This window comes from Paralteromonas sediminis, from assembly GCF_003820355.1.
Classification (GTDB): domain Bacteria; phylum Pseudomonadota; class Gammaproteobacteria; order Enterobacterales; family Alteromonadaceae; genus Alteromonas_F; species Alteromonas_F sediminis.
The window spans coordinates 749728-807398 of record NZ_RPOK01000001.1; the positions used below are offsets into that span (position 1 = coordinate 749728).

Below are 57671 nucleotides of genomic sequence, written 5' to 3' on the forward strand. Positions count from 1 at the left end.
AATGGATCAGTGGACCAAACCCAGCGTGCTGGTTGTCAACGAAGGTAACTATTCTGATGGTCACGCTATTGCTTATACCTATGAAGAGCTGGGCTTAGGTGACATTGTAGGTATGCCTGTTCCCGGTACAATGACAGCCGTTTGGTGGTCTACGTCAATTTCCGGTGACATTCGCATTGGTGTGCCGCAAGTGGGTGTGAAGAACCCTCGTGGCGAGTACTTGGAAAACAATCAGGTTGAACCCACCCACCTTGTGAATAATGATCCTAATCACCTTGCTAATGGTGAGGACAAACAATTGGATAAAGCAGTAGAAGTATTGTTGAATCAATTGGATAATTAAACGCAAGCCGTTTATTTAGAAAAAACAACATAGTAAAAAGGTCAACGGTAAACTGTTGGCCTTTTTTTATTGCTGAGTAGCTATCTATATGAGTTTGATTACACTGGTGTTTTTAGCGTTTGCTATGTCTACCGATGCCTTTGCTGCCGCCATTAGTAAAGGTGTAAAACTTAAAACACCTGAGCTTTCCTATGCCTTAAAAACAGGCCTGATTTTTGGTTCCGTTGAAGCGATTACGCCGGTTGTTGGCTGGTTACTCGGGCGTGCCGCCGCTACTTATATCGAGGCGTGGGATCACTGGGTTGCACTGATTATTCTGGTAGGTCTTGGGACACACATGATATACGACAGCATGAAAGATGATGATGAAGAGGCAAAAACCAGCAACAGCAAGCCGTCATTGCTCATACTTATGCTGACTGCGTTGGGTACAAGCATTGATGCCATGGCCGTAGGAGTGAGCTTAGCGTTTATTGACGTTAATATTGTTCTCGCAGCTAGCCTCATCGGGCTCGCCACCTTTAGTATGGTGACAATTGGGGTAATGCTGGGCAGTGTGCTGGGCTCCTTCATCGGCAAAAGAGCAGAAACCTTGGGGGGACTGGTACTGGTCGCGCTGGGTTTATGGATTGGACTGGGTGATAGCCTAGGTGTCTCTTAATTCAGTCAAAATTGGGCAAGGTTCGTTGTCACTCTTTTTACAGGCAAGCACCAGTTCAGACAAAAAAGTTTGTGCCATGACCAGTTCAGCAATCTTAGTTTCTAGTAACTGCATCTTGTCTTCTGATATTCGACGAATTTCATCCTTATCGCGTGATGCATCCAACCGCTCTAGTTGCTTAATTTCATCAAGCGTAAATCCTGCCAGTTTAGCTTTTTGAATGAACGCAATTTTATTGATGTGTACATTAGTGTATTGCCGATAGCTGCCCGAATTTTCAGGAACTGCAAGCAATCCTTCACGATGATAATAGCGTACCGTTTCTACCGACACGCCAGCCTGTTTTGCAAATTGGCTGATTTTCATTGGAACCCCCTCACTCAAAAAAAGGTTGACTACGTACCTAGGTACGTAGTTTACCATTGTGCTAAATCGATAAAAAGAAGGGGGCTGACGTGGCTAAAACGGCAATTTTATACCGAATGGAAACCGACAAACACACGTGTCCTTTTGGGCTAAGGGCAAAGGACCTGTTGCGTAGAAATGGATATGAGGTTGAAGATAAGCGCCTGACAAGGCGAGAAGAAGTCGATGCATTCAAAGAGAAAATGAATGTGAATACGACGCCTCAAATCATTATCGAAGACGAACGGGTAGGCGGGTTTGAAGCACTACAAAGCTATTTGGGTATGAGCATTAGGGAAAAAGGAAAAGCGAGTTATTTTCCTGTTATTGCCGTTTTTACCGTTGCTGCTCTACTCACCCTGATCATGCATTTACCCTTTGCATCCTTTTCCGTTCAGACCATTGTAATGCAGTTTATTGGTATGGCAATGGTGTTACTTGGCCTGCTTAAGCTGCAAAACATTCAAGGGTTTGTAAATGGCTTTTTGGGTTATGACCTGCTCGCAAGGCGCTATGTCCCTTATGCCTTTGTGTATCCGTTTGCCGAAGTGTTGGGCGGTTTATTGATGGTAGGTAGCCTGTTACCACAGATTTCCATACCGCTGATGTTATTTATTGGGGGGATAGGTGGGGTTTCCGTGTTCAAAGCTGTCTATATTGACAAAAAAGCATTGAAATGTGCCTGTGTTGGTGGAGACTCAAATGTGCCTTTAGGGTTTGTGTCATTTTTAGAAAATGCGGTGATGTTTGGCGCAGCTTTTTGGATGCTGACCGTAAACCTGTTTATTTAGGGTGGCAGATTGAATATACTGCGGCCATGAAAATGATATCTACACTACAGACAGTGCTGCTTCTGCTCATCGTGCTAACCGTTCAGGTGAGTGGTGCTTATGCGTCTATGCCTATGGATAGTGCAATGAATGTAGATACCCATTGTGCCATGAACGGTCATGCTATGGAGCAATCGGCATCATCAATGTCTGAGTCACCTCAAATGAGCGCAAACATGCCTTGTTGTGACGGTGAGTGCGAGTGTGCTACCTTCTGTGGTACTGGGCTTTATTTGCCAAGTGATGCTTGGGCGACCTTGTCTCGTCCCGCGGAAGGCGCGCCCTGTGTCTCTTCCCATGCTGTCATTGCTCCCTTTTCGGCCCTGCTTATTCGGCCACCTATATACCTCTCTGCCTAATACCCGCTTAATACACCAGCGAGCTGCCAGTCTTAATTAAAAGACAGCGAATGTTGTGGCGTGCATATTCTTGCACTCACGACAGAATGGTCACTCGCAGTTCAACACATAACTTGTGATTGAGAACAACGATGAGAAAGACAAATTTGAAGCGAGCAAGCCTGTGCTCTATAAAAAAGGCCGCGATGGAAACGGGTGCGACAGCCATGGTTGTCGCAATTAGCCTGTTTGGGTTTAGCATCGCCAAAGCCAGTGAAACGCCACAATCACTCAGCCTTGCGCAGGCTGTTCATCTTGCGCAAAGTAGTGACGACTGGCTGGTGAAAAGTCAGCAAGAAGAGCAGCGCCTCATCGCGCTGAGCTCAGGTGCTACTGCGCTCCCTGATCCTACTTTTAGCCTAGGACTGATGAATGTTCCAACAGATAGCTTTGCTTTTGACCAAGAGCCCATGACCCAGTTAAAGGTGGGAGCATCACAAATGTTTCCTCGTGGCGATACCCTTTCGTTGCAAGGGGCACAGTATGAACAAGCTGCCGCTATTCAGCCTTTTATGCGTGACGATAGACGGCATAAAGTGAAGTGGCAAGCCTCATTGCTGTGGCTGGATGCATACCAAAGCCAAGCTAGCCATGCATTGGTAAATCAAGCCAAACCCCTGTTTGATAAGTTAGGCGAAATTGTAAGTGCTAGCTACGCTTCTTCGGTAGGGAGTACCAAACAACAAGACATTATTCGCGCAGAGCTAGAACTGGTTCGCCTTCAGGACCGGCTTGTAAGCTTATCTACCGCCCAGCAGGCGGCGTTGCATAAGCTTACGCAATACTTGTATGGTTCAGACCGTCATCAGGCGACCATATTTTCTTCTGTTGGGGCGTTACCCAGTGAACAGGCCCATGTAAATGAGTCTATGAATGCCACGCTTTCGGCACTTATGGACGCAGATGACAATAGCCTGTTAATGCTGCTTAATACACATCCCCTTGTGGTTGCAACCAATCAGAAAATTCGTGCCGAGAGCATGGGAATTGAGATAGCAGAGCAAGCATATAAACCTCAATTTGGTGTGAATGCCAGCTATGCATTGCGCGATGATTCTCGTGCAGATTTTTTCTCAGTAGGCATGAGTGTTTCTGTTCCTTTATTTTCAACCAGCCGACAAGATGCACAAGTAAGTAGCACCATTGCGCAAATGGAAGCCAGTAAAACCCAAAAGCGGTTGTTGTTGCGTGAACTGATCGCTGGGCTTAAAAGTAATCTCACGCAATATCGCGGCGCATCAGAGCGTTTGGTGATCTACAAGCAACAGATATTGCCGCAAATGTCTCAACAGGCTGAGGCTGCGCTAAATGCCTACACCAACGACACGGGTGATTTTGCCGAAGTCGTGCGAGCGCGTATTGCTGAGCTGGATGCCAGCGTTACTGCCGTAAACATTGAGGTGAGCAAACGCAAAGCGCTTGCGGCTATTGAGTATTATCTGTCGTCTCACCCTTCATTTTCCTCAACATCAGGAGTGTCGCATCATGGCTGATTCAACAAAATCACAATTCCGTCATCTTATTATCGGCCTGGTGGCGGGTAGTGTCATTGGCGCCTTGGCCTATGCCTTTTTCATGTCACCACAAGGTCACGACATGGAAAATGCAGCCAGTGGGGACAAAGGCGGCGAAGAAGCGCCTTTATATTGGGTAGCGCCCATGGATCCCAACTTTAAACGGGATAAACCCGGTAAGTCACCGATGGGAATGGATTTAGTGCCGGTATACGCAGATGATGTGGCGGGAGACTCTCCGGGTACTGTCTCTATCGATCCTGTAACGGTGCAAAACCTAGGAGTGAAAACCGCGCAAGTAGAACGCGTCAAGCCTACACAAACAGTGCGCGCCGTGGGGCAGGTTCAGTTTGCTGAAGATGCTATTGAGCACGTGCATCCAAGAATAGAAGGCTGGGTTGAAGTACTTAACGTAAGAGCAATAGGGGACTATGTCGAAAAAGGCGCCCCATTGTATTCACTTTACTCACCTGAACTGGTTAATGCGCAGGAAGAATTTGTTATAGCGCTAAAGCAAAATAATCCGTCACTGATAAATGCAGCCCGAATGCGTTTGAACGCCTTGTCTGTGCCTGACACCCTCATTACGCAACTAGAGCGCGCCCGAAAAGTGGCACATAAGGTAACTTTCGTGGCACCGCAAAGTGGGGTCATTAAAGAACTCAACGTGCAACAAGGCTTTTACGTAAAACCCAGTATGACCATGTTATCCATAGCGTCTTTGGAGCGTGTATGGGTACTTGCTGACATTTTCCCACGGGATGCTATCGGTCTTAAATCTGGGAAACCAGCTAGGATAAGCAGCAATGATTTACCCGGACATACTTTTGACGCGAGCCTGGATTATCTCTATCCCGCGCTAAGTGCGACAACGCGCACATTACAAGCGCGTTTTGTCGTTGATCAAAGTAGTAATACGCATGAGAACATTCTCAGACCGGGTATGTACACCCAGGTACATATGACCGTGCAACCCGAGCAACCTATTGTGGTGGTGCCCAGTCAGGCAGTGATACGCACAGGGACGTCCGAACGGGTGGTGCTGGCGCTTGAAGAAGGCAAATACAAATCAATCAATGTCGAGCTTGGACGCACTTTTGGCGATAGCATTGAAGTGTTAGACGGCTTATCACAGGGCGACAAAATAGTCATATCTGCACAGTTCCTTATTGATTCTGAAAGCAGTATTAGTTCCGACTTTATGCGTATGGCCCCTGAGCAGGAAGACGTCGGCAGTGATGTCAGTGCATGGACCCAGGCCACAGTAAACGACGTCGATGTACAGGCACGCAAAGTCACATTAACACATGGTTATTTAGATGCTTTTGACATGATGGGCATGACCATGGATTTCACCGTGGCCGAGGACATTAACATCAACGACTTCGTGATAGATGCGCAGGTCCATGTAGAAATCATCCGTGAACCCAGTGGTATGTTTCAGGTGAAAACCCTGCATGTGATGGGTGATATGCAAGGAGACCACGAATGATCAATGCGATAATTCACTGGTCAATTCACAACCGCTTTTTTGTTCTGCTGGCCACGCTTATGCTGATTGGTGTAGGCGCCTATTCGGTGAAGAACACGCCTGTAGATGCCATTCCGGATTTAAGCGATGTACAAGTCATTGTAAAAACATCCTATCCCGGTCAGGCGCCACAGGTGGTGGAAGATCAGGTTACCTATCCACTGACAACGGCACTCTTGTCGGTGCCAGGTGCTAAAACCGTAAGGGGGTTCTCCTTTTTCGGCGATTCTTATATATACATAATCTTTGACGACAATACAGATATTTACTGGGCCCGCAGTCGAGTGCTGGAATACCTGTCTCAGGTTGCACCTACGCTGCCAGCATCGGCGAAGCCTCAACTGGGGCCCGATGCGACTGGTGTGGGTTGGGTTTATATGTATGCACTGACCGATACCAGCGGGCAGCATGACTTGAGTGAATTACGCAGTTTGCAGGATTGGTTTCTAAAGTATGAGCTGCAAACGGTGCCCGGGGTATCTGAAGTGGCCACCGTGGGCGGTATGGTAAAACAATATCAAATCATGGTGGATCCGCTTAAACTGCAGGCGCTAAATATCCCGCTTGCCCACGTTCAACTGGCGGTACAGCGCGGCAATCAGGAAACGGGCGCTTCTGTGGTAGAGATGGCTGAAGCAGAGTACATGATACGCTCTACCGGCTATATCAGCGATATTGACGATATTAAGTCTATCCCTGTTGGCTTGCGTGCTGGTGACAGCAATGATGCCGTCCCCATTCTGATTGGTGATATCGCCGAGGTCAAAGTTGGCCCGCAAATGCGACGCGGCGTGGCAGACTTAAATGGTGAGGGTGAATCTGTCGGTGGCATCGTTGTTATGCGGTATGGTGAAAACGCCCAGGCCACCATTGACGGAGTGAAAGCCAAACTTGAGGATCTCAAGGCCAGTTTGCCGGCTGGGGTTGAGATAGTGCCCGTCTATGACCGTTCCGCGCTTATCGAACGTTCAGTGGACAATTTAACCCAAAAGCTGCTGGCTGAATTTACTGTTGTGGCAGTGATTTGCGCACTCTTCCTATTTCATTTGCGCTCGTCATTAGTGGCTATTGTCAGTTTACCTATTGGCATTTTGGGCGCATTCGTAGTGATGCATATTCAGGGGATCAATGCCAATATCATGTCGCTGGGCGGTATTGCCATCGCCATTGGAGCTATGATTGACGGTGCCATTGTGTTGGTTGAAAACATGCATAAGCATATGGAAAACACACAAATTACACGAGAGAACCGATGGGAGATCGTGGCAAAATCTGCCAGTGAGGTGGGCCCGGCACTGTTTTTCAGTTTGCTTATTATTACTGTCAGCTTTCTGCCGGTGTTTACCCTGGAAGCACAGGAAGGCAGAATGTTCAGCCCCCTGGCATACACAAAAACCTATGCCATGGCCGCGGCAGCTATTCTTGCGATAACGTTAGTACCCGTTTTGATGGGGTATTTTGTTAGAGGGAAAATCGTACCCGAACACAAAAATCCCATTAATCGTATGCTCATTGCCCTGTATCGCCCGGTGTTGAAGTGCGTGTTGCGTTTTCCCAAGCTCACCATGTTAGTCGCAGCAGGCATCATGGTCATTGGCTTGTGGCCAGTGAACAAAATAGGCAGCGAATTTATTCCACCTTTGGATGAAGGGGATTTAATGTACATGCCAACCACCTATGCCGCGGTGTCTATTGGTGAAGCGAGAGATATTCTTCAGCAAACCAATAAACTCATTAAAACCGTGCCAGAAGTGGAGTCTGTGTTTGGAAAGGTAGGTCGGGCTGACACAGCCACCGATCCGGCGCCACTCACCATGCTCGAAACCTTCATTCAGTTAAAGCCAAAATCACAATGGCGGGAAGGCGTGAGTACGCAAGACCTGATCAATGAATTTGATGCGTTAGTGCAGTTTCCTGGCCTGACAAATGCCTGGGTTATGCCCATTAAAACGCGTATAGATATGCTGGCAACAGGCATTAAAACGCCAGTGGGCATCAAGATTGGCGGGCCAGACTTGGCGGTTATTCAGCGTATCGGACAAGAACTAGAACGCGTACTTGGTGAGGTAGAGGGAACAGCCTCTGTGTATGCTGAGCGAGTGGCAGGTGGAAGATACATTACTATCGACATAAATAGGCAAAGTGCCGCGAGGTACGGCCTGAATATTGCCGATGTGCAGGCGTTTATTGCCAGCGCAGTGGGAGGAATGAACTTAACAACCAGTGTCGAGGGGTTAGAGCGTTACCCTGTACAAGTAAGATTCCCGCAAGCTTACCGTAATTCGCCTGAACAGTTGGAACGTCTGCCCTTTGTTACTCCTTCTGGGGCGCATATTATGCTGGGCGATATCACAGAGATAAGCATTCAGGACAGTCCTCCGGGTATCAAGAGTGAAAATGCCCGCCCTAATGGATGGGTTTATGTGGATATTGAAAATATCGATGTAGGTCAGTATGTCATTAAAGCGCGGGACATTGTCGCGGCGCAGATTGAGCTACCGCCTGGCTATTCGCTGAACTGGAGTGGTCAGTTTGAATACATGGAGCGAGCAAAGGCTAAATTGACGTATGTCGTGCCACTGACACTGGCCATCATTATCATATTACTCTATGCCAGCTTTAGAAGCTTTCCTCAGGTCGCCATGATTATAGGTACCTTGCCATTCGCCCTTATTGGAGGTATTTGGCTAATGTACTTGGAGAACTTCAATTTTTCTGTGGCTGTGGGGGTAGGTTTTATTGCGCTGGCTGGCGTGGCCGTGGAAATCGGCATCATAATGCTAGCCTATCTGGACGTTAAGTTTAATGCGCTTAAAAAAGGCTTTAGTGTAGATGAGCTTAAACAAGCTGTGATGCAAGGTTCAGAAATGCGTATTCGGCCCGTAATGATGACATCAACCACCATTATTTTTGGCCTGATGCCCGTGATGTATGGTACAGGAACCGGGTCAGAAGTGATGAGCCGCATAGCCGCCCCTATGGTGGGCGGTATGGTGAGTGCGCTGATACTAACACTCATCATTTTACCCGCTGTCTATTTTTTGTGGCGCAAGCCAAAGCAAACACAATAAGTGAGAAAACCGTCATGAAACACCTTCTAGTTATGATAGTCGCAAGTATTATCTTGTTTAGTTCAACGGCATTCGCCCATGTCAGCATCGTCGAGAGCACGCCTAAAAAAGACGCCATGTTAATGACACCGCCTGAACACTTGTCCCTGACATTGAGTGGAGCATCGCGGATGGCTAAAGTAACAATCACGACATCTTCAGGCGATAAGGTCGACATAGGTTTCAAACCGACAAAAGAGGCCAGCACGGTATTTAGCTGGGCGTTACCAGCCCTTAAGCCTGATACTTACCAGGTTCAGGTGATTTATTTTGGTGAAGACGGTCATAAGATGAAAAGCGAGTTTGGCTTTATGGTGCATTAAGAAAGCAGATGGAAGCCGTGGAAGTCTTCAGCTGGAACGCACTAATTGTGATGTGCAAGGTCTTGACCTATTCGGGCATGGCGACTTTGGTCGGCTATGCCTGCTTCCAGAAGTGGGTAAAAAACATGAAGTACGCAAGGCGTGTGGTACTGCTGACGCTATTGGTCACACCTATTGGCTTTTTTGCGCAGGTAGGTGCTATGGCAGAAATGGGGATTGCCGGGGCCGTTGATGCTGACTATGTAAGCATGATGTGGGCGTCAGCAAGTGGTGATGTCACCCTATTGCGCAGTGTGTCTTGGCTGTTTGCGCTACTGGCACTTTACCTAACACAGTCACAACGTACGTTACTTCTCCTTCGTCAACCTATAGTTATAGCCTGCATACTGGTGCTCTTGTATTCATTTACCCTAACCGGCCACAGTGCCAGTCTGGGATGGTCAGAAAAAGTGTTACTGGGCCTGCATGCTCTTGTAATGGCTTGGTGGATGGGTGCTTTATTCCCGCTAAAAGCAGCATGTAATACTCAATCTGTTCAACAATTGCAGCTCACCATGCAGCGTTTTGGTCGACAAGCCAGTGTTATGTTATGTCTGCTGTTCGGTGCAGGGGGGATGTTGGCCTATCGGCTGATCGGTAATATTGAAGCGTTACTGTTTTCCCCTTATGGGCAGGTACTCTTGTGTAAACTTCTGCTGGTTGGTGGCATGTTAAGTCTGGCTGCACGGCATAAGCTGAGTTTAGTACCTGCGCTATCACATACGGATAGCCGTGCTGTATTATCGCGTTCTATTGGATTAGAAATTGGCCTGGCTGGCTTAGTGTTTTTAGTAACCGGGGTGCTATCCAGTGTGGTAGGCCCCAAGGTTTAAGAACGTTTCACAATACTTTCACACGTCACATCCTATTCTGCGCTCATGTTAATCAACACGAGCCATGAAAATGGATGCAAAATACATCAGCCACATAGAATTACATGAGGTTGCCCATTCATTCGTAATGAATGAAGAAGAAGTTCTGCTGTTTAATGACTTAAACCTGCTTCTTTCCCGCGGCAGTGCCTATGCCATTACTGGGCCATCAGGTGCTGGCAAATCAAGTTTACTCATGTTGATGTCTGGGTTGGAGCAGCCAAGCCAGGGTAGGGTATCGGCTAGCTTTGAGGGGCAACATACTGGGATGCAGGATGTTAGGGAGCACATTGGCTTTATTTTTCAGCAGTTCCACTTATTACCAGAGCTCAGTGCGCTGGCTAATGTTGCCTTACCGCTGAAACTACGAGGTGTTAAGGATGCTGAAGCAAAAGCAAAAAGCTGGCTTGCAAAAGTTGGCTTAGGTCACAGACTCACACACAAACCCAAACAGCTGAGTGGTGGGGAGCAACAACGGGTAGCCATTGCCCGCGCCTTAGTGTTTGAACCAGGCTTTATTTTTGCGGACGAACCTACCGGTAATCTGGATGCAAAGAGTGCGGCCGACGTAGCAGATATTTTATTTTCCTGCTGCAAAGAAAATGGCGCAGGCCTGGTACTGGTAACACATAGTGATGCACTTGCCGCTCGCGCCGAACATGTCTTTCGGTTAGCCAATGGAGCCTGCCATGTTGAGAAATAATCTGGCCTTAGCCTGGCACTTTTTCACGCAAGAGCGCACCCAAGCACACTATCGCTATCTCAGGTGGACGCAGGCGTTGTTAATGGTATTCATCGTAACCCTTAGTCAGACCAGCCATACGATTCAAGCTTATCTTGCGGATAATTTGGCCAACCTGCTAGGTGCAGATATTGTGCTGAGTCAGCAAAGTGCATTGAATGATAGCCAGACATCAGCTCTGGATGCACTGACCCAAAAACGTGCCATTACAAAAAGTGTGATTACCACACTCACGCACAATGGTCAGTGGCAGCGAGCCCAGCTAAAAGCAGTGGGTCATCACTATCCGATGCAAGGCGAGTTACTGACAGCTAATGCGTTGAATGATACAGGACGGGTAACGCTTTCAGGCCCAGAAAATGGTGAAATATGGTTGGAAGCCAGACTGCTGGCAGGGCTTGGGTTAAACGTCGGTGACACGCTCATCCTAGCGGGTACGCCCCTTATTGTGACCAAAGTACTCCTGCATGAACCCGATCGACTGATGGAAGGACATAATGTCGATATGCGCGCTATGGTCAGTCTGTCACAGCTTGAAATGCTTAATTTTTCCAGCGAGTTACTGACACACAGGTACTTGTTTGAAGCCAGCAATTCACAAATAAAACAGGTGCTGGCGTGGCAAAAAACGCACTTGCCGGCGGCACAGGTATTTCACAAAACAGGCGCCCATCCATTGGCCCTGTTTTGGAAAAGAACAGAGAATTTTCTCGGATTGACCTCAATAATTTTGTTTTTTATGGCAGCCATTGCCATTGAAAAGCTTACCCATATTCACATTCAAAAAGAGCAATACTTCACTGCCGTTTGCATGAGCCTGGGCGCATCAAAATATGCCGGTCTTCAGGTGTCGTTGTGTAAATGGGCGTTGAACATGTTATTCCTTATGCCGCCAGTACTTGCATTTTCCGCAGGTTGTCACTGGTTGTTAGTCGACTGGTTAAGTAGCACTTTTACGGCTATCTCCTGGCACTGGAATATGGGGCTAGGCATTTCATCATTGTTATCGATTACGCTTATTTTTTTACTCTTTCAGGCACCTGTGTGGATAGGATTGAAACACAGTTCAGTGACGCAGCTGGTTAACAATACCCAGGGTAAAGTCAGCTACGGCGTTACCTTGATATGTGCCATTGCGGTAATGGCAGTGGTGGCTATGTCTTATTCCGATAACGGGTTATTAACGACTATGGTACTTGCCGCACTACTGATCAGTATTGTTATGATTATTGCCATTAGCTGGGGGGCACTGACGGTAGCAGAAAAGGCCACTAAAAGACTGTCGGGCCTGTTCCCTTTCGTGATGTTTATGATGAAGCAGCGCCTGGTTAATAAAAGTACACAAATACTGGGAGTGGGTTTGTGTGCATTTTTACTGCTTTTTACTCTGATGCTGATGAAGGATCTTGGCGATACCTTGTCTGCTTATCAGCGAGAGCAAAATGGTAATCTGCTGGTCACGCAAGCCACGGCCGAACAAATGCAAGATGTTAAGCAGTGGGCGGAAAATCATGGCGCTGAGGTGCGTCAGCAAAAGCCTTTCACCTATGCCAAACTTATCAGGGTAAATGGTCAACACTTGTCAGACTATGCCACACAACCTAGTGAAAGCATGAGCACCATGGCGCGTGAAATACGCCTGCATTGGACAGATGATGTCCCTGCAAACAACCGCGTGGTGAGTGGTGCCTGGTGGCAACAGCCGGACGCTGACTGGCAACAGATTTCAGTAGAACAAGAAGTCATGTTGGATTTGGGTTTAGATGTTGGCGACACACTAACGTTTTATATTGGTCAACACGCCGTCGACTTCACCATTTCAGCCAGTCATGTGTACCGTGCTGGCGGCGGTTCGATTACCTTTTGGGTGCAAATGCCAGTGGCCGTATTAGATCACATCTCCGCGCCGCACTACAGCATGGCGAGCATAGAGCTGGCCGATACGCAATTCGGTTTACTCAATGAACTGTGGCAGCGTCACCCCACATTGCGCATGGTGTCGCTGCAGGAAATGACCGCGAGGTTTGACGACACGCTGGCCATGGTTACGCAGGTGATTAGCGGGTTTTCAATACTGATTATTCTGCTCTCTGTTATTGTCATACTGGCAACCATCCACGCCGTTGAAGGTACTGAAAAAAAGAAAAACAGTATCATTATGAGCTTTGGTTTTTCCAAAACCACCTGCCTTCAACTCAACCTGATTGAGTGGTTGGTCACCGGGGCGGTAGCAGCGACAGGCGCCATTGCCGGCACCTATATTGCGGGGCTACTCATTTATCAAAGTCAGTTTTCACTGCCATACCAACCTGATTTTTTATGGTTGGCAGGTACCTTGCTGCTTATCATGGCATCGGTTACAGCGGTTGGCACAATGGCGAGCAGAAAAAGCCTGAACAGTTCTATTCGTGAATTAATGACAGAACAATAGTTCACATTCATTTCACACCTGAGTTGCCACAATATCGGGCAACAAAAGGAGAAAAAAATGAAAGTATTAATCTTTGTTATCACAGCGGTATTTATGTCTGTTTCCAATGCGGTAGCAGAACCCTCTAAACATGTCCTTATGGTGTTAAGCAGTCATGGGCAGCAACAGGGCGAGGAGCGCCCAGGATACGAATTTGACGAGTTCGCCAAAGCTTATCTGGTTTTTAAACAACACGGCATTACTGTAGACATTGCAAGCCCTAAAGGTGGCGTCTTGGTGGCGGACGAATACGACCCGAAGAAGCCTTTTAACGCCCAAGTTATTGCCGATGATCACGCAATGGCCAAGTTGAACAGCTCCTTGCCATTACACACGTTGTCAGCTGCTCACTATGACGGTGTATTTGTCGTGGGGGGCAAAGGTGCCATGTTTGATTTTCCCAATAATAAAGCACTGCAAACGCTGATTACTGATATCTATCAGCAGCAAGGCAGTGTAGCTGCCGTGTGCCATGGCCCGGCGGCACTGGTCAATGTCAGGTTAAACGATGGTAGTTACCTGATCGCCAATAAAGCAATTAATGGTTTTACCAACGAAGAAGAACGTATGTTTGGCAAGAAATGGATGAAGGAATTCGATTTTTTGCTTGAAGATAAACTCATTGAGCGCGGTGGTAAGTTCCAGTCCAGTGGTTTCATGTTAGCGCATGTGGCTGTGGATGGTCGGTTAATTACAGGTCAAAACCCGTCTTCTACCGTTGGTGTTGCGCTTGAGCTGGTAAAATCATTGGGCGTTGAGGTTCAGCCGGTGGAACAGTACACTGACGATAAAACAATGGGGCTGGTGGCTAAGTTACTAAATGGTGAATACAAGGCCATACAACCGCTGATTACCCATGCAGAAGCGTACAATATTAAACTTGTCGGCATGTACGGTTACTATTACATGATGAAGTCTGATACGGCGCAAGACTATAGGAACGCACTCATGCTGATGAATGTGGCAAAAGAGGCCATCAACAGCCCTAATTTAGAGATGCAAATTGCAAAAGCGCATCAGGCACTGGGTGATTCCCAATCGGCCGCGCTAGTACTACATGAAATTCTGGCTGACCAGCCAGCATTTAAAGCTGCGTCAGACATGTTAGTCACTCTGACGCAATAGGGCGCATTACTATGACCCAATCTCTGCACGTTTTGCTGGTGGAAGACCAGCAAAACATTGCACGCAATATCGCTGAATACATGGAGCAACGGGGCCATGTGTTTGACTTTGCGGAAAAGGGTGATCATGGCCTCCAACTGGCATTGTCGCAATATTACGATCTGGTGATCCTCGACCTAAATCTGCCTGCAATGGATGGACTGGAAGTATGTCGGCAGCTAAGAGAAAGAGCCGAACGGCACATTCCTATTATCATGCTTACCGCAAGAGACAGTATCGAAGACAAAGTCTCGGGCTTTCACGTCGGGGCCGATGATTACCTGACCAAACCGTTTTCACTGCAAGAACTCGAAGTACGCTGTCTGGCTTTATCCAGACGGCATTTATTGCAAAGCAAAAACGTATTGTCACTTGGCCCGCTTGAGATAGACCGCCGTTTAAAAACGGTTAATAGAGACGGCACCCATGTAGAGCTTAGCGCCATGGGATTTAAGATACTGACCATTCTGGCTGAAGCGTATCCTCAGGTTGTCAGTCGGTCCGAATTGTCACACAAGCTGTGGGGCGACGAACCCACAGAATCAGATGCCCTGCGATCGCATATCTATCAGCTGCGTACAGCCCTAGACAAACCCTTCCCCCGTCCCGTTTTAAAAACGGTATTTGGCATTGGCTTTACACTGGATATTGAGAGTGCAGACCATGACAGTAGCGCCCCATGAGTAAACGTACAAAACGCTATCACAGCTTAAGTCGGCGAATTGTCTTGCAATTTTGCCTCTTTACCCTCGTGCTTTCACTGGTATACAGCGCGATTTCTATTGTGATGATGTATGCGCTTGAAGATAGCTTTATAGAGCGAGGTATTGAGCAGGAAGCCCAACAGCTAGCCTCAGAATACGCACGCACTGGCCAGTGGCCTCAGCCAAGTCGTGGCAACTATCAACTTCACTTTTCCAGAAACACGTTTCCCGAGGAAATTCGTCAGCTCGCGCTTGATCATCCCAAGGGCGTAGAGTTTTCTGGCAAGAACAATCGGCACTATCACATACTTGAGATTGAAGGGCACAAAAATACGTACCTATTGGCAGAGGTGAGTAACGAGTTGTATGTCAGACCTATTCGCGAGGGCATTATTACCTTTTTAGCCATTTATGCAGCTCTCGTCACACTGATTGCCTGCGTGATTGCTTGGTATATCGGCAGAAAAACAGCGCGGCCGTTAACACAACTGGCAGCCTTGGTGGATGGCGTCGAACCTGAACAAATTCCTATGCAATTTGCCGACAAGTTTCCCAACAACGAAGTGGGTATTTTGGCCGATACGCTCGAAGCGTCGTTAAAACGAATGGTCAGTGCCCTAGAGCGCGAGAAGTGTTTTACTCGTGATGTCAGTCATGAACTGAGAACGCCTTTGGCAGTAATAAAAAATGCTGTTGAGCTGCTCAGTTCAAGTCCGTCGGTAGCAAATAGCGATGGCCTCAAACGCATTGAGGAATCTGCTGAGCAAATGGAAAAAACAGTACACACGTTATTGATGCTGGCCAGAGAAGCGCATTCCGCTGAGAAAAAAGAAGACACCCAATTAATGGCACTGGTGGAACGCTCAGTACTCAACCACAGTACCTTGCTCGCGGGCAAGCACGTAGACGTGGTCATTGATGACAGCTGCAATACCCGTTTACCTATTCAGGCCGGCATGCTGAGTGTGTTATTAGACAATCTCATCAGCAATGCTTTTCAATATACGCACAGTGGCGAAGTCGTGGTGTCGTTTGCGCAGGGAACGCTTATCGTGAAAGACACGGGGCAGGGCATCGAAGAAGCCATATCAACGCGTATCACTGAGCCTGCGGTAAAAGGCAGTGAGAGTACGGGGTTTGGATTTGGCATGTCGATAGTCAAACGTCTATGTGAGCACCAAGGCTGGACCATGCAGGTTACCAGCCATAGCGGCACTACTGTGCGTGTTACCTTAACTTAAGGCGTGGCAGTTTCACCCACATACACATAGTGTGAAAATGTGTCAGTGGACACCTCATTGATTTCTGTAAAAAAAGCAAAGGTACCTGTCATTGACATATTTTGCTGTGAGGCTAGCACGGCATCTCCAACCTTTTTAAAGTGAAGACTTAATTTAAAATCGGCAATCTTTGCCGTCATAACAGGGGAGAAAGGGGCCACATTGGTGATTTCGATAGTGGAAATAAATGCCGCTTGTTTATCGTAAATCAATTGTCCTGTTAATTGTTGACTGGCGTCTTCACCCAGTTTTTCCAGCATTACGTCAAAATTTGCGGTATAGGTGTGTGCTGTTTCTGACTGAAGCTGAAGCGATTCTAGGACGATCAGTTCCCGTAGTTTAAGCGCCACACCGTGGTTATCTGCATTGTTTTTATCTTTTTTGTAGCGCAAGTGCTGCTTTTCACTGGGTGTCATACCGTTTATGGTCAGCAGCGACCAGCGCATATCGGCGTCCTTCGCCGGCTGATACAACTCCGTAAATTGTGTGATGTCGCCTTCTTCATTTTCATAGCGCTCAACCCGATAAGACCAGTTTTGGATAGGGGTTTGCTCAAATTGCAAAACGGCGTGTTCAATTTGTGATTGCAGTGTGCTGTCTGCGTGTGCTGCTCCAAGAATACTCAAATATCCTGCAATGCACAGCACAGGTGATAAACGTGTAGCCAAGCGTGCCATAAGTAACCTCATTGTTGATGAATATTCTGCGAGCTTATCGTCAGATAAGTGAACAAAATGTGAAATTGGAGGCTGAAGGAAGCAGCGTTAGCACAAATACAAGCCCCAACGCGGTCAAATGCGAGGGGCTTTTTTTATGCCTCTCAATTTATCTTTCTTGGCACAATACTTGTGTTCTGGTGGTCTTAAATAACCAAAGGGATGAATAAGACGGCTTTTGGGGCATGTTTTTGCATAGACAGCGCCCATTTTTTGCCGCTCTCAATTGATGCCGATCGAAATAGGAAAGGGGATATGATCAATACGGTCAGTTTTAGCACGGAATCGAGAGGTCTACTTCAGGCAAGACAGCTCTCTGATGAGGAGATCACTGACTTTGCGACGCTTATTCAGCAAATGAAGCAAAGCGAAAATAATGCCAAGCAACATCTGAACAGCCTTTCACCACAAGAGCTTGAGTTACTTCGAAAAGCGAATAGTTTGGCAGACCCGATAATGGCTTCACAGGTGTCCGAAGAAGGCGCGATGAATTTATTTCGTCAGCCGGATAATTCAGACTCTGTTGACCTTAACAATGACGGTATTGTTGAAGTAGGTGTTGCTCGCAATGTGCAGTTTCCGCCGGCTAACGCCCCCCAGTGGGTGAGTGATGCCTGGGAAGAAGCGACAAAAGGAATGACCTGGGCAGACAGGGCGACAGCAGAACTGCATCTGCACTCTGCCATCTATGGCATCAATATTGACGGGGTTTCCAGTAAAACGCCTCTGTCACCCGGTGAGCAATGGAGTGAAGCCGGCATTAAGCGCTTGTTCAAGGATTTGCATGGCAGTTTGGAATTTGCTGTGAGTCTTGATGGCTGGACACCCCAACACAAAGCGCGTTTGGCGCTTTATGAACGTTTCGAGTCTGCCCTTTCTGCATCAGCGCCATCGGCTTTCAATCTTTCACAATCAGCGCAGAGTAGTTTTGGTAATCACAGTGTTGCTGAGGCACAAGAACCGGCCAAAGAAGCCGAACACACGACATCGAAAGAGAATGAGAAAATCCGTGAGCTCAATACCTTGTTGCTGTATGCAAGATTAGGCATAGACAAGCAAAAGCTGGATAAAATCGCAGAGAAAATGGCTGAAGTAGAGAATGACCCAACCTTGTCAAAAGCGCAAAAATACAAAAAGTTGCAAGCACTAGAACAACAGCGACTGGAAATTATTGAAGAGGCGCAACGACGCACCATGGAACAGGAAAAGCGCAAAGCGTTACTCGGTGATTTGGCCGTCACCGATGAACGTCTAAAAGAGCAATCGTTAAAAAGCCTGTTAGGACGCTAACAGGCTCTTTAATGTCGTTATTGCGGTTAAAATTTATAACGCATCCCAGCGTTAAAAATTAATCCGTCATTGCGTGACCAGATATCTGTTGTCCAGCGTCCGCTTGGTGCCTGCTGCAAAAGCAACAATGAGTCTTCACGGGTTTGCCGCACGTTTAACAGGTTTTCGGCATTCACAAACAAACTCACGTTACCCAGGGTAATTTGGCCCAACAGTCCCAAATGCCAATAGGGTTTGCTGGTGTCTCGGTATGGGTTGTCTGCCAATGACTGGGTGCCTGTGTAGTAGGCCTCAAAGCCAACAATATGACTGCCGTGCTCTTCCCACATGAGCACAAAACCGGCTGAGTGCCTAGGGGTTAAATCAAGGGTAGGCGCGTCTGTATATAAATAGCTCCCGGTAAGTTTAAAATCGCGCCAGCGATATCGTAACAGCAATTCCATGCCGTCGATTTCTGTGGGCGATTCTGCATTAATAATTTCGACGGCGTAAGGGCTTGAAGCATCAAGGGTCTCTACCAGCTCGGTGACATTGTCTACATCAGACGAAAACAGGGTCATACTGGCCTCATAGCTGTCAGCTATGTAGCTGATATCGAGCGAGGTAGTGGCGGCCTTTTCTGCTTCAATACCTTGTAGGGGGGCAAGTCTAGATAAACCCACATCATCAATATCTTCGATAAAGGGGCTAGGGGCAAAAAATCCCTCACCGTAGGCGCCCCGGATGATCCAATTGTCAGGGCTGTACAACACGGAAATACGCGGGCTAAATTGCGTACCGTACACGTTGTGCCAGTCTGCTCTGGCACTAAACGACAGGGCGATGTCATCTGTGGCATCATAATCAAGCTGAGAAAAGAGACCCGGGGTCTCAAACCGGTAATTAAAGGCATCAAAAACATCAGAGCGATAGTCTTCAGCCTGATAGGCAACGCCGACTAGCCAAGCGGTTTTTTCTGTATAGCCAGACAGGCTGGACTCAAGTAAGTAGCTGCGGTGATTGTCTTCGTCAAAAACATCGCCAAACAGGTGCTCATGTGTCTGGCGCATGGCAGCGCCGCGAATATTCAGGTTAAGCACGTCTGAAATAGGCTTATCAAAAATAAACCCGGCATCGGTTCGCAATGAATCCTGATTTTGCAAAAATATATTGCCATCAGGCACTGTGGCACCGGGCAGGGTGCCACTTTCTCTGTCTTCGTTCATCAGCCCCAAGGTCACATAGAGATTGGCGCCCTCTTCACCTTGCCAGTACAAACGGGGGCGCAAAGTGGCGCGCTGATAACCGGCCATGTCTGTCCAGCCATCGTCGTCCAGATCCTGCTGTTGCTGATGATGCAGTCCGCCCGTTACCGATGCACTGACGCTATCGGTTAGTGGGCTGGCCAGATACGTGGTGACATCTTGTCCGTTTCTGGATGTGATATTTGCCAATACTTCACCTTCGAAGTCATCGGTGGGCGTTCTGGAAATCAGGTTTATCACCCCTCCCAATGCGGAACCGCCATAAAGGGATGACGCCGAGCCTTTAATAATTTCGACGTTTGCCAAATCAGTGGGGGGGATTTGCAATAATCCAATAGAGGCAGTCTGACCGCCATAAAGAGGCAGTCCATCACTTAACAGTTGTGTGTAGCGCCCAAACAGACCCTGTAGTCTGATGTTTGCGCTGCCAAGTGCCGGGGAGGTGTTTTGTACCCGTACACCGCCGGTTTCTGCAACCAACATGGAAATATTGCCAGGTCGCATGATGGCTTTTTCCTGAATTTCTTCGCCATTAATAATTTCGGTGCGCGTGGCCGATTGTGTGGATATTTTTCCAAGCCTGGAGGCGCGAACTTGTATTCTTTCTACACCTTCTTGTTCTGCGTGATGATCATGATCGTGGTCATGGTCATGTTTGGGGTCATTTTCATCAGCATAGCCGATGAGCGGTAGCATCAATGCTAACGCCAGTGTCGTTTTTTTGTTGAAAAGCACGTAATACCTCGTCAATGCTTATTAAGCCTTGCAAACAAGCGTCAGCGTTCGACGCTCTGGTTTATTAGGGTGCGCTTGGGCGCATTAAGCCATTGAAGACGTAATGGGAGGGCGATAATGCACACCTGCTACAGCGTGCGTTTTATCGGTTAAATAAAGGAAAGCCGTGCTATTAGCGTAAAACCGAACAGACTCGGTGCTGTGCAGCAGCATTGACATCAATGCAGAACACAGACCATTGGCGCAAGGACAAGACGCATCGCAGCAATCTATATCGCAACACGCGGCTTCGCCTTCATCATCATACTGTTGGTCTTGTTGTGTATTCTGTGTTTGTGTTTGCTCGGGTTCGTCACACACTTTTATAGCCACCGACGCCTGAACCTGTCCGGTGAAGGCGACAAGCAAAAATAACAATAGCAATGTGCGTAAGTGACTAAAAAGCATAATAATCCCGAAATGATAGGGGCATGATAGTATCCGCTTTTACTACAAAAGGGAAAACCAATTACCGTCCCATTTAGGCAAGCTATCGCGTTCTGGCAGCGTTGCCTCAAGCGACTTTTTGTTGTGAATTTGTCGTGCTTGTAATATTTTTAATAAGGCAAGCCCCATCATCCTAACTTAACGCTGAATGGTTAATATGGTTAAAAAGCGTATTTACGATCCAACAGAAGAGCAGGCTTTGAGCCAGTTTTTGGAGAAGCACCAGGGAAAGGTGATGAATTGCCTGCATGGCTACGTTGATAGTGCCCGTGCCGAAGATATCTTTCAGGAAGCCATTATCAAAATTTATCAACTGGCTGAGCAAAACCCTAGTGATCAGGACTTTTTTGAAAAGCTAAATATGCTTGCGCCAATGTTGTTCACTATTGCCAAGAACAAAGCGATCAGCGAGTTGCGTCATCACAAAGTGACAGAAAACTACCGTCACGCCACTGAAACAAGCGCCACCGAATACGGTGGAAATATGGAATCGTCACTCATTCAGGACGCTGAATCAAGACAATTGCTTGAGGCCATTAATGCCCTTCCCCCGATTTGTCGGCAGGTTTTTGTGCAGCGTAAACTCAACGGTAAATCCCATGCACAAATTGCGGAAATGTTGAACATTTCGACTAAAACCGTGGAAGCGCATATTGCTAAAGGGCTCAAGCTTTGCCGGGCCTATCTGCTCAAACAGAAAGCCGATGCGCAAATACACGCTAAGAGGCAGGCTGGTTAGCCATGAACATTCATGAGTGGCTCGGTGAAGATGTCCCTGCAGCGGTGGTGGAAAAAGCCATTGATTGGATCGCCGTGTTAGATGATTTAGAGAACAAGCCTGAAGAGCAAGCAAAGCGAATCGCGTTTTATCAGTGGCTGGGTGAAGACGCTGCTCATCAGCAAGCCTTTGCTGAGCTGTCTGAAATGTGGGCAAAAACCGCCTGCCTTGAGTCACTAAAATCAAAAATCGATGCGTCTCAGGTTATTCCTTTCCCTCTCAAATCGCAGCAGAACAAACCTGCTAGCAAGTGGGGTAATCAACCTTTACTGGCAGATTCTATGATGTGCAGTAATACGTTTGCGCCAAGCTGGCTGTATGGCGTGACCTTGGTCACCATGTGTTTAGGTCTGATTCTACCCGCCATTTTCTGAGCGAAAAAACCACTGCTGTAAAAAAAATGTAAAAACCGTGTAGGGGTTTTTCTCTGCTTGTGCGTTATGTCATGAAGTGTTCTAAAAATCATAACAGGAACCCGAACATGAAAAGCACACCAAAAAACATAAGAACTAAATCCTTTATTCCTAGTATTTTAGCGGCTTCTGTAGCCCTGTCACTCTCGCCTGGCCTGTTGGCTCAGTCAACCGATACGCCCAGTGCTGATGACGAGAAGTCTATTGAGAAGATTGCCGTAGTGGGGACGCAAATTCGCGGCGGAAAAATGAGCGAAGCCCTTGCTGTATCAGTCATGGACGCAGAAGACATTGCCGAATTGGGCATTGATTCAGGCGATGAGCTTTTGGACCTAATCCCAGAAAACGGACAGAACTTTTTTAACGAAGCAGAAAATATCAGTGGCGGCGTGAATGCCGCGCGTGGTGATGTGGGTGCATTTAACCTGCGAAATTTAGGCACGGGCAACACACTAGTACTGTTGAATGGCCGCAGACTGGTAAATGCCGCTTCTTATCAAACCGAAGAGGTGGGCGGAAGTTTTGTTCCCGTTAATTCGGTGAACTCAAATACAATTCCCGTGGCTGGGCTGTCCCGTGTTGAAGTCCTCCGCGATGGTGCATCAGCCATCTATGGTGCAGATGCCGTAGCAGGTGTTGTGAATCATGTGCTGAAAACGGATTTTGAAGGGTTTAACGTACGCCTCAAGCGCTCTGAATATGACAATCTGCCAGCAGCAAACAATACAGTCACGTTTGAAATGGGTAAAAATTTCAATGATGGCAGAACCAATGTCAGTGCGTTTGTTAACTATTACGACAGAGACAGAATTAACTCGTTAGATGATGAGCGCTGGGCAAACTCAGATTTTCGGGGGCGCTTGCCAGAAGGTTCCCCCTGGGCAGACAGCACAGATTTTAGAAACGACACAGCCAACTCACTGTTTGGCCGATTCGATATTATACCCGGTAACGAAGGAGACTTAGATAACAACAACCTGGTTGACTCAGCCGGTGAGTTTCACGTTTACCCACTGTCTGATCCGGCTTGTAGCGACCCAGTTGCATGGCAAATCAATGAATATACCTGTGGCGTTGAAGATCAGCAGAGAAATAATCCAGGTGGTTATCCCTTGTATCGCTTAAACTACAATAGTTACGATGGTATTGGCCGTGATCTTCGCTCTGACCTGCAAAGGTTTAACTTTTTTACCTTTGTTAATCACCAGTTTGAAAATGGTGTGGAGTCTTTTACCGAGTTTTCTTATTACAAATCAAAAACTAACCTGATCAGACACGCCTCAGCGGCATTTTCGACCTCTGAGCTAGTGGTTGCAGCGGAAAACTACTACAACCCCTTCGGTGTTGCCGGGTCGCCAAACCGCTTGCCAGAGTCTATCACCGGTGATTTCACCGCAGACGGGTTTGATATTGTACTGGATAACTACCGGTTTGCTGAATTCCCGCGTATTGTTGACAACGACGGTGACTCTTTCCGCTTCTTACAAGGTTTTCGCGGTTACTGGGGCGATTGGTTCTGGGATACTGCGCTAATGCATTCAGAAGCCGAAAAGACTGATATCACGCGAAACCGTGTATCGAACACCCTGATGCAAGAGGCTCTGAATGATCCAACACCAGCCGCTTATAACCCGTTCTCTGGTGGCATCAATTCAAATATCGAACGTGCGCTCATCGATGTCACTCGTGAAAGTAAAACCGAAATAACCCTTTTCGACTTCAAAGCGTCTCATGACAGTATATTTGAATTGCCAGGCGGTGATGTGGGTATTCTTTTGGGTTTTGAATGGCGTGACGAGTCGTTCGTTGACGACCGTGATCCGCGTCTTGACGGCACCATAGTATTTACCGATAAAGAAGGTGACACCTATCCGTTTGTGTCTGATGTGGTTAACTCCAGCCCTACACCAGACAACGCGGGTGATCGCCAAGTCACCTCTTTGTTTACTGAGTTACAACTTCCCATTCTGGATAATTTAGACGTGCAAGCCGCATTGCGGTTTGAGGATTTCTCAGATGTAGGCAGCACAACAGTGGGCAAGGTGGCCTTTGGCTACCGTCCAGCAGAATGGCTATTGGTAAGGGGTTCATGGTCTGAAGCGTTCAGAGCACCTAACCTGGTCACCGTAAACGAAGACATAGTGGCACGTAATAATTCAAGAACCGATTGGACCTGCGTATACGCGGCTGAAAACGGCGGCGATCCTGATCAAGATGTGCTTGATTGTAACAACTCCATTCAGCGTATTGCGCAGGGGAGTGACCAGCTAAAACCTGAAGAGTCTGAAAATACATCTATCGGCCTTGTCTTCACCCCTACAGAAAACCTGACTGTCACTTTGGACTTTTGGTCCATCGACAAAGAAAATACCATTGGCCTGTTTGGGGAAGAGAACCATACATTGCTTGACTTAATTCGCAGGCTGGAAAGTGGCGGCAGCTGTAATACTAATCCCGCCGTCTCCCGTGATCCGGTTGAAGCGGGTAGTGACGAAGAGGCCATCTATCTGGCTGCGGGTTTGTGTCCTGCCGGTGACATTAAATTTATTGACGACCGCTATGCGAACTTAGACCGCCGTATCGTCGAAGGACACGATTTAGGCGTGTACTACGATTTTGAAACGGCTTTTGGTGATTTCAACTTTAAGTTCAATGCATCTTGGCTGGATAAATTTGAACAGGAAGCAGGCGGTGACGCCGCTATACTGGTTGAAGCTGCTGAATCAGGTTTGTTGCCAGAGAGCTATCCGATTGACGGCTTTGCCGATTTGATTGGCAGAGACGGTAATCAGGAAAAGCGCTACAGCTTTAAACTGAACTGGCGACAAGGTGATTGGGGCGCGTCGTTCAGCAGCAACTATATTGGTGACTTCTACCAAAGCTCGCTAACGCTGGACGATGGGACCCGCTATATCATCCCGTCAATGACCACTTATGACGCAACTGTGTCGTACAACTTCGACGTGATGGAAACACGTACTCGGGTTCGTTTTGGTGTAAGAAACCTCACCGACGAACGCGCGCCGTTAGCTGACCGCTTCTTTGGTTACTTTGCTGATGCGCACCGCGACTATGGCCGCAGTTATTACTTAGATGTTAAGGCGTTCTTCTAATTATGTCTGCGATTGATATGCGCGAGCACGAACGTGCTCGCTATCAGGATATCGGGCTTATCCTTGGTCCTTTGCTGTTTGCCGTAATGATGATGTTTGACGGTACTCAGCAAACTATGGACCAGGGTGCCTGGCGTGTAGCGGCCATTGGTTTGTGGATGGCTGCCTGGTGGGCAACTGAAGCTGTGCCTGTACCGGTTACGGCATTCTTGCCGATTGTCACCTTTCCGCTAATGAACGTGGCAACCATGAGCGAGACCACAGCGGCTTATGCAAACCCCATTATCTATTTGTTTTTGGGTGCCTTTATTCTGGCGCTGGCAGTAGAAAAATGGATGCTGCACAAGCGTATTGCGCTAATCATTCTTAATATCACAGGAACCGATGGAACTCGGCTAATTGGCGGTTTTATGCTGGTCGCGGCGCTGTTATCTATGTGGATGACCAACACCTCTACTACCATGATGCTCATGCCGATTGCGTTGTCGGTGGCCACTGTGATTGCCGATAACAATAACCACCTGTCCGACGAGCAAACCGCGTCGTTTAAAGTGGCCATGTTATTGGGGCTGGCCTACGCAGCGACCATTGGCGGCTTGGCAACTTTAGTCGGCACACCGCCTAATGCGCTGTTGGCAGCGTTTTTAACCGAGAACTACGGCATTAAAATTACCTTTGCCAGCTGGATGCTGGTAGGCGTACCCGTCATGATGATCATGCTGCCGCTGGCATGGGTGTCGCTGACGCGTTTTAGCTTTCGTATCAATATACCGGCTAATCCAGCGGTAAACGAACACCTAAAGGCGCTAAAAGAAGAGCTTGGCCCTATGTCTACTGCTGAAAAGCGGGTGGCAGTGGTATTTGTTTGTGTGGTGATCTTGTGGATCTTAAGACGTCCAGTATCAGCCTGGCTAGACATTAGTTTTCTCACCGATACCGGTATCGTCATGGCCGCGGCTTTAGTGCTGTTTTTGCTGCCAAGTGGTGACAAACAACAGCCTCAGATCATGGTGTGGCAAAACGTGAGCAGGCTGCCTTGGGGTGTGTTGATCTTGTTTGGTGGCGGTCTTAGTCTGGCAGCCGCGGTGTCGTCTACCGGTCTGGCAACTTGGCTCGGTGAGAGTCTTACGCCGCTAGGCGGGTTGGGCATTTTTGTGCTTATTGTTGCTGCTACCGGGCTGGTTATCTTTCTTACCGAACTCACCAGTAATGTGGCAACTGCGGCCACCTTTTTACCTGTGGTCGCGGCGGTCGCGCTGGAGCTGGGCGTATCGCCTTTACTCTTGTGTATACCCGTTACACTAGCGGCGAGTTGTGCCTTTATGCTGCCCGTAGCTACGCCACCCAATGCCATCGTGTTTGCGTCGGGTGTATTGTCTATTCCACAAATGGTGAGGGCAGGAGCCATGCTTAATCTGATTGGTATGATTTTGCTCTCCATTGTGTCGGTATGGCTTGCGCCTAAGGTGTTCTTATGAAGGCATTACAACGGCTTGCTGCGGTAGCAGCACTGTGCACCGCCTTGCTATCGGGGGCAGGTGTTGCTGATGCACCCGATAAAGTGCTGTTCGTTGGCAACAGTTTTAGCTTCTATAACAACGGCATTCACAACCATTACAACAGCCTGATAAGGGCGAATGGCGATTGGCAGCGTGGTAAAAATCGCACTCGCCTAAAAACCCTTTCGGGTGGGCATATCCATGAGCACGTAAGTGGTTTGGCTGCTTATTTGAAAGAAGATAAACGCGGATGGGATGCTGTGGTGCTGCAAGGACACAGCAATGAGCCTGTGCTTTCCAGCAAAAAAGCGCGTTTCGAGGCCGCATTGGCAGAGGCGGTCGACATTGTCAGACAACAGGACATGCAGCCCATTCTGTTTATGACCTGGGGATACAAAGGCAATGGGCAAATGGCGACAGACATTGCCAATGCCTATCTGGCGCAGGGAAAGAAGCTTGAGGTACCTGTGGTCCCCGTGGGCCTGGCGTTTGCTGCGGCAGCCAAACAGTTTCCCCATGTTGACTTGTACGTGCCCGATGTTTTGGGTGTGGAGCAACAAGGCGACACGCCCGCACTGACATACAGACGCGATCTTAAGCACCCAAGCGCAGCCGGTACCTATCTGGCTGCCTGTGTGTTTTATGCCAGTCTGCAGGGCAAGTCTCCCGAGGGTAACCTGTTTACAGCTGGCCTCTCACCGGATGTCGCTCAGGCGCTGCAGGCGTTAAGTTGGGAGCTGGTGTCCAAGTTTGCCCAACAAGAAGGAAATTAGTATGTGGCGATTGCTGTTGATTGCTGGCCTGCTGTCCACGCAGGCCTATGCCAGTTGTGAGTTTGACGGTGTGACGTTTCACGCTGACTATGCGGGTGGGAAACTGGATGGGTGTGAACGCCTTGCGCCCGGACATTTTATGCTGACCACCAAACCGGAAAATACGCCTATTAATCCTAGCCCCTGGTATTCGTTTGCCATTGAGTCTGACACTGAGCAGCGTCTTACTCTGTCAATCGCTGCCGATGGGCAGCGCCCAAGGTATCTTCCACAAGTCAGTGAAAACGGTGAAAGCTGGCAGCCTTTGCCTTTCACGTTGGATGAGCACGGCTTTCAGGTCCAGCTGACTATTGGGGCATCTGCAACGCGTTATGTGAGCGCCAATGCGCTTTTTACCAGTCAGGATTACATTGAATGGGCAACGCAGTTGTCTGAATCAAGTGCCTTTGAGCAGGTGCTGCTGGGCCGCTCCACGGGTGATCGTCCTATTTATGGCTTAGTGCATGAAAAGCCAGACAATAAGGAATGGCTTTTGGTGCTTGGCAGGCAGCATCCGCCAGAGCTTACCGGGGCGTTTGCCATGCTCAGTTTTGTCGACGCTCTGGCACAACAAGAAGAAGTCATGCCGGCGTTTTTTAACCGTTTCAATGTGCTGGTCGTGCCTGTGGTTAATCCTGACGGGGTTGATGAAGGCTATTGGCGTCATAATTTAAACGGGGTGGATCTAAACCGCGACTGGGGCAAGTTTACCCAGCAGGAAACCCGTGTGGTACATGAGGCCATGCAGAAACTGATAAGCGGCGATGAACGCCTGGTGTTTGCATTGGATTTTCATTCAACCCGCCAGGATGTGTTTTACACCATGCCCAGTGACTATGGTGTTATGCCTGCCGACTTTGTACTGAATTGGCTCGACGCCTTTAAAAAGGAAAGTGTTCGCTCGTTTGTTGTGCGTGATCAGCCAGGTTCAAGCCCGGGGCGGGGCGTGTTTAAGCAATTTATTGCCGACACCTATGGCGTACACGCTGTGACGTTTGAAATGGGTGACAATACGCCAAAGGCACTGCTTGACCACGTAGGTAAAGTCAGTGCCCACACCCTCATGGAACAGATGTTACAGACCCGTCAGCAGGACTTTATTTTCGTAAGCCCTGATAAATAGTGGTCAGAAGCTGGGTTTCATGATCGCTGTCATAGGCCCAGAACATCACGCCCTTTAGCCCCTTGTTTTTGACATAGTCAGTTTTTAGGGCAATGGATTCAGGGTCGTCGTAGGTCACAAAAATGCGCTTTTCCTGGTTCCACAGGTACGGCGCTTTTGCGATATCGTCCCAGTAGCGAGTAAAGCCGTTTTTGTTGATAACATTAACAAACAGATTATGGTAACTATTACTGCCGTAATTAATGCCGTTAAATTCAGCGGTATTAGGCTGACCGCGCTGATGCAAGCCTTGATTGTCGGCGGCCACGCTTGCCCAGCTTCGGCCATAGAAAGCCACGCCTAACACCAGTTTTTCCGGCGGTACGCCTGCGGCTAAATGCGCCTTTACTGCTGCATCAGCAGACAGGCCCCGTGTATCATTGGGGTGGGTATACAGGCCGGCATGATGACCGGTTGAAGTGTTCTTGGCGGCAACGTGAAAGTCGTAGGCCATAATATTGATGAAGTCGAGATAGCGCTGCCAATTGCCAATGTCACTCTGGTCGATAAACGCCTGAAAGCCACCGCTAGCAATGGTCAGCAGCAGTGGGCGACCTAACTCACCTTCCAGCTTGTCCAGTCGTTGACGCAGTCCCTTTAGTACCAGGGTAAAATTTTTGCCATCTTCATCGCGATGCACGTTGCCAGCACCAGGTAAACCTGGGTATTCCCAGTCAATATCAATACCGTCCAACTGATGCTTTTTAATAAAGGCTGCTGCGCTGTCTATAAACGCTTGCCTGGACGATTCGGTTAGAGCCATATCTGAAAACTTGCCCGACCAGGTCCAACCGCCCACCGAGGTGAGTATTTTTAGATCAGGGTTGCGTTTTTTAAGCGTTTGCAGCACGCGGTAGTTTTGCGTGTCGTATTGAAACCCCTCAACGATGCGGTGGTTTTCAATATTGGAAAACGCATAGTTGATATGGGTGAGCTTCTCAGCGGCAATCTCATTGGGATTGATAACCGCCTCTTCGCTAAACACGTAACCAATAATCACACGGCCGTTATCTAAAGGTTCAGACTCAGCATGCAGAAAAGAAACAAAAAAGAGAGAAGTAAAAATAAGGGCTTTTAAAATACGTTCAGGTGCCATCGTCCATTACCGACAGAGAACAAAAGGGGCTTTATACTGGTTTATCCGGCCATAAGATGCAACTGCCAGAGCGTCGAAAAACCTAATTGCAAGACGCTGAAGGCGTGAAACTAGATGGCCTTGTAAGCTTTAAATGCGCCTTTGCCAGATTGCTTAACGCTATACATAGCCTGATCTGCCCGGCGTATCAATTCTTCAGCCGTAGTGCCATCCATTGGATAACTGGCTACACCAATGGAGGCAGTGCAGGTAAAACGACCTGTCGAGTCACTAACCGACTCGAGTGCTTCGAGAATACGTTCTAAAAACGGCCCATATTCGTCTAAGCCGGACACATCCGTTAACACGGCCACAAACTCATCACCGCCCACGCGGGCGAGGGTGTCTACCTCGCGAAGGCAAGCGCGCATGGCTTTACCGGTTTCAACCAAAAACTGATCGCCTTCGTGATGCCCCAATTCGTCATTAACAAGCTTAAAGCTATCTAAATCAATGAATGCTACTACCACTTCAGATTCGTGGCGTTTGGCTCTTGCCAATGCCTCTGCAAGGCGCTCAGCCAGCAATGTTCGATTAGGTAGTCCTGTCAGTTGGTCGTGAGAGGCCGAATATTCCAGTGCTTTTGCCTGATTTTTAATGGTGGTGATGTCGGTATAGATCCCCACATACCACATATCTTTACCATGCTCGTCTTTAACAACGTTATAACGGGCCATCTCAGTTTTTATCTGACCATTGGGTAATTGCACGCTGAGCTCGCCTTGCCAGCGTCCTTTGTCGGTTATGCGTTGCCAGCGACGTCTAAAGGCTTCATCACCGTCGCTGCCATGCCTGACTTCCTTAAGATTTTTACCTACCACTTCATTAACTTCCCGGCCGGTCGTTTTGGCAAACACTGGGTTGGCATTAAGCACGTTTGCCTGTGCATCGACGATCACGATGCTTTCGCTGGTATGTTCAAATACACTGGCCGCTAGCCTCTGTTCGCGTAGGGCTTTTACCTGCGCGGTAACGTCTCGCGCAATGCCATAAAGACCAATGATTTCACCAGCATCGTTTTTGACCGGGTACTTGCGGTTGTCCACCCAGCCTTGGGTGCCATCTGGCCGAATGATAGGCTGAATACCTTGTGCCACACTCTCACCGGCATACACTTGTACTTCAAGGTTGTAGTAATTCTCAACCAGCGACTCGGGAAACACCTCATAGTCGATTTTTCCTGAAAATTCACGCCAATGAGAAATGGGTTCACATAAACTCACCATACTCTGACTTGCGGCCAATAGCACATGATGGGCGTCCTTAAAAAAGATAAAGTCGTTGGTGGTTTCCATCAACACAGTCACAATATCGGAATCAAGACCCGTCATGGCATGAGGAAGGTGTCTAACATCAACAAAAGACAAACTAATAACATCAGGTTGCAGATAAGCAGTTACAGACACCCAAAAGATACGGAATTGTTTGTCTTTGCCTCTTAGGCGCATGTGTAATGAGGGGGTGTCAGAGTTGGGCAATGTTTCGCACAAGGCCTGCAAGGCTTGCAGATCGTCCTGGTGTCCACATCGATGCAAATAGTTTTTTCGCTCAACCATTTCAGACGTTGAAAAACCCAGCAATGCTGAGGTTTCACCACTCACTTGAAGTAAGTTGAGGTCTGCATCTACATCACATGCAAACGAAAAATCAGAGACAGAGTTGCTCACACTAATAGAATAACCTAAACATAGTTACACTCAAGCGTAGACGATATTAACCTAAACCCCAAAGAAATAGGGGCCTAGCAGACGATTTTTTATATTCAGCATGGATTCGTCGATATTGCCACTTTTGTGGCCTTATTATTCGTACTACAATGCTGCTCTTTTTATTGTGCATTAACGGGTGAAGGAGCCTCATGCCCGGGTTAAAACGAATAATTCTAATAGACACCCACCTCCCAAACGTAGTTGAACTCAAGCTGGATGGCCACACCAATATTTGTGGTACCAATGCGTCAGGTAAAACCACCTTACAACGCTTGATCCCGGTGTTTTACGGAGAGTATCCCAGTCGGGTGGTACCCGCCACACGTGACAGCTTCGAGAAGTGGTATTTACCGCGTCCTTCCAGCTTTATTATCTATGAATACGAGCGCTTTGAAGGTGACTTGTGTCAGGCTGTGCTGACGTCTACCGGTACCGGTGTTAACTATCGTTTGATAGGGAAACCGTTCGACAGGGACGATTACCTCATCCAGCAAAAAACCGGTGAATTCGCCAGCGTGAATGCCGTTGATATGGCGCGGGCACTCAAGCGCAATAATATTTTGGTGTCGAGCCAAATGGGTACCAAAGATTTCCGCGCTGTTATTCAAAACGATCAAAGTACGTTAACGCAAAGCAGCAATGCTCGGGAATTACTCGGCTATGCGCGTATTTTTAGCGTGTGCGATGCCGCGCATCCAATTCGGCACATAGAAAAGCTGGCAAAAGCCGTGCACTCCAAAGAAGGTAAAATGGAAACCATCAAAACCATGGTGGCGGCCATTATGGAGGAAGACGGTGTGCAGCCGCCCACGTCCAACCTGAGTAAACAGCGAGTGGACGACTGGCAGGGTGAGTGTCAGCTGATTAAATCGTTTGACGGTATCCGTCCCACATTTTTGCAGTTGGAGCAGGCCAATCTGGCGCTGGAAGATGCCGAGGCCCAGCTGCGCGCGCTGAAAGAACAGTTTTCGGTGGACAGTGCCACTCAGGCTGCCGAACTCACGCAACAACAAGCGCAGCTGGAAGAAACCGTTATCAGTCTGAAGCAAGCTGAAAGCCAATGGCGCGATGCGCAGGACACCCTGAACCAGACTATCTCATCGGCCCGTGCCGATGTGGACAAATACACTCGCGAATTGGATGCAGTAGAAGAAGAGTATGCCCAGTGGCAGGAAAAAGACATTGACCAGCTGAAAAACGATGTGGAGCACCTGGAACAATGGCAGCGCGCACTGGCCAATACCGAATCACGGCTCGCTTTGCTTACCAACGAGCACCAAGACGCCGAAGCCAGCTTTAACCGTCGACTGGCTGAAATCGGTGAGTCGCACGCCGAAGCCGTGAGCGCCCTGCACGCGAAAAAGCAAACGCTCAACGACACGCTGAACCAGCAAAGGCAGGAAGAAGCCGTACTTAAGCAGCAAAGCAAAGAGCAGTACCAAAGCCAGCTAACGGCGCTAGAAAACAGCTATCGCGAGTCCATAGAATCACTCAAGGTTGAAAAAGCCGAGTGCAGCAGTGCGCTAAGCAATGCAGGCTTTAACTCATTCGAGCAAAGCCAGCTGGATTTACTCGATGCAGCGATAAAAGAAGCGCAAGTCAGCGAAGACGCTGCACAAGAGGCGTGTCAGCATGCCCGTCAGGCGCTGCAAAGCAGCCAGCGCAAGCGCGAGCAAGCCAGTATTGCACTTGAGAAGGCAAGGGGCCGCTATCAGCAGGCAAACAGCAATGTTGAGAAGGTTAAACAGATGCTGTTCCCCGGCGAAGGCACCTTACTGGAGTTTCTTCGCGCGTCGAAACCCGACTGGCCAGACACCATAGGTAAAATTATTCAGCCAGAATTGCTGAACCAGACCAAGCTACATCCAACGCAAAAAGACGAGGGCGATAGCCTGTTCGGCATAGGGTTGGATTTAAGCCACCTGGATAAGCCAATGCTGGCGGCCGATGAGGCGACCCTGCAAACCAAACTCAACGAAGCAGAATCTCAGGCCAGCGAGGCCCTAGCGGCGCAAAACGACGCAGAAAGTGCGCTCAGCAGTGCCGACGAAGAGGTGCGCAATGCGGAACTCGCGCTTACCCAAAAAGACAACAGTGTAAAGTCGGCGCAGGCCAACCGAAAACGTCTACAGCAAGACAAAGACACTCAACTGAGTGAATACCAGTCTGCGCTGGCTGAGCGTAAGTTAACGGCGAAAAAGCGAATTGAAAAGATCGCTTCAGCGCTAAGCAAAGCAGAATCTGCCCACAACGCAGAAAAAGAAGCCTTGCTTGAACAGCAGCGTGAGGCGGAAACCGAACAGAGTTTCCACTGGCAGCAGCTGATTGATGAAACCCAGGAACGTATTGCCCACGTCGACGACGAAATTGCCTCGATCAAGCAGGATGCCGAGCAGGAAAAGCAAACCCTGTCACAATGGTTGGACAGCGAGCTGAATGAGCGAGGGATTGATGTAGACGAAATCGGCACCCTGAAGAAGCAACTGGCAACGCTGCAAAAAGACATCCAGCGCACCCAAAGCCAGCGTCATTTAGTGGCTGACTACACCCGTTGGTATGACCGTATCTTCAAAGGGCAAAAGGTGGAATGGCAAAAGAGCCTGACTAAAACCCGTCAAACCCTCAGTGACGCCGAGCGTGAACTGGCCAAATACCAAAGCGACTTCAAACAAACCCGCGAGCAGCTTATTGCGAAGCGGGCTGAACTTGAGCAGTCTATTACCCGCCTTAGCAGTCATATTGAAGAAGTGAAAAGCCTGCACAAAGCCATTGTCAGGTTGGATTTGGATGAAAAAGGCGACGTTGCCGATATTGCCAGTGTGGCCAATACACTCACCCAACGCATTAGCCTGTCACAGAGCCTGCTCAAAGATCGCGAAACCCAGCACAAAAACGTGCGCGACTACGTAGACATGTTCGATCAGATGATCGCCACACAAGCCGGTACCGGATTGTCTGACACCTGGGAAAAAGCCCGTCAGGAATGTAAGACCGTATCTGAAGACGGCACGGTAAGGGTAGAGCATCGCAAGTTGGTGCCGCACTTGTCCCAGCTGTTGAACGTCATCATTCCGCAAAAACTGCAAGGCCTGAAAGAACAAGGGCGTATTTTTGGTGCAGATTTAAGCCAGTACTACCACGTACTGGTGGATATCGATAAACGCATTGAGCGTCAAAGCAGGCGGCTCACAGAAGAAGTCGACAGTGAATTGTATTTGGATGGCGTATCTAACTCTGCAGTGAAAATTCGTTCGCGCATCAGTGAACTGGAATTTTGGCCAGAGCTGGAAGCGTTTAAACAGGAGCATGAAGCCTGGCTGGCGGAGGGCGGTGATCAGTTGCCTGAAGAGTCGTACGGTCACGCCATGATCCGCGTGCTGGACATTCTGGGCCGGGCAGCGCTGCACGGCGGTATCAGTAAGTTGCTGGACATCGAATTGCATCTGCGCGAAGGCAACAGCGATTTGGTGATCCGCACCGACCGTCAGCTCAACGAATCATCTAGCCATGGTATGGCGTACCTGATTTTGTGTAAGTTTTTACTTGCCTTTACCCGTTTGCTGCGGGGCGAAGCCGATGTCACCATTCACTGGCCTATCGACGAGCTGGGCACCTTGCACCACAGCAATATCAAAAAGATTTTTGATGCCTGTCAGAACAACAACATCGATGTGGTCGGGGCTTTCCCGAATCCGGAGTCGGAAGTGCTCAACTTGTTTGAGAATCGTTACCTGATTGACAAGGCGAGCCGTCGCTTGCAAGTGGTGCAGCCGAAAGTGAATGCCATTTCTGAAAAACTCAAAGCAAAGAGGGAGGCTGAAGCATGTTAAGTGAAGCAGGACGCGTACTCTCCCGGCTACTGGAAGGCGCCTATATTTGTCAGGTCAGTGACGAAGAGGGCTGGCGCTTTTTAAAGCAGCGCGAAAACCAAAACCAAATTAAGCCGCATTTAGACGTGCTGAATCGTCAGCTGTCTACTGCCGCTGACGGCAGTGTGTTTTACGCCAGTTATATCTCTATTGGCGAAGAAGAGCGCAAGCATCTTACCGCCCAGTTTGCAGAGACCACGTCGCAATTAATGCCGCTGGTGGAGTGGTTAGTGCTGGTTCAACAGGCTACGCAGTCTGATGTGCCGCTGGCCATGGGCTCGGCGATCCGCTTGTCAGAACTACAACAAATTATTGAAGACACGCCGGCGTTTCGGGAAACGCTGGAAAAGATTGCCCGGTACCGCTTGTTTGGCTCCACCAGTGTGAACATGGACGGCCAGCTAAAACAGGTGTTTAAACGCCTCACCGACTTGGGCTATTTGCTAAAACCCAATAGTGAAAAGCAAATTTATCTGGCAACCGGCAAGATTGAATATCTGTATGAGGTCATCAAGTTCATTGACGAAACAGAAGGGCTTGGGCTGGCTGAGCAGGCCGAAGCGGCCATTGCGCAGGGTAGTTTGTTGTGAGTCAAATAATTGAAGAGGGGAAAAGGCTACTTAATGCCTTAGCCCGTCACGGCGATATTATCATGCAGGCCTATGCCAACGGCACGGTAACGGAGCGCCAGTTCCCGGCCAATGCACTGGAACAGCTGGTAAGGTTGGGCGTGTTATGGCGGCCCGATGCCAGTCAGCCGTTGCGCTTGAAGGCAGTAGTCAGAAACCTGCTGGAAGGCAGTTTGCAGGACGAGCGCAACCGGGTAATGTCAACCAACGTAGTGGCTGCATTGTCTGGGCTCACAACCTTGGCTGAACACTATAAAGAGTCATTGTTGGCGCAGCGTTTTGCAGAATCACAGTCTTACCTGAACGAGCTCACCGAGCACGTATACCAACTCAGCGAAGCGCTAGGCAACAGTATTCGCGTGTTGTTCAGTCGTATTAATGACGAGTTTGGCTATGTGTCGTCGGTGGAGGCAAAAATTCGTGAAAACCAACTGGCACAGGAGCAGGTGAGTGAACTGCTTAACCAGCTGGAGTGTTTTCAGTTTGATCAGTTAAGTCAGGTAGCGGGTAACTACAGTGAATTGCGCCATTTACTGGTGGTAACCTTGCAGCGCCGGTTTGCCAAAGCCGCACAAGAGTTGTCGGTGGTCCAGGCGCGATTGCTAGCGCTATTGGGGCGCTTCAGAGAGTTCCAGGGCAGAACCCGGTTGCTCAAGGGTTATTTGCTGCATCAGGAACAACATCCTGATTTTGCCCCAAGGCAATACATCAATATGACACAGCCGCCCGCCTTGTTTACGCAAGCACCGCCGCTATTGGCAGAGGCAAAAGCCGATGTCTTTAACACCGAGCACGAAAACGTGCTGGCCTTAATTGCAGTTAGTGTAGGTGCACACAAGGTGCGCGTTAAACCTAAAACGACTGCTGTCGCCCAGAAATTTACGCTGGAAGAAGCGTCATCGGTCACCCTGAATGATTCGGAAATTAAGGTGGCGGTAGAGGCCTACTTTGAACGTGTCATCGACTCTGGGCAAACTCTGTCAGCGCTGACTTACTTTGACGAAAAACAGCTCGATTTCGACAAAGAAGTCTGGCTGTATCAAGTGATTGGCGAATACGATGGGCTTACCAGTACCGATAAAGCCTTTTTCGCTCTGGAGTGGGAAGGGCAAACCGACCCTGTGTTTACAGGGAATTATTACATTGAGGACATCTTACTGGGCCTACGATAGAAATTTCGCGTAATGGATAAAACTTTTTGGCGCATTTCAGGTCTTACAGTGCCACACAAATGGAATGCGTTAGCTAATACACGAGGATCACACATGCAGTTATCCCAGTTACAGCACTTTAATCAAGCCCTTATTCAAATGTCAGTATTGCTTTATCAAGTAGACAGAAAAGTCACGCTGACTGAGCAGGAAGCCCTAGATAGCCTGGTGGAGTCACTCGACTGGCAAAGCCCTATCAGTTGTGAAGCGTTTAAAACCGAAGCCATTTTTCAGGCACGCAAGGCACTGGATGTGGGCGAAGGACGCGCCATGCTAAAAAACCTCAAAGACGACTTGATGTACGACCCCGACACGGCCATGGAAGTGGCATATATGATCACAGGTGTCGACGGCGAGCGCTCAGACGATGAAGCCGAGATGCTGCATTTTCTCACGCATAAATTACTGGCCAAGGCCTTAACAGAAGGCGCTGTGTTACCTGAAGAGTAATACACGCTAGCGTGCTCACTGACGTTTCTTATTCGCGTAGTGAGCACCACCTGAAAGCGCCAGGATCAACACGACTGCCACGGCTACCAGCGTGAAGTTCTGGTCTTTCATTGCGCCCGAGAACATCACATAAGGCACGGCATGCAGTAGCTGTATTGACCAGTTGATCAACAAATAATAAGCCAATGACAGACTGCCACTGGCCAGCAAAAGGTTCTTCATCATATAGGGCAAAATGGGCAAGGCGACAATACCCACAGCCCACTTGATTTGTGATGAGCGCCCCATATCGGGTACCGAGCGATCCTTTTTGTCCAGCCAACGAATGATGCTTGGTTTAATGAACGAGTGCATGGCCAAATAGCAGGCAACCATTTGGCACATCATGGCAATACCTATGATGACCAGTCCCCAGCCAACGCCAAATTTTGCCCCTGCGACTATGCAAAATATACTTAAGGGTAAACCTAACAGGGGTAAAAAGCACAGCGCCAGAATAAACCAAACGGGGTCAGCCTGTGGATTCAGGGCAAACGCTTTTATCTCAGTCACTAATACAGAAATGTCGGTGTAATATAAAAACACCGCTATACCGAGAAGCAGCAAGGCCAATCCAATTTTCAGACTGACTTGAGAATGACGCTGCGACTCACTCATGCTTCATCGTTTCCGTTAACCTGAAAGGTTTTTGTAACCGTGTCGAACTTCTGCTGCAACAATTGCCACTCTGCTTGCAATTTAGCTCTAAGGTTATCCATTGCCTCCAGACCGGGGTGTGTTTCAAAGGGCGCTTGATACGTTTTAAGGGTGTCAGCATAAAGCGCCAACAAGCGTTCAGCACTGCGTGAATCTGAGAATGTCTCTGCGGTTTTTAACGCCTCTGCACGCTTAGCTGACAATGAGTTAGTGTCTTTTAGCAATGTGTTGCACTGCGCAGCAAAAGACGCAGGCGTGGAATCTTTTGGAAGGTGCAGGCCATTGGCGTCGTTAACCACATCATCGACACCCGGTGCGGCCAACGCCACCACAGGTACACCAGCCGCCATGGCTTCTGTGACCACCATCCCCTGAGTTTCAGACTGCGAGGCAAAAACAAACACGTCCATGGCCGCGTAGGCATCCACGAGATCCTGCCCGCTGACATTCCCCAGCCACTGAATTCTGTTGTGAAGACCACATGACTGCGCCTTATCTTTTATGGCCTCTTCGCAGGGGCCTGAGCCTGCAATTAACCAGGTGGTGTTGTCGTTTTGTTCAAGTAGTTCAAGCATGGCGTCGGCGAGAAAATGCAGGTTTTTCTCTTCAGCCAGTCTGCCCAGATGACCAAGGATCCTGACATCCTCAGCAATATTCAAGCGATCCCGTGCTGCTTTTTTGTCAGCTTGTTTAAAATTATCAAGCACCACACCGGTTGGAATCACCTCCACCGGTACCGTCACGCCCCTGTCATTGATCATCTGTTTAATGCTGGTGCTGGGCGCAACCACTGCATTACACATATTCGCGTACGTTGTCGCCAGTTCTGCCGCAAATTGCGCCATCACCGAAGAGTCTTCGAGCACGTAATGGGTGTACTGTTCATAGCGCGTGTGATGGGTAAAAACCAGAGGTACCTGATAACGATGTGACAGACGCACCGCCGTGTCACCCAACAAAAACGGGTGATGGCTGTGAATTATATCGATGTGCAAACCGTCCAGCAGAGTGGTCAGTGCAAAGGGTACCGCTACCCGAACGGAAAAATCACTGCCGTTGTAGTTTTGAATAGCGGGTACACGTATCACATCGTCGATCTGCTCATACAAGGGAGCTTCAGAGCCCTCGAAATCAGGGGCGATGATCAGCACCTTATGGCCCTTGTCCCGCAGAACACTTGCCGTTTGGTAAACCGAATTCGCCACCCCGCCCACATGTGGAAGGTAGGTGTTGGTGAGCATTAAAATATTAATGGTTGGCCTCCATGTCGTCATTTAACGGTGTTAACGTCGCCTTCTTAAGCTGCGGGTCATAGTTAACAGGTTTATACCCCGGCAGAGTAATTTTGATGTCAGGCTTTTTAACATTGCTGTGCCAGTCTATGTCCAAACTGATATGTTTTTCGTCTCCCTCAACAGTAATTTCTACTGCCATTTTGCCCCAAGGGGTCAGTGTGGGGCCAAAGGCTACCTTGTCGCCTTGGTCTAACCATTTTTCAGGAATGCCAGACCCTACGATGACGCACTCTTGCTCCTCTCTAATGAACATATTGCGCACCATCATAAGGAACTCAGCCGCTGCCCAGCCATGCTGACCGTCACCCATACAGCCGCCGCCTGAGCGTGGATGAATGGCTTCTGGCCAATGCCCTGTAGGCGATGCGGCTGACACCACAGCGTCAATCAGCGTGTGATATCTGTCATCACCCTGGCGTAGCAAACTTTGTGCAACGGCTAAGGTTAGATAGATGTTCTTGCCAGAATGGATCATGTCCTGAAAAAAGGTGTCCTCGAAAAAACACTTTTGCAGCAAAAACTCCGTAGTGGCTACAAGGGCCGGATCGTCCGGCAAATTGAGCTGTAGCGGGTAATCCGACACCATAGAACCAATAGCCCCAGAATCCATTCTGCGGTATGGCGAGGCCGGAATGCCTCCCTGACGTTTATGGGTTTCGATTTTATCGATAGACGCTTCAACACTTTGTTTCATTTGCTCTGACAGGTGACGGGCCGTTTCTGCATCCTCCTCCATGTCATGTCGCGTAAAGAGTGCAGCAATGCCGTTTAAACCACCGATAGCCCAGTAATCATCCCAGTAATAGTGGTCATTGGGGCCAAAGTGCTCTGCACTGAAGCCCGCAGGAAAAAGACCATGGTGACGCGTATTTGGGGCATCTAACCGTTTTTTATCAATCCATTTCACGGCTTTGCGCGCAGCGCTTACCAGATCGTCCGAAACAGAATCACCGGTAACCTGCTCATACCTGTCTAGGATCCATAGCACCTGACCATTAGAATCCCATTCACCTTCCTGAGACTGAAAATAACCGTTTTGTTTTTGATGGGGTAAAAAGCCGGGGAAGGCGCGTTTTACCCGTTCAGGCAGGTTCACCGCAAGCAGTGCATTCATCATCAGGCAGGCATCTCTGAACCAGAATCGTTTATAGGTGTAAGGGCCGGGTACGATGTCTTTTGCACTTAAGAGCGCTAAGGTAACGAGACTGCTTTTAAATACCTTATTTAACTGTTTGTCAGGGGTTTCAAGGCTAGCGGCGGCGGCAAACAATTCTGACCAAGCTGCCGTTTTTGCTGAGCGATGGCCGTCACGGGCCATTTCTTTGGCCAGGTCAATGTGAACCGTCAGGGTTTGCTGACCGCTGTTTGGCTTCACATTAAAGCCGAGCGCGGCCGTTGCCATTCCCGCCTCACATTTCACCTCAAAATCATCATCAGAGGCCGCATCACGTTCAATGGCCGAAACCACATCACCGTGCAGATATTTCGAAAAATAATGGCAATCTGCCGGCCGGTCAAAGTGCACAAGGGTGTCGTTGTTAACGGTAACCTGTTTGCGTACCTTGTTTACGTTAACACGTTCAATAAATTGGATGCCCTCAGGGTTGTAAGGCCTGAAAGCGATCACGATTTTTCCCCCATCGGGAATATCACTGCGAATTGTCGTTTTCAGTACTGGTGATGCGTTATCGTCAATAACCAGTTCAACGGTGCTGGTGATCGTGCCCTTAGAGGTTTCATGGTGCGACTCAACCTGAAGCGATTCCTGCGCATGTTGTTTTTGCTTAAACGACTGACTTTTACTGGGGAAATGCAGGTTTCCGTCACTATCCTGAAGCCAGATATCGAACGACCAGCCATCGTAAAGCGGCGTTACCAGGCCTCTTGGGTCAACAATGGGGTATAAGGCCAAATCAGGCACACCCACCGCCGTCCAGTCTCTATGGGTTAGGTTCACATGGCTAATGCTAAACGCCCGTGGCACAAAGCTGGGATCATTGGGATTAAACTGCTTTTCTACCCAATACGGCCACACCCAGTCGAGGTTGGTTTGTATTGCCTTGGTGTTGACTAACCCTCGTGCATGAAAGCTCACCCCTGCGCGAAGCAGTTCGATAGGTTCTGCCACTTCGGAGGGCTGAGAAAATTGTCTGATGCGGGCAAGGATAGACGTCGGATCGATAAATCCGTAGTGATGGGCGGCGCGTTGCATCAAGTACTTCCATGGCAACAGTTTAGAGAGCATGCTCTTCCTCCTGTGGCGTCTGTTAAGTTTTTAGCAAGTGCCTTGTTAGACCTTGGGTCTTTAAACAGAAAATCAACCGTTACCACAAAAAGGCTTAATTAATCTTTTCATTGTCTGCGTAGGTACCTACCTATAATGAAACTAATAAGGAGAGGGCAAGATGACACGAACAGCAAATGGTAGGCCATTAACTAGGTGGTCTGATGTGTGATCAAAAATAGCTTGGGTCAGGTAGCCTATACTTAGGGTGTGTGGACTGCACACCTTAAAACTGAAAAGGGAGGATCAAAATGTACATTGCATTTAGTCAGCTAAAGCACTTCTCAATTCACGCGACAGACGGCGACATTGGGGCCTGCAAGGACGCTTTATTTGATGATCAGGATTTAGTCATACGTTATTTTTATGTAGACACCAGTGCCTGGTTACCACTTAGCCGAAAGGTGATCATTACCCCCATTTCTGTCACCGGTATCGAGCACGACAAAAAAGCCATGGCCGTTGCCATGGATACGGAAACGCTAAAAGCATCGCCCTCTATCGATACGCATAAACCCGTATCCAGAGAATATGAAGAGGCCTTGTTTAAGTATCTGGGCTATGGCTATTACTGGACTGGCCCGGGGGCCTGGGGCGATTTTGCCATGCCCAACCAACTGGTTGATGAGCCCGTTCGGGAAGACCTGACCGAACTGGAAAAAACTGAATCAAACAACCATTTGCGCTCCTGCGATGAAGTTGACGGGTATGACGTTAATCTTACCGGGCATCGCCACGGACACATTTGCGACTTTATTTTCAATACCAAAACATGGGCTATCGAGCTGTTTATTGTAGATACAAACAACTGGTTGCCAGGGGGTAAAAAGCTAGCAGTATCGCCCAAACAGCTGGAAAAAATAGACTGGCCGTCGCAGCAAGTCTCACTGAAGATAAGCGACGGTGTGTTAATGCAAGCACCCGAGGTCGACCTGGATAAGGTATCTGACAGCCAATACATCGAGGGCATTTTGTCGAAAATGTAACTAAGGCTAAAGGTAGTTAGTAATAAAATATTCTTGAAATGTTTTTTATTTTGTGATTAATTAGTAATTATGTTGCGTGAGTATCACGCGCTAGAAGGTAAGGGCGTTTCATGTTAAGCCCCTATCAGTAAAGAGTTCGACAAACGAAAGGGTTACACCTACAACCCATCATTTTGTTTGTTTAACATTTGGAGAATCAAGGTTGCCAATGGCTAGATTGGCAAGCTTATTCTTCATAAATCCCTTGCTTGAATTAATGGGCTTCTTCGGAAGCCCTTTTCGTTGTAAATAATGCTTATCAGGTGTGTGGTATCTGCACAAATTGGTGTAATATCCATCAGTTAGCTGATAAGGAACCACCACTTGCGTTGTATTAAAGTTAGTCTGTTTCTGTTGTTATGTCTGCTTTTGCCCGGCACGGCTGCTGCGCAAGCGGCGCAGGACAATACTGAACTTCACACAGATGACGGCTTGTGGGTGATCACCAACCTAGAACCTTTGTTTAGTGAGCAAGACGACAGAGGCCGGTTAACCGGCTATGCGGTGGAGTTGGTGCGACTTATACTGGCTGATGCCGGTTTTAATAACAATATTTTAAGTGCACCCTGGCAGCGCATTTTGGCTGAGAGTGCCGAAAAGCCCGATGTGCTGGTGTTTTCGTTAGCCCGCACACCCGAACGCGAAGATCAGTTTTACTGGATCACGCCGGTTACCCAAAACACCTATGCGTTTTATGCACTGCAAGGCCATTCAAATGGCGTATCGTCACTCACTGCCTTACCTAAAACCTCGCGCGTAGCGGTACTGGAAAACGACTTTCGCCACAAAGCGCTGGAAAAAGCAGGCATAAAGGCTGTACCCACACAAAGCTGGGGTGAGGCCCTGCAAGCGCTGTATAACGGGCAGGCTGACTATTTGTTTTTCTCTGACGGCGGCGTGAATGTAACCTGTGCTAACAGCGGGTTTGATTGTACCCGCATTAAAAAGGCGTTTGTTTATCAGCAGGCGACTACCTACGTGGCGTTGTCTAAACCGGGCACCAATCCGGCGTTGGCAGAACGACTTAAACAGGCCGCTCGCAGTGTGAAAAGCGCAGAGCAATATACCAGCCTGGTTAACGAATGGCTGGCTACGTATGCCAAACGAACCGCCTTACCCATCAGCGAAGAAAACGGCGTGCTTATTTTAGGGCAGGTTAACGCCGACTAATCAATAAACTGTAGCTGCGCATAGCGCTGATACAAGTCACTGCTGCTTAGTAAGTCATCATGGGTGCCGGTAGCGGCGATTTTGCCCTCGTGCATGACCACAATGCGATCTACATCTTTTACCGTGGCCAGCCTGTGTGCAATGACCAGCGTAGTGCGCGACGCCATCAGATGTTTCAGTGCGCGCTGAACATTGGCTTCACTTTCAGCATCCAGAGCGCTGGTGGCTTCGTCAAGCAGCAGAATAGGGCGGTCGGCCAGAATGGCCCGGGCAATGGCAATTCGCTGGCGCTGGCCACCCGACAAATTTACCCCACGCTCACCCAATAAGGTGTCGTAGCCGTTAGGTAACTGCGCAATAAAACTGTCGGCATAGGCCTGCTCGGCGGCCTGTTTTACCTCATCATCACTGGCATCAGGGCGACCGTAGCGAATATTGTTGGTTACCGTATCAGCAAACACCACGGCAGACTGATCCACCACAGCAATGTGTGAGCGCAGTGCCTCAAACGACAGGCCGGCAATGTCGGTATCGTTAAGGGTGATCACACCTTTCTGGGCTTCCCAGAACCGCATTAGTAAATTAAACAGCGAGGTTTTGCCTGCGCCGCTGGGCCCCACCAAAGCAACCTGCTCACCAGGGGCAATGTCTAAGGTTAAGCCATTAAATAAAGGGGTATCTGTATTTGGATAGGTAAAATGAATAGCATTAAAGTGAATAGCGGGCGGTGAGGGCGCAAGCGCCAGCTTTTGTGTAGTACCGCCTGCGATAGGGTTGTCGGTATTCAAAAGCTCCAATAACCGTTCACTGGCGCCGGCACCGCGCTGAATATCGCCGATCACCTCACTCACAGTGGCAATACTGCCCCCCGCCATTACGGCATAAAACAAAAACGCGGTAAGTTCACCCACGCTCAAGGTGCCCGATTGCACCTGTTCAATGCCCAGCCAGCCAATGCCAACAATGGCGCCCATGCTAAGGCCCATCACCAACGCAATCAGCCAGGCACGAATGTGAATGCGTTTTAAGGCAGTGGACAGCGCCTCGTCAACCTGAGCGGCAAACTGACGGGCTTCACGCTGTTCGGCCGTGTAAGCCTGCACCGTTACAATTTCATGCAGGCTCTGGTCGATATGCGCGCCAATGTCGGCCACTCTGTCCTGACTGGCACGGGCGTATTTACGCAATTTGGGCGCAAGTACACGAAGGGGTACTAATATAAGCGGCACACTTAACAGCACAGCGATGGTTAAGGTGGTACTGGCGGTCAGCATTAACGCCAGCGAGCCAATAAAGGTAAGCGCAGAGCGAATGGCCATAGAAAAGCTCATGCCAATAACCGTTTGCAGTACCGAGGTGTCGCTGGTGAAACGCGAAATTACCTCACCGGTGCGGGTATTGGCAAAAAACGCCGGCCCCAGCTTTAGCAGGTGGGCATACACCTGATTGCGAATATCTGCACTCACTTTTTCGCCCAGCCAGGTCATTAAATAAAACCGCCAGTAGGTGGCAAAGCTGATCAGCACAGTAATACCCAACAGCCCCAAGGCCGCATAGCGAATGGCATCCTGGCTCTGGTTTACAAACCCGGCATCAATGCCGTAGCGAATTGCCTGACCCAGCAATAACCAGCTGCTGGCCGCGATAATTAACGCAAGGGTGGCCAGGCAGGCTTTACCTAAATAAGGCCGTAATAAAGTGAAAAACCAGCGCGACAGGCGTTGTTTGTGCATGAAAGTGACATTCCTCTTGCATTTTTACTATGGCTGCGTATAATTCCGCGGCCTTTTGTACCGCAGGTATGAAAGCATGTTAACGGTAACGCTACAACGAGTTTGAGGCAATTTATGGTTACTATTCGTTTACAGCGTGGTGGCGCGAAAAAGCGTCCATTTTATCAAGTAGTTGTGGCTGACAGCCGCCGCTCAAGAGACGGACGTTTCATCGAAAACGTTGGTTTCTTTAACCCAACTGCACAGGGCAATGCTGAGCGTCTTCGCTTAGATCTTGAACGTGTAGAGTACTGGGTGAGCAAAGGTGCAGGTTTGTCTGACCGCGTATCTCGCTTGGTAAAAGATGCAAAGGCAGCTGCATAAGCTGCAATTGTAGATAAGTTTGGCTGAACAAAGAAAGAGTAAAATGAGTCACGCGTCTGACAAAGTGGTAATTGGCAAAATCGGTGCACCTTACGGTGTGAAAGGTTGGGTTAAGATCCACAGTTTTACTGAGCAGCCAGACACAGTGTTTAGCTATCAGCCCTGGCAGATAGGCGAAAACACGGTCACCGTTGAGCAATGGCAGGTGCAAGGTAAAGGCATGGTTGCAAAGCTGGTTGGCATTGAGGACCGCGATTCCGCGGATATCCTGAAAAATGCCGAAATCAGCATTGACGCTGCGCTGCTACCGGAACTGGGCGAAGAGGAGTTTTACTGGCGTGACCTTAAGGGCATGCAGGTAATTAACCTTGACGGTTATAACATGGGTACAGTGCAGGATGTGTTTAACACAGGTGCCAACGACGTACTTCAGGTTAAAGCCAACGCCAAAGACGCTTTTGGGCAACGGGAAAGACTATTACCTTTTGTATACGACGAAGTAATACACAAGGTCGATACAGAAGAAAAGGTGATCACGGTCGACTGGGACCCGGGGTTTTAAATGCAGCCCCAAAAATGGTTTGGCATTGTTAGTTTATTTCCTGACATGTTCACACCATTCATTGAGCAAGGTGTATTCGGAAGGGCCGTTAAAAAAGGCCTGATAGAAACCGCCCTGTTTAATCCCAGAGACTACACCCACGACAAGCACCGCACGGTCGACGACCGACCCTACGGCGGCGGTCCTGGGATGTTAATGATGGTGCAGCCTTTAGATGACGCACTCACCGCGGCAAAAAAAGCCGGTGGTGAAAACACCCAAGTGGTGTATTTGTCGCCACAGGGCAGACGATTGGATTATAACGGAGCAACCGAGTTGGCCCGGCATAACAAGATAGTCTTTCTGTGTGGTCGATACGAAGGTATTGATGAGCGCATAATCGATAAACACGTGGATCAGCAATGGTCCATCGGCGATTACGTACTCAGTGGGGGCGAGCTCCCGGCCATGGTAACCATGGATGCCATCGCGAGGTTAGTACCGGGCGTGTTAGGTCACGACCAGTCAGCCACGCAGGACTCCTTTACCGACGGCCTGTTAGACTGCCCGCACTACACCCGACCGGAAAACTGGGAAGGGCAATCGGTACCGTCAGTATTGCTCAGTGGCGATCATGAAAAAATTAGACAGTGGCGCTTGCAACAGTCATTAAAACAAACCTTGTTGCGACGCCCTGAGATGTTTAACGACCTAGCTCTGACTGAGGAGCAAGCCGCGTTACTACAACAAGTGAAACGCGATTTGCAGCAAGATGACAGTTAACTAGGAAGAGAGGATATGATGAGTAAAGTCAGTCAGGATATCATCAAGAAAATTGAAGAAGCACAGTTGAAAACTGACGTGCCAGCATTTGGCCCAGGTGACACTGTTGTTGTTAAAGTTCGTGTAAAAGAAGGCGAAAAAGAGCGTCTTCAGGCATACGAAGGTGTAGTAATTGCAAAACGTAACCGTGGTTTGCACTCGTCTTTTACTGTTCGTAAAGTATCAAGCGGCGAAGGCGTTGAGCGTGTTTTCCAAACACACAGCCCGGCTATCGGCTCTATCGAAGTGAAGCGCCGTGGTGCTGTTCGTCGTGCTAAGCTTTACTACTTGCGTGAGCGTTCAGGTAAATCTGCACGTATCAAAGAAAAGCTTAACTAATTTTATTAATTTCGCGTTATCGTTAACACTGAAAAAGCCCGCACACCGCGGGCTTTTTTGTGCCTGTCTGCACTGTTTTGATGCACAGTAATGGTGCAAAATAACCGCTGCCAACTGCCCGCCAGGCCGCCATTTTCAGCACCCTCAATGCCATACTGACAAACCCATCCATAAAACCTGATACAAGGTGTCGGGGTTTTTTACACTGTACATTTTCCTAACATGTGGTTAACCAGAAAAAATACTTAACGTACTGAAATGGTTAATTAAATTGTTGTTGGCATGTACCCTGCATAACTGGTCTGTACAGTTAGGGTTATGGACGAATACGTCACCCAAAAAAGTGACGCTATCGTATCTGCTGCGAAGTGATGGATAAAAACAAATTACTAAGTTTGTCAGCATACTATTGCCATAAAAAAGCATGTCGTGAGAAAGCCAGCTATGAACTGGTTTAGCTTGCCATTGCATGGTGTGGCCTGTCAGCCCTGGTGTGAACACACACAGGTAGAGCACGCGATACAGCTGGTTGAAGGTAAGCCCATTGTGTTAAGTGGTGAGCCCATCTGGCAAGGGCAACAGCACAACGATAACTCCACCACACAGGTGGCACTATACAAGAATAACAGCGCGTACACGCTGAACATTAACTGCCAGGGAAAAGGGCGGTTTACACTACAGGGCAACACTTTTGCCATCGACTGGCAGCCCGGCGGCACACCCGCCAGCCATTATTTTCAGTCGATGGGATTAGCGCTCTGGCTGGAACTAAACGGAGTGATGTGCCTGCACGGTAATGCTCTGAGCAAAGGCGAGCGAACCATTATTGTGCTGGCGCCAAGCGGCACCGGAAAGTCAACCTTGTCGGGTGCGTTAATGCAGCAAGGGTTTACGCTGCTCACCGACGACATGGTGGCCCTGTATGAAGAAAACAGGGCAGGGCAAACGGAATACGGGGTATACCCCAGCTGGCCCATAATGCGGTTGTGGCCCAATAGCATTGAGCATGTGCTTAATGCTAATGAAAGTACAACGCATAAAAACGAAGCATTTAAAAAAGTGCACGACAAGTTTGAAAAACGCATCGTGCCAATAAATACAAAGCAGCAAGAGCAACAACATAATAAGAAAAAGGTCACTGACATCTTTTTGTTAAAAAGAGTCGATAACGTAAGTGACCCGGGTCACTTTACCGTGACACCGCTACCAGGTGGCGAAGCCGTTATGGCACTGATGCAGAACACCATTTTAGGTGAGGTATACAGGCCGTTAAATCTGGAGCAGCAAAGAATGTTGAGCCTGGCCAAAATGGCCGAAGGCATGAAGGTGAATGTAATTACTTACCCTTCAGGCACACAGGGATTGCAAGCCGTTACAAACTGGCTTGCTAACTAATTTAGAAACTTAATTTAGCGTGTAATTCGCTCGAAAATGCAAGGATAAAGTCAATGACGAATCATACTGGTTTTGTCAAAAACAATGTGAATACCTTTGCGGCTGCGTATCGCTTCGTCGATCTCTTGGTTATTCACCTGTCACTTATGCTGGCGCTGGTAATTTACGGGCTGGAATTTAGCAACGATTATTTGCTATTAAGCCTGACAGCCAATATTACTTTTGCCATTGCCGCCGAATCAAATGCCCTTTACCGAAGCTGGCGTTCAGGCTTCTTCAAACAACTTATTTTTTATACCTTTGTTTCTTGGGGTGTGGCAGTTACCGCAATGTTGCTGCTTATGTTCTTCAGTAAAACCTCCGAAACTTATTCACGTGTGGCCATCGCCTTATGGATAGGCATGGGCGGGCTGGCGCTGATTAGCTGGCGTACCCTGTTTGGTATCTTCCTTACCCATATGCGCAAAAAAGGTCATAACACGCGCAGTGTAGCCATTATAGGTATGTCTGAAGCCGGTATCAGGCTGGCTCACGAAATTAATTACCGTAAAGAAACGGGCTACCGTGTAGAAGCCTTTTATGACGACCGCGGCCAGGACAGACTCGACAACACCTTTGCCGATAAGCTAGTAGGCGATGTAGAAAGTGGCGTACGCGCTGCCAGAGCTAATCAGTACGACACCATTTTTATAGCGATGCCTATGAAAGCCGAAGCCCGTATTCGCGACATTTTGTTTCGCTTGGGCGATACTACAGCCGATGTGCAGCTTATCCCCAATTTCTTTATGTTTTCTATGATGCAAACCACCATGTCGCACGTGGGCAACATACAAACCCTAAGCGTGTACAACAACCCCATGTCGGGTGGTGCAGCCGCCCTGAAACGTTTTGAAGATATCGTGCTTTCCAGCATTATCCTTTCGCTGATCGCCTTGCCTATGCTGGCGATTGCCATTGGTATTAAACTTACGTCAAAAGGGCCGGTCATCTTTAAGCAAGACAGATACGGCCTAAACGGCAAACGTATAAAGATGTGGAAATTTCGTTCTATGACGGTAACCGAAAACAGTGATGTGGTTACTCAGGCCACCAAGGGTGATGCGCGTATTACCCGCTTTGGCGCGTTTTTAAGAAGAACCTCTTTAGACGAATTGCCGCAATTTATCAATGTATTAAAAGGTGATATGTCAGTTATTGGCCCACGCCCTCATGCGGTGGCGCACAATGAAGAATACAGAAAGATGGTGGACTTCTACATGCTGCGCCATAAGGTTAAGCCAGGTATTACAGGCTGGGCGCAGGTAAATGGCTGGCGTGGTGAGACAGAGACATTGGATAAGATGAAGAAGCGTATTGAGTACGATTTGGACTATATCAGGCACTGGTCATTATGGATGGACTTTAAGATTCTTATACTTACTTTATTCAAAGGCTTTGTGAACAAAAATGCTTACTAATCCTATCACCAAACATTATTTCAAAGCCAAAGCGTTCTAATGCAAATTAATAATTTTAATGACAGTTTCAAAAGCAGAATTGCTAAAGGTGTTTCTGCGAATGTCTTCTGTCAAATTGTGACTATATTGATACAAGTTGTAAGTGTCCCTTTATTTATACATTATTGGGGCGTTGGGCTTTATGGAGAGTGGTTGGTACTTAGCGCTATACCTGCATACCTCACTTTAATTGAGTTTGGCTTCGCCAACTCAGCCTCTAATGAAATGACAAAGGCTGTTTCTTCAAATTTATTGTCTCTCGCATCGTCAGTTTATCGAAGTGCTTGGTCAATGGTGACAACTCTTTGTTCAATTTTGGTTGTATCTTTGCTTTTTGGAGTCAATTCAATTGACATTTCTCCATTGTTCAACATAGAGAAACTGAGTGAAGATACAGCAATCATTCTCTCATTATTTCTTATACAAGTTTTCTTTATTATCCAATGTCAAACTCTATGGCCAGCTTTAAAGTGCAATGGTCTGTATGCTACTGCAGCATTTTTGTCTGGCATTGTGAGAATAATAGAGTTTGTCGTTTGCATACTCTTCTTAGTTGTTTTTAATACCCCCCTAATGGCAGCGGTTGGCATACTAATAGGGAGAATATTGGGATTTGTTTTAGCTTTGTATATAACTTATTCAAAAAATAATTGGTTGTTGATTGGGCAATTTTCAGTTGATTTTAAAATAGTAAGAAAGCTATTCCCTTCGGCTATAGGCTTCTCTGCTATTCCAATGGCAAGTTTGTGCCTTATACAAGGTCTAACAATAATTGTTTCAGCTACATTAGGGCCAACATTAGTTGTTGTTTTTACCGTTTCTAGAACTTTATCAAGAATTGCATTTCAGATCGCAGATAAACTAAAAGATACATTGTGGCCAGATACTACAAGAAATATCAATAAAGGAAATATATCGTCTGTCATTTCAACTCTTTTTAAGTTGATGCAATTTAATGTTTGGATAATTGCTATCTTGCTTGTTTTACTATTTTTATTGTCTGATGAAATTATCTATTTCTGGACAAGTGGTACTGTTGATTTAGATAAGCAGTTTTTCATAATTCTACTATTAGCTTTATATTTGAACACTATTTGGAATTCACTTTCTCTAATTTTGCTTGCTACATCAAATCATAAATTTGTTTCTTATTTGAATCTTTTTCTGGCGTTGCTTTTGTTATCAACTTCTAGCTTTCTTGCGGATCGTTTTGGTCTTGTCGGTATTGCTGCTGGTCTCCTCTTTATTGATTTCATGATGCTTCCTTTTATTGTAGTAAGGGTGGTAAGGATTTTAGATATTGAGATTAAGGGTTTGCTTCTTAATTCATTGATATTTCCTAGTTGGATATTAAAATTTAATAGAAAAAATAGGAACGACAAGTGCGAAGTTTTGTGATTTTTTAGGGGCGTTTTTCTTGCAATTTTCTTACTCTGTTTTTAAGAATAGATATAAATATTTTTCCGGGGAAAAATTTGTATTTTTCGGTCTGATCGGTGGGGCTTTTTTGAAGCCGCCTAGCGATTTTTATCAAGGATTTTCAAGAGGTTTTTCTTTTCCGGTTACACTTCTGAGTGGTTTTTTTAGTGCCTGGTTTTTCTTTATCTTTTTTTTCTTGATTTTTTATTTTATAAGAAACTTCAACAAATTCAAAGTTGTAAGTCTCCCTTTTGTCTATTTTACTATGATGTCGTGGCTACTTGTTGTTTTGCTATTAAATGGAGGTGGTTCGATAAATGATTTTGTCTCGGTATTATTAGTATTATTAGTTTCAACTTATTTCTATGAGGAAACTTCAGGCTCGAATTATTTAAGTCTTTTGAAAGCTGTGAGTTATTTCTCACTATTTTTTGCGGTAGTGAATTGTTATGAGTTAGTAGTTAATGAGCATAATACGATGTGGGCTGGCCGCTTTTGGGGGGTGACTGCTCATCCAAATTTTGTAGGTGGATACGCTGCGGTTCTACTTCCGTTCTCTTGCTTTGTAGCAGATAAGTTTTATAGCAATACTGCTGAAAGGTTTGTATTTTCTCTAAATTGTTTTCTATTGATTTTCATTGTTTTAATTTCTGGTTCAAGAGGATCTTTTGCTGTAGCCATATTGTCTGCATTTGTATATTTCTTTTTTGCTAAAAATAAACTTTTAATTTTTTTCTTTGTGTCGATTGTCGGGTTTTTTTTGGTAACGATGATAACTAGTCTAGAAATACAAAATTCTCCTTTTAGTGAAAATTTTGAGCGTTTATCAATGACAGAAAACACCCGTTCATTTGTTTTCAAAGATCTATGGCGAGTATTTTCAGAGAATCCGCTTATAGGAGCTCCTATGGAGACTGAGTCTACTTCCAGTTCTTATCTAGCGCTTTTAGCTAATGGTGGTATTGTGGCGGGTTTTTTACTTATCATTTTTTTACTTTTATTATTTCGAATAATTGTAACGATATTGAAACTCTCTGCGCCCAATACTTTGAATGTGACAGTTGTAAGTGCTGTGATGGGTTTACTGCTTTATGCAACTTTCGAAGGGTTTTTGCTTGAGGGGTATAGTGTAGCAAAGTTACTATTTATAATTTTATTGTCAGTAATTTCTAAGAAATCAGTTGCATTTACAGATTCGTCTCATAAAGCTTAGAGTGACTTGTGTTTAGTGGAATATTTTTAAAGGTTTATTGGTGAAAATCTTATTGATTCAACAGCCATATTTAACAAAGTATAGGCTTCCCGTTTTCGAAGAATTAGCAAAAGACTATAAAACATATGTCTTAGCTTCAATGGATAAAAGTTATGGTGTAGATGATTTGACTTCGTCATTGTTTACTTTTATTGAAGCTAAAGAAGTGTCGTTTTTTAACAAAAAATTTTTCTGGCAAGAAAAGTTGGTGTCTACCTTTCTGCAAAAAAAGCCTGATGTTTTATTCTTAAGTGCAAATCCACGTTATATTTCAAATTGGGTACTTTTGCTTTTAAGTATTGCTTTTGGAACAAAGGTTGTTTTGCATGGCCAGGGATTTTATGACAAGGACGTTGGTTTTTTTCGAAAAAGTCTAGCTAATCTATATTCTTTTTTATGTCATCAATATCTTTGCTACACAGACACCTGTAAAATTTCATTGAAGGGTACACGTCTTTTTAAAAAGTCAGTTACAGTAGAGAATAGTATCGTTAATAATTATCCGGTATGCCATAAAACTATTAACACAGGGATTCTTTATATAGGTAGGCTTCGTGAGGGTAGTAATCTGAAATTGCTATTAGAGATTATGCCTGAACTTAATAGGTTACATCGTGCAGAATTGTTTGTTGTTGGAGACGGTGCTGATTCATCCAGTTTGATAGAACAATACAAAAATTGTCCCTTCATACATTTCGAAGGAGAGATTTATGATGGAAAAACAATTTCAGAAATATCAGAAGGGTGTTGTTTAGGTTGCTATCCTGGTAATGCTGGGCTTAGTGTCCTTCACTTTATGTCTTTATCACTTCCACCAGTAATTCATTCCTCCCTACGAGAGCATATGGGGCCAGAACCAAGCTATGTAAATCATGAGTTTGATGGTTTCTATTTTGAAAAAGGAGATAAAGATAGTCTTTTTGGAGTTTTGCATAATGCATTGTCAAATAAAAAGAATTTGGAGCAAATGCAACTGAACGCCTTTAAAAAATATAAGACGATAACCGAGCCTTCACTTGCATCAAGAATTAAGAGGGTGCTTTCGAATCAATGATTAATCAACAAGCTACCATTGAGAATTGCTTTTTTGCGGACGGTGATTAAATTGAAAGTTTTACGTATTGTGAGAACAATGGATCCAAGAGCAGGGGGTGTCTCTGAGGCCATTGATCAGCTAGCAAAGGTTCAAGCAGATAGAAAGTGGGAAATGGATGTTCTTTGTTTTGATGAGTCCGAAGCCCAGTGGAACCAAGACAAGAGTTATAAAGTAATCTCTTTAGGAAAAGCATTTTCTACTTATGGCATCCATTTTAGGTATTTAAAATGGTTGTTCGATAATGTTAAGGGATATGATTTAGTAATTTTTGATGGACTTTGGCAGTTTTTCTTAGTGGGAGGTTATGTAATAAAGTTTTTTAAGGTGCCTTTCTGCGTTTATACTCATGGAATGCTAGACCCATATTTTAATAAAAACAGAGCAAAGTATCTGAAAAAACTGCCTTTTTGGTTTTTGGTTGAAAGAAATATTCTTAATTTTTCTAAAAAGGTAATATTTACTTGTGAAGAAGAGAAAAATCTAGCGAAACTTTCTTTTCCTAAAGCTAAATTTAGTTCTTTTATTGTAACTCTAGGTGTTGATGGTGAACGTAATTTAGCTCGCACTGATTACTCTGACGAATCTAATGCTAGTGAGCGACGCTTTGGACTTTTTCTTAGTAGGGTTCATCCCAAAAAGGGGCTTGACCTATTGCTTAAGTGTTTTACAAGTTCGGAATGTATTCCTAAGGATTTTGATTTAGTCATAGCGGGGCCTTGTGCAGATAAATACAAGGACGAGTTATTAAAGCTTGTTCCTTCAAACTTTGTCGACAGAGTACACTGGGTAGGAATGTTGGAAGGTGATAAAAAGTGGTACGCCTTTAAAAAAGCTGATTTTTTCGTATTGCCATCTCATCAAGAAAATTTTGGAATAGTCGTCGCAGAGGCTCTGTCCGTAGCGACACCTGTGCTTATAACAAACAAGGTAAATATTTGGCGTGAGGTTGATAAATACTCTTGCGGTTTTGTTGAAAACGACGATTTGGAAGGTATTCAAAAACTAATTACGAATTGGTTTGGTTTAAGTGACCATGAAAGGAATGTAATGCGTTCTAAGGCTGAAGAGTGTTTTCGAGATAGATTCTCTATACAGGCAGCAATAAGTAGCTTCGAACAGCTATTGACTAATATAGGCAAATCGAGAATTAGATAAAGATGAATGAACCGCTTCAGAAGAAATCTTTAAACTCACCGACCTTCTCATTATCAAATAAAATGTTGAGGTTACTTTGGCTTTGTTGTTACTTAGTTCTATTTAGGTTCAGCCCAACTCCTTTATTTTTTTGGAGGCGGTTTTTATTGAGAGCTTTTGGCTCAAAATTGGGGCACGGTGTAAACATCTATCCTAGCGCTAAGATCTGGTTGCCGGGAAACCTAGAAATGAAACATAAATCAACTCTGGGTCCTAGCGTAAAACTTTACAATCAAGGAAGAGTGGTAATAAGTGAAGGCGCAACGATTAGTCAGGGTGCCTATATATGTGCCAGTACTCATGATTACAATGACCCTCTGCATCCTCTAATACTAGGACCAATAACTATTGGAAAACATGCTTGGATTTGTGCAGATGCTTTTATTGGGCCTAATGTTAATGTGGCAGATGGTTGTGTTATCGGGGCAAGGGCTGTTGTGAATAAAAACACGGAGAGTTGGAGTGTATATGCTGGTAATCCTGCACGAAAAGTTAATGATAGAGAGAGGTTCGATTAGGTATGATCTCAGTAATTATATTAACCTACAACGAAGAACTTCATATCCGCAGATGCATTGAATCTCTTCTGCCTATAACTAAAAATATCTTTGTAATTGATAGTTTTTCTAACGACAAAACTGTCTCTATTTGCAATGAGCTAGGCGCGGTCGTTTATCAAAACCCATGGAAAAATTATGCTACCCAGTTTCAATGGGCTCTTGATAATTGCCCTATTCAAACAGAATGGGTAATGAGAATGGACGCAGATGAATATATAGAAAACGATCTGCAAAATGAATTAAAAAGTGGTTTGTTTATTTCGGAAATAAGAGAGGAAATACAAGGAATATATATACGGAGAAAATATTTCTTTCTTGGCAAATGGATTAAACGGGGTGCTGTTTATCCCTTAAATTTGCTTAGGATTTGGCGATTTGGTAAGGGAAGAATTGAAAACAGATGGATGGATGAGCATATCGTACTGGAGGATGGCGGTATGACTTGCCAGCTCAACGGTCACATAGTAGATGATAATTTGAACAATAATCGCTGGTGGACGGAAAAGCATAATAAGTATGCTGACAGGGAAATGATTGACATACTCGATAAAAAATACAATTTCTTCCCTTTAGATGAATCGCTACTTAACGACCAAAAAACAAATCAAGCTAAAATAAAAAGATACTTTAAAGAGAAAATTTATAACAAGTTACCAATTTTCGTTAGACCTCTCTTGTATTTCCTTTACAGATATTTTCTACGTTTGGGTTTTCTGGATGGCAAAAGGGGGTTTGCATTCCATTATATGCAGGGCTATTGGTACAGAAGTATGGTTGATCTGCGGGTTTTCGAGGCTGAACAACTTCTCTTATCCTGTCAAACAAATGATGAAAGGTTGGCAGTTTTAAAAGAGTTAACCGGGCTTGAACTTTAGATGAAACTACTCCTACACAGTCTCAATTATTCTCCCGAACTTACGGGCATAGGCAAATATAACGGTGAAATGTGTCCTGTCATGGTAGACCGAGGGCATACGGTTTATGCGGTTGTTGCACCACCTTATTATCCTGAATGGGAAGTTCATAAAGGCTATGAGTCGGCCAAGTACGTTAGTCAATTTTTGAATGGGGTAAGAGTCACCCGTTGTCCCGTTTATGTCCCTAAAAAAGTAACGACAGTAAAAAGAGTTCTACATTTACTTTCTTTTACTATCAGCTCTTTTGGTGCACTTATATCTAAAATAACGTTAAGGCCGGATGTGGTGATTTTGGTCCAACCCACACTGTTTTGCGCCCCTTTTACTTTGTTTTATTGCTTTTTAACCCGATCCAAATCAGTAATGCATATTCAAGACTTTGAAGTAGACGCTATGCTCGGTTTGGGGATGTCTAGTAATAAGTGGGTTGGCAAGTT

50 protein-coding genes (2 of these 50 only partly in view) are annotated in these 57671 nt (G+C 47.0%); 40 read left to right on the plus strand and 10 right to left on the minus strand.

The features are described from left to right. Both DRW07_RS03415 and DRW07_RS03420 read left to right on the plus strand, forming a co-directional pair. Nucleotides 1-343: the 3' portion of a S41 family peptidase gene (locus DRW07_RS03415; protein WP_124026469.1), read on the plus strand. The gene continues 2927 nt to the left of window position 1, outside the view; only the last 343 of its 3270 coding nucleotides appear in the window; its start codon lies off the left edge, out of view; its stop codon occupies nucleotides 341-343. A gap of 88 nt (nucleotides 344-431) precedes the next feature. Then, on the plus strand, nucleotides 432-1004 hold the full coding sequence (locus DRW07_RS03420) for a manganese efflux pump MntP (RefSeq protein ID WP_124026470.1): 573 nt from the start codon (nucleotides 432-434) through the stop codon (nucleotides 1002-1004). On the opposite strand, the gene DRW07_RS03425 is transcribed toward DRW07_RS03420, so the two are convergent. Then, entirely contained in the window at nucleotides 990-1370 is a 381-nt protein-coding gene (locus DRW07_RS03425) for a MerR family transcriptional regulator (protein ID WP_165870384.1), read from the minus strand. The genes DRW07_RS03420 and DRW07_RS03425 overlap by 15 nt on opposite strands. A gap of 89 nt (nucleotides 1371-1459) precedes the next feature. On the opposite strand from DRW07_RS03425, the gene DRW07_RS03430 reads away from it, so the two are divergent. From DRW07_RS03430 to DRW07_RS03485, 12 genes are all read left to right on the plus strand, one after another. Further along, on the plus strand, nucleotides 1460-2200 hold the full coding sequence (locus DRW07_RS03430) for a glutaredoxin family protein (protein WP_205665348.1): 741 nt from the start codon (nucleotides 1460-1462) through the stop codon (nucleotides 2198-2200). A gap of 26 nt (nucleotides 2201-2226) precedes the next feature. Next, nucleotides 2227-2598 (plus strand): hypothetical protein, encoded by a 372-nt coding sequence (locus DRW07_RS03435; RefSeq protein ID WP_165870385.1) that lies wholly within the window; start codon nucleotides 2227-2229, stop codon nucleotides 2596-2598. Nucleotides 2599-2729: 131 nt separating this feature from the next. Then, complete coding sequence (locus DRW07_RS03440; RefSeq protein WP_124026473.1) at nucleotides 2730-4130, plus strand: TolC family protein; 1401 nt, start codon at nucleotides 2730-2732, stop codon at nucleotides 4128-4130. Beyond that, nucleotides 4123-5643 carry an efflux RND transporter periplasmic adaptor subunit gene (locus DRW07_RS03445; RefSeq protein ID WP_124026474.1) on the plus strand — a complete coding sequence of 507 codons (1521 nt, stop codon included), beginning with the start codon at nucleotides 4123-4125 and terminating at the stop codon, nucleotides 5641-5643. The genes DRW07_RS03440 and DRW07_RS03445 overlap by 8 nt, the downstream gene beginning before the upstream one ends. Next, entirely contained in the window at nucleotides 5640-8753 is a 3114-nt protein-coding gene (locus DRW07_RS03450; protein WP_124026475.1) for an efflux RND transporter permease subunit, read from the plus strand. The genes DRW07_RS03445 and DRW07_RS03450 overlap by 4 nt, the downstream gene beginning before the upstream one ends. 14 nt (nucleotides 8754-8767) lie before the next feature. After that, the gene (locus DRW07_RS03455; RefSeq protein ID WP_124026476.1) at nucleotides 8768-9115 is read left to right on the plus strand and encodes a copper resistance CopC family protein; all 348 of its coding nucleotides are present in this window, start codon (nucleotides 8768-8770) and stop codon (nucleotides 9113-9115) included. An 8-nt stretch (nucleotides 9116-9123) separates the two neighbouring features. Further along, nucleotides 9124-9987 carry a copper resistance D family protein gene (locus DRW07_RS03460; RefSeq protein WP_240630490.1) on the plus strand — a complete coding sequence of 288 codons (864 nt, stop codon included), beginning with the start codon at nucleotides 9124-9126 and terminating at the stop codon, nucleotides 9985-9987. 64 nt (nucleotides 9988-10051) lie between these two features. Further along, nucleotides 10052-10729, plus strand: a complete 678-nt coding sequence (locus tag DRW07_RS03465) for an ABC transporter ATP-binding protein (RefSeq protein WP_240630491.1) — start codon at nucleotides 10052-10054, stop codon at nucleotides 10727-10729. Continuing rightward, a complete protein-coding gene (locus tag DRW07_RS03470) occupies nucleotides 10716-13199 on the plus strand; it encodes an ABC transporter permease (RefSeq protein WP_124026478.1) in 2484 nt (827 codons plus the stop codon). Before DRW07_RS03465 ends, DRW07_RS03470 begins: the two co-directional genes overlap by 14 nt. Nucleotides 13200-13256: 57 nt before the next feature. Then, nucleotides 13257-14363: a type 1 glutamine amidotransferase domain-containing protein gene (locus DRW07_RS03475; RefSeq protein WP_124026479.1), complete on the plus strand. Its 1107-nt coding sequence runs from the start codon at nucleotides 13257-13259 to the stop codon at nucleotides 14361-14363. 11 nt (nucleotides 14364-14374) lie between these two features. Beyond that, nucleotides 14375-15085: a response regulator transcription factor gene (locus DRW07_RS03480; RefSeq protein ID WP_124026480.1), complete on the plus strand. Its 711-nt coding sequence runs from the start codon at nucleotides 14375-14377 to the stop codon at nucleotides 15083-15085. Then, on the plus strand, nucleotides 15082-16347 hold the full coding sequence (locus tag DRW07_RS03485; protein ID WP_124026481.1) for a sensor histidine kinase: 1266 nt from the start codon (nucleotides 15082-15084) through the stop codon (nucleotides 16345-16347). Before DRW07_RS03480 ends, DRW07_RS03485 begins: the two co-directional genes overlap by 4 nt. On the opposite strand, the gene DRW07_RS03490 is transcribed toward DRW07_RS03485, so the two are convergent. Continuing rightward, nucleotides 16344-17063, minus strand: coding sequence for a hypothetical protein (locus tag DRW07_RS03490; protein WP_124026482.1), 720 nt, complete (start codon nucleotides 17061-17063; stop codon nucleotides 16344-16346). The two genes, DRW07_RS03485 and DRW07_RS03490, sit on opposite strands and share 4 nt — an antisense overlap. 294 nt (nucleotides 17064-17357) lie before the next feature. Here DRW07_RS03490 and DRW07_RS03495 point away from each other — a divergent pair, with 294 nt between their 5' ends. Then, a complete protein-coding gene (locus DRW07_RS03495; RefSeq protein ID WP_124026483.1) occupies nucleotides 17358-18392 on the plus strand; it encodes a hypothetical protein in 1035 nt (344 codons plus the stop codon). Between the two features lie 26 nt (nucleotides 18393-18418). Here DRW07_RS03495 and DRW07_RS03500 read toward each other — a convergent pair whose 3' ends face one another. Both DRW07_RS03500 and DRW07_RS03505 read right to left on the minus strand, forming a co-directional pair. After that, nucleotides 18419-20332, minus strand: coding sequence for a TonB-dependent receptor plug domain-containing protein (locus DRW07_RS03500; protein WP_124026841.1), 1914 nt, complete (start codon nucleotides 20330-20332; stop codon nucleotides 18419-18421). A gap of 123 nt (nucleotides 20333-20455) precedes the next feature. Then, nucleotides 20456-20818 (minus strand): hypothetical protein, encoded by a 363-nt coding sequence (locus DRW07_RS03505; RefSeq protein WP_124026484.1) that lies wholly within the window; start codon nucleotides 20816-20818, stop codon nucleotides 20456-20458. A 196-nt stretch (nucleotides 20819-21014) separates the two neighbouring features. On the opposite strand from DRW07_RS03505, the gene DRW07_RS03510 reads away from it, so the two are divergent. The 6 genes from DRW07_RS03510 (at nucleotide 21015) to DRW07_RS03535 (ending at nucleotide 28595) form a co-directional block, all read left to right on the plus strand. Continuing rightward, the gene (locus tag DRW07_RS03510; protein WP_165870386.1) at nucleotides 21015-21596 is read left to right on the plus strand and encodes an RNA polymerase sigma factor; all 582 of its coding nucleotides are present in this window, start codon (nucleotides 21015-21017) and stop codon (nucleotides 21594-21596) included. A gap of 2 nt (nucleotides 21597-21598) precedes the next feature. Beyond that, entirely contained in the window at nucleotides 21599-22009 is a 411-nt protein-coding gene (locus DRW07_RS03515) for a FecR/PupR family sigma factor regulator (protein WP_124026486.1), read from the plus strand. 107 nt (nucleotides 22010-22116) lie between these two features. Beyond that, nucleotides 22117-25161 carry a TonB-dependent receptor domain-containing protein gene (locus DRW07_RS03520; protein WP_124026487.1) on the plus strand — a complete coding sequence of 1015 codons (3045 nt, stop codon included), beginning with the start codon at nucleotides 22117-22119 and terminating at the stop codon, nucleotides 25159-25161. A gap of 2 nt (nucleotides 25162-25163) precedes the next feature. After that, nucleotides 25164-26639 (plus strand): SLC13 family permease, encoded by a 1476-nt coding sequence (locus tag DRW07_RS03525; protein ID WP_124026488.1) that lies wholly within the window; start codon nucleotides 25164-25166, stop codon nucleotides 26637-26639. Then, the gene (locus tag DRW07_RS03530; RefSeq protein WP_124026489.1) at nucleotides 26636-27433 is read left to right on the plus strand and encodes a DUF4886 domain-containing protein; all 798 of its coding nucleotides are present in this window, start codon (nucleotides 26636-26638) and stop codon (nucleotides 27431-27433) included. The genes DRW07_RS03525 and DRW07_RS03530 overlap by 4 nt, the downstream gene beginning before the upstream one ends. Before the next feature lies 1 nt (nucleotide 27434). Continuing rightward, nucleotides 27435-28595 carry a M14 family metallopeptidase gene (locus DRW07_RS03535; protein WP_124026490.1) on the plus strand — a complete coding sequence of 387 codons (1161 nt, stop codon included), beginning with the start codon at nucleotides 27435-27437 and terminating at the stop codon, nucleotides 28593-28595. Here DRW07_RS03535 and DRW07_RS03540 read toward each other — a convergent pair. Both DRW07_RS03540 and DRW07_RS03545 read right to left on the minus strand, forming a co-directional pair. Further along, nucleotides 28570-29730 (minus strand): glycoside hydrolase family 18 protein, encoded by a 1161-nt coding sequence (locus DRW07_RS03540; RefSeq protein ID WP_124026491.1) that lies wholly within the window; start codon nucleotides 29728-29730, stop codon nucleotides 28570-28572. The two genes, DRW07_RS03535 and DRW07_RS03540, sit on opposite strands and share 26 nt — an antisense overlap. A 110-nt stretch (nucleotides 29731-29840) precedes the next feature. Further along, complete coding sequence (locus tag DRW07_RS03545; protein WP_124026492.1) at nucleotides 29841-31436, minus strand: diguanylate cyclase domain-containing protein; 1596 nt, start codon at nucleotides 31434-31436, stop codon at nucleotides 29841-29843. A gap of 191 nt (nucleotides 31437-31627) precedes the next feature. On the opposite strand from DRW07_RS03545, the gene DRW07_RS03550 reads away from it, so the two are divergent. The 4 genes from DRW07_RS03550 (at nucleotide 31628) to DRW07_RS03565 (ending at nucleotide 37637) form a co-directional block, all read left to right on the plus strand. Beyond that, a complete protein-coding gene (locus DRW07_RS03550; RefSeq protein ID WP_124026493.1) occupies nucleotides 31628-35308 on the plus strand; it encodes an ATP-binding protein in 3681 nt (1226 codons plus the stop codon). Continuing rightward, nucleotides 35302-35937: a condensin complex protein MksE gene (locus DRW07_RS03555; RefSeq protein WP_124026494.1), complete on the plus strand. Its 636-nt coding sequence runs from the start codon at nucleotides 35302-35304 to the stop codon at nucleotides 35935-35937. Before DRW07_RS03550 ends, DRW07_RS03555 begins: the two co-directional genes overlap by 7 nt. Beyond that, on the plus strand, nucleotides 35934-37148 hold the full coding sequence (locus DRW07_RS03560) for a phosphoenolpyruvate carboxylase (RefSeq protein ID WP_124026495.1): 1215 nt from the start codon (nucleotides 35934-35936) through the stop codon (nucleotides 37146-37148). Before DRW07_RS03555 ends, DRW07_RS03560 begins: the two co-directional genes overlap by 4 nt. A 93-nt stretch (nucleotides 37149-37241) precedes the next feature. Beyond that, nucleotides 37242-37637, plus strand: a complete 396-nt coding sequence (locus tag DRW07_RS03565) for a TerB family tellurite resistance protein (protein WP_124026496.1) — start codon at nucleotides 37242-37244, stop codon at nucleotides 37635-37637. A 15-nt stretch (nucleotides 37638-37652) separates the two neighbouring features. Here the strand turns inward: DRW07_RS03565 and DRW07_RS03570 are convergent, their stop codons facing one another. The 3 genes from DRW07_RS03570 to DRW07_RS03580 are packed head-to-tail and all read right to left on the minus strand — an operon-like array spanning nucleotide 37653 to nucleotide 41873. Beyond that, nucleotides 37653-38294, minus strand: coding sequence for a TVP38/TMEM64 family protein (locus DRW07_RS03570; RefSeq protein ID WP_124026497.1), 642 nt, complete (start codon nucleotides 38292-38294; stop codon nucleotides 37653-37655). Continuing rightward, nucleotides 38291-39607 (minus strand): glycosyltransferase, encoded by a 1317-nt coding sequence (locus DRW07_RS03575; protein WP_124026498.1) that lies wholly within the window; start codon nucleotides 39605-39607, stop codon nucleotides 38291-38293. Before DRW07_RS03575 ends, DRW07_RS03570 begins: the two co-directional genes overlap by 4 nt. Further along, complete coding sequence (locus DRW07_RS03580; protein WP_205665349.1) at nucleotides 39582-41873, minus strand: glucosidase family protein; 2292 nt, start codon at nucleotides 41871-41873, stop codon at nucleotides 39582-39584. The genes DRW07_RS03575 and DRW07_RS03580 overlap by 26 nt, the downstream gene beginning before the upstream one ends. A 290-nt stretch (nucleotides 41874-42163) precedes the next feature. On the opposite strand from DRW07_RS03580, the gene DRW07_RS03585 reads away from it, so the two are divergent. Next, nucleotides 42164-42898 (plus strand): PRC-barrel domain containing protein, encoded by a 735-nt coding sequence (locus DRW07_RS03585; protein WP_124026499.1) that lies wholly within the window; start codon nucleotides 42164-42166, stop codon nucleotides 42896-42898. A gap of 363 nt (nucleotides 42899-43261) precedes the next feature. Continuing rightward, nucleotides 43262-44107 carry a substrate-binding periplasmic protein gene (locus DRW07_RS03590; RefSeq protein ID WP_165870387.1) on the plus strand — a complete coding sequence of 282 codons (846 nt, stop codon included), beginning with the start codon at nucleotides 43262-43264 and terminating at the stop codon, nucleotides 44105-44107. Here the strand turns inward: DRW07_RS03590 and DRW07_RS03595 are convergent. Beyond that, nucleotides 44104-45840 carry an ABC transporter transmembrane domain-containing protein gene (locus tag DRW07_RS03595; RefSeq protein WP_124026501.1) on the minus strand — a complete coding sequence of 579 codons (1737 nt, stop codon included), beginning with the start codon at nucleotides 45838-45840 and terminating at the stop codon, nucleotides 44104-44106. The genes DRW07_RS03590 and DRW07_RS03595 overlap by 4 nt on opposite strands. A 114-nt stretch (nucleotides 45841-45954) precedes the next feature. Between DRW07_RS03595 and rpsP the strand changes: the two genes are divergently transcribed. The 13 genes from rpsP to DRW07_RS03660 form a co-directional block, all read left to right on the plus strand. Next, nucleotides 45955-46203, plus strand: a complete 249-nt coding sequence (rpsP, locus tag DRW07_RS03600) for a 30S ribosomal protein S16 (protein WP_124026502.1) — start codon at nucleotides 45955-45957, stop codon at nucleotides 46201-46203. A 43-nt stretch (nucleotides 46204-46246) separates the two neighbouring features. Further along, on the plus strand, nucleotides 46247-46765 hold the full coding sequence (gene rimM / locus DRW07_RS03605; RefSeq protein ID WP_124026503.1) for a ribosome maturation factor RimM: 519 nt from the start codon (nucleotides 46247-46249) through the stop codon (nucleotides 46763-46765). After that, a complete protein-coding gene (trmD, locus tag DRW07_RS03610) occupies nucleotides 46766-47527 on the plus strand; it encodes a tRNA (guanosine(37)-N1)-methyltransferase TrmD (RefSeq protein ID WP_124026504.1) in 762 nt (253 codons plus the stop codon). It abuts the gene before it with no gap. A gap of 18 nt (nucleotides 47528-47545) precedes the next feature. Continuing rightward, entirely contained in the window at nucleotides 47546-47905 is a 360-nt protein-coding gene (gene rplS, locus DRW07_RS03615; RefSeq protein WP_124026842.1) for a 50S ribosomal protein L19, read from the plus strand. 444 nt (nucleotides 47906-48349) lie between these two features. Next, nucleotides 48350-49300, plus strand: a complete 951-nt coding sequence (locus DRW07_RS03620; protein WP_124026505.1) for a phosphoenolpyruvate carboxykinase (ATP) — start codon at nucleotides 48350-48352, stop codon at nucleotides 49298-49300. A 53-nt stretch (nucleotides 49301-49353) separates the two neighbouring features. Beyond that, on the plus strand, nucleotides 49354-50757 hold the full coding sequence (locus DRW07_RS03625; protein ID WP_124026506.1) for an undecaprenyl-phosphate glucose phosphotransferase: 1404 nt from the start codon (nucleotides 49354-49356) through the stop codon (nucleotides 50755-50757). 39 nt (nucleotides 50758-50796) lie between these two features. Beyond that, the gene (locus tag DRW07_RS03630; RefSeq protein WP_124026507.1) at nucleotides 50797-52194 is read left to right on the plus strand and encodes a lipopolysaccharide biosynthesis protein; all 1398 of its coding nucleotides are present in this window, start codon (nucleotides 50797-50799) and stop codon (nucleotides 52192-52194) included. Between the two features lie 19 nt (nucleotides 52195-52213). Beyond that, nucleotides 52214-53428, plus strand: a complete 1215-nt coding sequence (locus DRW07_RS03635; RefSeq protein ID WP_124026508.1) for an O-antigen ligase family protein — start codon at nucleotides 52214-52216, stop codon at nucleotides 53426-53428. A 40-nt stretch (nucleotides 53429-53468) separates the two neighbouring features. Beyond that, nucleotides 53469-54521, plus strand: coding sequence for a glycosyltransferase (locus DRW07_RS03640; RefSeq protein ID WP_124026509.1), 1053 nt, complete (start codon nucleotides 53469-53471; stop codon nucleotides 54519-54521). A gap of 51 nt (nucleotides 54522-54572) precedes the next feature. Next, the gene (locus tag DRW07_RS03645; protein WP_124026510.1) at nucleotides 54573-55718 is read left to right on the plus strand and encodes a glycosyltransferase; all 1146 of its coding nucleotides are present in this window, start codon (nucleotides 54573-54575) and stop codon (nucleotides 55716-55718) included. 2 nt (nucleotides 55719-55720) lie between these two features. After that, complete coding sequence (locus DRW07_RS03650; protein ID WP_124026511.1) at nucleotides 55721-56275, plus strand: LbetaH domain-containing protein; 555 nt, start codon at nucleotides 55721-55723, stop codon at nucleotides 56273-56275. Nucleotides 56276-56277: 2 nt separating this feature from the next. Further along, on the plus strand, nucleotides 56278-57192 hold the full coding sequence (locus tag DRW07_RS03655) for a glycosyltransferase family 2 protein (RefSeq protein WP_124026512.1): 915 nt from the start codon (nucleotides 56278-56280) through the stop codon (nucleotides 57190-57192). Beyond that, nucleotides 57193-57671, plus strand: partial view of a WcaI family glycosyltransferase gene (locus DRW07_RS03660; RefSeq protein ID WP_124026513.1) — the beginning only. 769 nt of this gene lie beyond the right edge of the window; only the first 479 of its 1248 coding nucleotides appear in the window; its start codon is at nucleotides 57193-57195; its stop codon lies off the right edge, out of view.

What these genes read in the sequence shown, in the direction of transcription:
- DRW07_RS03420 (WP_124026470.1), top strand. Translation starts at nt 432, where the DNA reads ATGAGTTTGATTACACTGGTGTTTTTAGCGTTTGCTATGTCTACCGAT.
- DRW07_RS03425 (WP_165870384.1), bottom strand. Translation starts at nt 1,370, where the DNA reads ATGAAAATCAGCCAATTTGCAAAACAGGCTGGCGTGTCGGTAGAAACG.
- DRW07_RS03435 (WP_165870385.1), top strand. Translation starts at nt 2,227, where the DNA reads ATGAAAATGATATCTACACTACAGACAGTGCTGCTTCTGCTCATCGTG.
- DRW07_RS03440 (WP_124026473.1), top strand. Translation starts at nt 2,730, where the DNA reads ATGAGAAAGACAAATTTGAAGCGAGCAAGCCTGTGCTCTATAAAAAAG.
- DRW07_RS03445 (WP_124026474.1), top strand. Translation starts at nt 4,123, where the DNA reads ATGGCTGATTCAACAAAATCACAATTCCGTCATCTTATTATCGGCCTG.
- DRW07_RS03450 (WP_124026475.1), top strand. Translation starts at nt 5,640, where the DNA reads ATGATCAATGCGATAATTCACTGGTCAATTCACAACCGCTTTTTTGTT.
- DRW07_RS03455 (WP_124026476.1), top strand. Translation starts at nt 8,768, where the DNA reads ATGAAACACCTTCTAGTTATGATAGTCGCAAGTATTATCTTGTTTAGT.
- DRW07_RS03460 (WP_240630490.1), top strand. Translation starts at nt 9,124, where the DNA reads ATGGAAGCCGTGGAAGTCTTCAGCTGGAACGCACTAATTGTGATGTGC.
- DRW07_RS03465 (WP_240630491.1), top strand. Translation starts at nt 10,052, where the DNA reads ATGAAAATGGATGCAAAATACATCAGCCACATAGAATTACATGAGGTT.
- DRW07_RS03470 (WP_124026478.1), top strand. Translation starts at nt 10,716, where the DNA reads ATGTTGAGAAATAATCTGGCCTTAGCCTGGCACTTTTTCACGCAAGAG.
- DRW07_RS03475 (WP_124026479.1), top strand. Translation starts at nt 13,257, where the DNA reads ATGAAAGTATTAATCTTTGTTATCACAGCGGTATTTATGTCTGTTTCC.
- DRW07_RS03480 (WP_124026480.1), top strand. Translation starts at nt 14,375, where the DNA reads ATGACCCAATCTCTGCACGTTTTGCTGGTGGAAGACCAGCAAAACATT.
- DRW07_RS03485 (WP_124026481.1), top strand. Translation starts at nt 15,082, where the DNA reads ATGAGTAAACGTACAAAACGCTATCACAGCTTAAGTCGGCGAATTGTC.
- DRW07_RS03490 (WP_124026482.1), bottom strand. Translation starts at nt 17,063, where the DNA reads ATGGCACGCTTGGCTACACGTTTATCACCTGTGCTGTGCATTGCAGGA.
- DRW07_RS03495 (WP_124026483.1), top strand. Translation starts at nt 17,358, where the DNA reads ATGATCAATACGGTCAGTTTTAGCACGGAATCGAGAGGTCTACTTCAG.
- DRW07_RS03500 (WP_124026841.1), bottom strand. Translation starts at nt 20,332, where the DNA reads ATGCTACCGCTCATCGGCTATGCTGATGAAAATGACCCCAAACATGAC.
- DRW07_RS03505 (WP_124026484.1), bottom strand. Translation starts at nt 20,818, where the DNA reads ATGCTTTTTAGTCACTTACGCACATTGCTATTGTTATTTTTGCTTGTC.
- DRW07_RS03510 (WP_165870386.1), top strand. Translation starts at nt 21,015, where the DNA reads ATGGTTAAAAAGCGTATTTACGATCCAACAGAAGAGCAGGCTTTGAGC.
- DRW07_RS03515 (WP_124026486.1), top strand. Translation starts at nt 21,599, where the DNA reads ATGAACATTCATGAGTGGCTCGGTGAAGATGTCCCTGCAGCGGTGGTG.
- DRW07_RS03520 (WP_124026487.1), top strand. Translation starts at nt 22,117, where the DNA reads ATGAAAAGCACACCAAAAAACATAAGAACTAAATCCTTTATTCCTAGT.
- DRW07_RS03525 (WP_124026488.1), top strand. Translation starts at nt 25,164, where the DNA reads ATGTCTGCGATTGATATGCGCGAGCACGAACGTGCTCGCTATCAGGAT.
- DRW07_RS03530 (WP_124026489.1), top strand. Translation starts at nt 26,636, where the DNA reads ATGAAGGCATTACAACGGCTTGCTGCGGTAGCAGCACTGTGCACCGCC.
- DRW07_RS03535 (WP_124026490.1), top strand. Translation starts at nt 27,435, where the DNA reads ATGTGGCGATTGCTGTTGATTGCTGGCCTGCTGTCCACGCAGGCCTAT.
- DRW07_RS03540 (WP_124026491.1), bottom strand. Translation starts at nt 29,730, where the DNA reads ATGGCACCTGAACGTATTTTAAAAGCCCTTATTTTTACTTCTCTCTTT.
- DRW07_RS03550 (WP_124026493.1), top strand. Translation starts at nt 31,628, where the DNA reads ATGCCCGGGTTAAAACGAATAATTCTAATAGACACCCACCTCCCAAAC.
- DRW07_RS03555 (WP_124026494.1), top strand. Translation starts at nt 35,302, where the DNA reads ATGTTAAGTGAAGCAGGACGCGTACTCTCCCGGCTACTGGAAGGCGCC.
- DRW07_RS03565 (WP_124026496.1), top strand. Translation starts at nt 37,242, where the DNA reads ATGCAGTTATCCCAGTTACAGCACTTTAATCAAGCCCTTATTCAAATG.
- DRW07_RS03570 (WP_124026497.1), bottom strand. Translation starts at nt 38,294, where the DNA reads ATGAGTGAGTCGCAGCGTCATTCTCAAGTCAGTCTGAAAATTGGATTG.
- DRW07_RS03575 (WP_124026498.1), bottom strand. Translation starts at nt 39,607, where the DNA reads ATGACGACATGGAGGCCAACCATTAATATTTTAATGCTCACCAACACC.
- DRW07_RS03580 (WP_205665349.1), bottom strand. Translation starts at nt 41,873, where the DNA reads ATGCTCTCTAAACTGTTGCCATGGAAGTACTTGATGCAACGCGCCGCC.
- DRW07_RS03585 (WP_124026499.1), top strand. Translation starts at nt 42,164, where the DNA reads ATGTACATTGCATTTAGTCAGCTAAAGCACTTCTCAATTCACGCGACA.
- DRW07_RS03595 (WP_124026501.1), bottom strand. Translation starts at nt 45,840, where the DNA reads ATGCACAAACAACGCCTGTCGCGCTGGTTTTTCACTTTATTACGGCCT.
- rpsP (WP_124026502.1), top strand. Translation starts at nt 45,955, where the DNA reads ATGGTTACTATTCGTTTACAGCGTGGTGGCGCGAAAAAGCGTCCATTT.
- rimM (WP_124026503.1), top strand. Translation starts at nt 46,247, where the DNA reads ATGAGTCACGCGTCTGACAAAGTGGTAATTGGCAAAATCGGTGCACCT.
- trmD (WP_124026504.1), top strand. Translation starts at nt 46,766, where the DNA reads ATGCAGCCCCAAAAATGGTTTGGCATTGTTAGTTTATTTCCTGACATG.
- rplS (WP_124026842.1), top strand. Translation starts at nt 47,546, where the DNA reads ATGAGTAAAGTCAGTCAGGATATCATCAAGAAAATTGAAGAAGCACAG.
- DRW07_RS03620 (WP_124026505.1), top strand. Translation starts at nt 48,350, where the DNA reads ATGAACTGGTTTAGCTTGCCATTGCATGGTGTGGCCTGTCAGCCCTGG.
- DRW07_RS03625 (WP_124026506.1), top strand. Translation starts at nt 49,354, where the DNA reads ATGACGAATCATACTGGTTTTGTCAAAAACAATGTGAATACCTTTGCG.
- DRW07_RS03630 (WP_124026507.1), top strand. Translation starts at nt 50,797, where the DNA reads ATGCAAATTAATAATTTTAATGACAGTTTCAAAAGCAGAATTGCTAAA.
- DRW07_RS03650 (WP_124026511.1), top strand. Translation starts at nt 55,721, where the DNA reads ATGAATGAACCGCTTCAGAAGAAATCTTTAAACTCACCGACCTTCTCA.
- DRW07_RS03655 (WP_124026512.1), top strand. Translation starts at nt 56,278, where the DNA reads ATGATCTCAGTAATTATATTAACCTACAACGAAGAACTTCATATCCGC.